The sequence below is a fragment of the Kitasatospora sp. NPDC001132 genome (assembly GCF_053598415.1).
This window is the reverse complement of sequence record NZ_JBSFKF010000016.1, coordinates 1-57,671: the sequence shown is the minus strand read 5'-3', so window position 1 is coordinate 57,671 and position 57,671 is coordinate 1. Positions and strand designations below refer to the sequence as shown.

The 57,671-nt window shown below is 73.1% G+C and carries 43 protein-coding genes and 3 tRNA genes (1 of these 46 running past the window's edge); 22 read left to right on the top strand and 24 right to left on the bottom strand.

Annotated elements, in window-relative coordinates:
* The 4 genes from ACWDBE_RS21655 to ACWDBE_RS21640 form a co-directional block, all read right to left on the bottom strand.
* On the bottom strand, positions 1-1,732 hold the 5' portion of the coding sequence (locus ACWDBE_RS21655) for a galactose oxidase-like domain-containing protein (RefSeq protein WP_449808814.1). It extends 200 nt beyond the left edge of the window; only the first 1,732 of its 1,932 coding nucleotides appear in the window; it begins with the start codon at positions 1,730-1,732; its stop codon lies beyond the left edge, outside the window.
* A gap of 24 nt (positions 1,733-1,756) precedes the next feature.
* Entirely contained in the window at positions 1,757-3,916 is a 2,160-nt protein-coding gene (locus tag ACWDBE_RS21650; protein WP_449808813.1) for a glycosyltransferase family 2 protein, read from the bottom strand.
* Positions 3,917-4,424: 508 nt separating this feature from the next.
* Entirely contained in the window at positions 4,425-5,114 is a 690-nt protein-coding gene (locus ACWDBE_RS21645) for a 3-oxoacid CoA-transferase subunit B (RefSeq protein WP_449789672.1), read from the bottom strand.
* Between the two features lie 4 nt (positions 5,115-5,118).
* Entirely contained in the window at positions 5,119-5,880 is a 762-nt protein-coding gene (locus ACWDBE_RS21640; RefSeq protein ID WP_392881183.1) for a CoA transferase subunit A, read from the bottom strand.
* A gap of 478 nt (positions 5,881-6,358) precedes the next feature.
* Here ACWDBE_RS21640 and ACWDBE_RS21635 point away from each other — a divergent pair, with 478 nt between their 5' ends.
* The 6 genes from ACWDBE_RS21635 (at position 6,359) to ACWDBE_RS21610 (ending at position 12,443) form a co-directional block, all read left to right on the top strand.
* Positions 6,359-7,630, top strand: a complete 1,272-nt coding sequence (locus ACWDBE_RS21635; RefSeq protein ID WP_449789671.1) for a substrate-binding domain-containing protein — start codon at positions 6,359-6,361, stop codon at positions 7,628-7,630.
* A 71-nt stretch (positions 7,631-7,701) separates the two neighbouring features.
* Positions 7,702-8,469, top strand: a complete 768-nt coding sequence (locus ACWDBE_RS21630; RefSeq protein ID WP_449789670.1) for an ABC transporter ATP-binding protein — start codon at positions 7,702-7,704, stop codon at positions 8,467-8,469.
* A 104-nt stretch (positions 8,470-8,573) separates the two neighbouring features.
* Positions 8,574-9,338, top strand: a complete 765-nt coding sequence (locus ACWDBE_RS21625) for an ABC transporter ATP-binding protein (protein ID WP_449789669.1) — start codon at positions 8,574-8,576, stop codon at positions 9,336-9,338.
* On the top strand, positions 9,338-10,204 hold the full coding sequence (locus ACWDBE_RS21620; protein WP_402407295.1) for a branched-chain amino acid ABC transporter permease: 867 nt from the start codon (positions 9,338-9,340) through the stop codon (positions 10,202-10,204). Before ACWDBE_RS21625 ends, ACWDBE_RS21620 begins: the two co-directional genes overlap by 1 nt.
* Positions 10,205-10,440: 236 nt before the next feature.
* Complete coding sequence (locus tag ACWDBE_RS21615; protein ID WP_449789738.1) at positions 10,441-11,541, top strand: branched-chain amino acid ABC transporter permease; 1,101 nt, start codon at positions 10,441-10,443, stop codon at positions 11,539-11,541.
* Positions 11,538-12,443: an alpha/beta fold hydrolase gene (locus ACWDBE_RS21610; RefSeq protein WP_449808812.1), complete on the top strand. Its 906-nt coding sequence runs from the start codon at positions 11,538-11,540 to the stop codon at positions 12,441-12,443. The genes ACWDBE_RS21615 and ACWDBE_RS21610 overlap by 4 nt, the downstream gene beginning before the upstream one ends.
* 138 nt (positions 12,444-12,581) lie before the next feature.
* Here ACWDBE_RS21610 and ACWDBE_RS21605 read toward each other — a convergent pair whose 3' ends face one another.
* Positions 12,582-13,868, bottom strand: coding sequence for a hypothetical protein (locus tag ACWDBE_RS21605; RefSeq protein ID WP_449789667.1), 1,287 nt, complete (start codon positions 13,866-13,868; stop codon positions 12,582-12,584).
* Between the two features lie 495 nt (positions 13,869-14,363).
* Positions 14,364-14,951, bottom strand: coding sequence for a DedA family protein (locus ACWDBE_RS21600; protein WP_449789737.1), 588 nt, complete (start codon positions 14,949-14,951; stop codon positions 14,364-14,366).
* 628 nt (positions 14,952-15,579) lie between these two features.
* On the opposite strand from ACWDBE_RS21600, the gene ACWDBE_RS21595 reads away from it, so the two are divergent.
* The gene (locus ACWDBE_RS21595) at positions 15,580-16,671 is read left to right on the top strand and encodes an LLM class flavin-dependent oxidoreductase (protein WP_449808811.1); all 1,092 of its coding nucleotides are present in this window, start codon (positions 15,580-15,582) and stop codon (positions 16,669-16,671) included.
* A 170-nt stretch (positions 16,672-16,841) separates the two neighbouring features.
* Here ACWDBE_RS21595 and ACWDBE_RS21590 read toward each other — a convergent pair whose 3' ends face one another.
* Both ACWDBE_RS21590 and ACWDBE_RS21585 read right to left on the bottom strand, forming a co-directional pair.
* Complete coding sequence (locus ACWDBE_RS21590) at positions 16,842-19,004, bottom strand: putative bifunctional diguanylate cyclase/phosphodiesterase (RefSeq protein ID WP_449808810.1); 2,163 nt, start codon at positions 19,002-19,004, stop codon at positions 16,842-16,844.
* Positions 19,005-19,459: 455 nt separating this feature from the next.
* Entirely contained in the window at positions 19,460-19,885 is a 426-nt protein-coding gene (locus ACWDBE_RS21585; RefSeq protein WP_449789664.1) for an OsmC family protein, read from the bottom strand.
* 321 nt (positions 19,886-20,206) lie between these two features.
* On the opposite strand from ACWDBE_RS21585, the gene ACWDBE_RS21580 reads away from it, so the two are divergent.
* Both ACWDBE_RS21580 and lepB read left to right on the top strand, forming a co-directional pair.
* On the top strand, positions 20,207-20,542 hold the full coding sequence (locus ACWDBE_RS21580; RefSeq protein WP_392881203.1) for a chorismate mutase: 336 nt from the start codon (positions 20,207-20,209) through the stop codon (positions 20,540-20,542).
* Positions 20,543-20,667: 125 nt separating this feature from the next.
* Positions 20,668-21,444: a signal peptidase I gene (lepB, locus tag ACWDBE_RS21575; RefSeq protein ID WP_449808809.1), complete on the top strand. Its 777-nt coding sequence runs from the start codon at positions 20,668-20,670 to the stop codon at positions 21,442-21,444.
* Here the strand turns inward: lepB and ACWDBE_RS21570 are convergent.
* The 3 genes from ACWDBE_RS21570 to ACWDBE_RS21560 all read right to left on the bottom strand — a co-directional run bounded on the left by ACWDBE_RS21570 (position 21,407) and on the right by ACWDBE_RS21560 (position 25,466).
* Positions 21,407-22,525 (bottom strand): EamA family transporter, encoded by a 1,119-nt coding sequence (locus tag ACWDBE_RS21570; RefSeq protein WP_449789662.1) that lies wholly within the window; start codon positions 22,523-22,525, stop codon positions 21,407-21,409. The genes lepB and ACWDBE_RS21570 overlap by 38 nt on opposite strands.
* Positions 22,526-22,738: 213 nt before the next feature.
* A complete protein-coding gene (locus ACWDBE_RS21565) occupies positions 22,739-25,168 on the bottom strand; it encodes a transglycosylase domain-containing protein (protein WP_449808808.1) in 2,430 nt (809 codons plus the stop codon).
* Positions 25,169-25,392: 224 nt separating this feature from the next.
* A tRNA-Lys gene (locus ACWDBE_RS21560) sits at positions 25,393-25,466 on the bottom strand.
* 122 nt (positions 25,467-25,588) lie between these two features.
* Here ACWDBE_RS21560 and ACWDBE_RS21555 point away from each other — a divergent pair.
* Positions 25,589-26,443 carry a DUF998 domain-containing protein gene (locus ACWDBE_RS21555; RefSeq protein WP_449808807.1) on the top strand — a complete coding sequence of 285 codons (855 nt, stop codon included), beginning with the start codon at positions 25,589-25,591 and terminating at the stop codon, positions 26,441-26,443.
* Entirely contained in the window at positions 26,440-27,324 is an 885-nt protein-coding gene (locus ACWDBE_RS21550; RefSeq protein WP_449808806.1) for an alpha/beta fold hydrolase, read from the top strand. The genes ACWDBE_RS21555 and ACWDBE_RS21550 overlap by 4 nt, the downstream gene beginning before the upstream one ends.
* A gap of 114 nt (positions 27,325-27,438) precedes the next feature.
* Here ACWDBE_RS21550 and ACWDBE_RS21545 read toward each other — a convergent pair.
* The 4 genes from ACWDBE_RS21545 to ACWDBE_RS21530 form a co-directional block, all read right to left on the bottom strand.
* Positions 27,439-27,512: transfer RNA gene (locus ACWDBE_RS21545), tRNA-Lys, on the bottom strand.
* A 60-nt stretch (positions 27,513-27,572) separates the two neighbouring features.
* The gene (locus ACWDBE_RS21540; protein WP_449808805.1) at positions 27,573-29,654 is read right to left on the bottom strand and encodes an ABC transporter ATP-binding protein; all 2,082 of its coding nucleotides are present in this window, start codon (positions 29,652-29,654) and stop codon (positions 27,573-27,575) included.
* On the bottom strand, positions 29,651-30,685 hold the full coding sequence (locus ACWDBE_RS21535; RefSeq protein WP_449808804.1) for an ABC transporter permease: 1,035 nt from the start codon (positions 30,683-30,685) through the stop codon (positions 29,651-29,653). The genes ACWDBE_RS21540 and ACWDBE_RS21535 overlap by 4 nt, the downstream gene beginning before the upstream one ends.
* Positions 30,686-30,701: 16 nt before the next feature.
* Positions 30,702-31,682, bottom strand: a complete 981-nt coding sequence (locus ACWDBE_RS21530) for an ABC transporter permease (RefSeq protein ID WP_449808803.1) — start codon at positions 31,680-31,682, stop codon at positions 30,702-30,704.
* Positions 31,683-32,015: 333 nt separating this feature from the next.
* Here ACWDBE_RS21530 and ACWDBE_RS21525 point away from each other — a divergent pair, with 333 nt between their 5' ends.
* Entirely contained in the window at positions 32,016-33,722 is a 1,707-nt protein-coding gene (locus tag ACWDBE_RS21525) for an ABC transporter family substrate-binding protein (protein WP_449789655.1), read from the top strand.
* Positions 33,723-34,219: 497 nt separating this feature from the next.
* A complete protein-coding gene (locus tag ACWDBE_RS21520) occupies positions 34,220-35,461 on the top strand; it encodes a low temperature requirement protein A (RefSeq protein WP_449789654.1) in 1,242 nt (413 codons plus the stop codon).
* Here the strand turns inward: ACWDBE_RS21520 and ACWDBE_RS21515 are convergent.
* Positions 35,458-36,435 (bottom strand): LysR family transcriptional regulator, encoded by a 978-nt coding sequence (locus ACWDBE_RS21515; RefSeq protein WP_449789653.1) that lies wholly within the window; start codon positions 36,433-36,435, stop codon positions 35,458-35,460. The two genes, ACWDBE_RS21520 and ACWDBE_RS21515, sit on opposite strands and share 4 nt — an antisense overlap.
* Positions 36,436-36,737: 302 nt before the next feature.
* Between ACWDBE_RS21515 and snpA (ACWDBE_RS21510) the strand changes: the two genes are divergently transcribed.
* From snpA (ACWDBE_RS21510) to ACWDBE_RS21495, 4 genes are all read left to right on the top strand, one after another.
* Positions 36,738-37,379, top strand: coding sequence for a snapalysin (snpA, locus tag ACWDBE_RS21510; protein WP_449789652.1), 642 nt, complete (start codon positions 36,738-36,740; stop codon positions 37,377-37,379).
* Between the two features lie 310 nt (positions 37,380-37,689).
* Entirely contained in the window at positions 37,690-38,322 is a 633-nt protein-coding gene (snpA, locus tag ACWDBE_RS21505; protein ID WP_449808802.1) for a snapalysin, read from the top strand.
* A gap of 161 nt (positions 38,323-38,483) precedes the next feature.
* Entirely contained in the window at positions 38,484-39,143 is a 660-nt protein-coding gene (locus ACWDBE_RS21500) for a pentapeptide repeat-containing protein (protein ID WP_449808801.1), read from the top strand.
* Between the two features lie 191 nt (positions 39,144-39,334).
* Positions 39,335-41,416: a phosphocholine-specific phospholipase C gene (locus tag ACWDBE_RS21495; protein ID WP_449808800.1), complete on the top strand. Its 2,082-nt coding sequence runs from the start codon at positions 39,335-39,337 to the stop codon at positions 41,414-41,416.
* 69 nt (positions 41,417-41,485) lie between these two features.
* On the opposite strand, the gene ACWDBE_RS21490 is transcribed toward ACWDBE_RS21495, so the two are convergent.
* From ACWDBE_RS21490 to ACWDBE_RS21480, 3 genes are all read right to left on the bottom strand, one after another.
* The gene (locus ACWDBE_RS21490; protein WP_449808799.1) at positions 41,486-42,469 is read right to left on the bottom strand and encodes a hypothetical protein; all 984 of its coding nucleotides are present in this window, start codon (positions 42,467-42,469) and stop codon (positions 41,486-41,488) included.
* 154 nt (positions 42,470-42,623) lie between these two features.
* Entirely contained in the window at positions 42,624-43,163 is a 540-nt protein-coding gene (locus tag ACWDBE_RS21485; RefSeq protein ID WP_449789605.1) for a carboxymuconolactone decarboxylase family protein, read from the bottom strand.
* A 143-nt stretch (positions 43,164-43,306) separates the two neighbouring features.
* Complete coding sequence (locus tag ACWDBE_RS21480) at positions 43,307-44,113, bottom strand: phosphoribosyl-dephospho-CoA transferase MdcG domain-containing protein (protein WP_449808798.1); 807 nt, start codon at positions 44,111-44,113, stop codon at positions 43,307-43,309.
* 189 nt (positions 44,114-44,302) lie between these two features.
* Between ACWDBE_RS21480 and ACWDBE_RS21475 the strand changes: the two genes are divergently transcribed.
* Positions 44,303-44,515, top strand: a complete 213-nt coding sequence (locus tag ACWDBE_RS21475) for a hypothetical protein (protein WP_449789603.1) — start codon at positions 44,303-44,305, stop codon at positions 44,513-44,515.
* A 9-nt stretch (positions 44,516-44,524) separates the two neighbouring features.
* On the opposite strand, the gene ACWDBE_RS21470 is transcribed toward ACWDBE_RS21475, so the two are convergent.
* The gene (locus tag ACWDBE_RS21470; RefSeq protein WP_449808797.1) at positions 44,525-47,764 is read right to left on the bottom strand and encodes a S41 family peptidase; all 3,240 of its coding nucleotides are present in this window, start codon (positions 47,762-47,764) and stop codon (positions 44,525-44,527) included.
* A gap of 200 nt (positions 47,765-47,964) precedes the next feature.
* On the opposite strand from ACWDBE_RS21470, the gene ACWDBE_RS21465 reads away from it, so the two are divergent.
* A complete protein-coding gene (locus ACWDBE_RS21465; RefSeq protein WP_449808796.1) occupies positions 47,965-49,665 on the top strand; it encodes a chitinase in 1,701 nt (566 codons plus the stop codon).
* A gap of 135 nt (positions 49,666-49,800) precedes the next feature.
* Positions 49,801-50,988 carry an MFS transporter gene (locus tag ACWDBE_RS21460; RefSeq protein ID WP_449808795.1) on the top strand — a complete coding sequence of 396 codons (1,188 nt, stop codon included), beginning with the start codon at positions 49,801-49,803 and terminating at the stop codon, positions 50,986-50,988.
* Here ACWDBE_RS21460 and ACWDBE_RS21455 read toward each other — a convergent pair.
* The 4 genes from ACWDBE_RS21455 to ACWDBE_RS21440 all read right to left on the bottom strand — a co-directional run bounded on the left by ACWDBE_RS21455 (position 50,985) and on the right by ACWDBE_RS21440 (position 53,811).
* Entirely contained in the window at positions 50,985-51,614 is a 630-nt protein-coding gene (locus ACWDBE_RS21455) for a DJ-1/PfpI family protein (protein ID WP_449808794.1), read from the bottom strand. The genes ACWDBE_RS21460 and ACWDBE_RS21455 overlap by 4 nt on opposite strands.
* On the bottom strand, positions 51,614-52,585 hold the full coding sequence (locus tag ACWDBE_RS21450) for a GlxA family transcriptional regulator (RefSeq protein ID WP_449789598.1): 972 nt from the start codon (positions 52,583-52,585) through the stop codon (positions 51,614-51,616). Before ACWDBE_RS21450 ends, ACWDBE_RS21455 begins: the two co-directional genes overlap by 1 nt.
* A gap of 170 nt (positions 52,586-52,755) precedes the next feature.
* Positions 52,756-52,829: transfer RNA gene (locus ACWDBE_RS21445), tRNA-Lys, on the bottom strand.
* Positions 52,830-52,902: 73 nt separating this feature from the next.
* A complete protein-coding gene (locus ACWDBE_RS21440; protein WP_449789597.1) occupies positions 52,903-53,811 on the bottom strand; it encodes an NADP-dependent oxidoreductase in 909 nt (302 codons plus the stop codon).
* A gap of 159 nt (positions 53,812-53,970) precedes the next feature.
* Here ACWDBE_RS21440 and ACWDBE_RS21435 point away from each other — a divergent pair, with 159 nt between their 5' ends.
* Together ACWDBE_RS21435 and pgi are read left to right on the top strand one after the other, a co-directional pair.
* On the top strand, positions 53,971-55,554 hold the full coding sequence (locus ACWDBE_RS21435) for a Na+/H+ antiporter (protein WP_449789596.1): 1,584 nt from the start codon (positions 53,971-53,973) through the stop codon (positions 55,552-55,554).
* Positions 55,555-55,794: 240 nt separating this feature from the next.
* Entirely contained in the window at positions 55,795-57,456 is a 1,662-nt protein-coding gene (pgi, locus tag ACWDBE_RS21430; RefSeq protein WP_449808793.1) for a glucose-6-phosphate isomerase, read from the top strand.
* Positions 57,457-57,671 lie beyond the last annotated feature (215 nt).

The following is a 57,671-nucleotide window of genomic DNA, read 5'->3' as shown; positions in this document are numbered from 1 at the left end:
TCAGCTTGGCGGTGGCGACCGCCTCCGGCCGGGCGGTGCCGACCGTGACGGACCCGCCGAGCCTGGCCGTCCGCGGAACGGCACCGACCTGCGGGCGGTCGCCGTGGTACAGGTACGGCGGGGTGTAGATCTCGATGCGCTGCTCGAAGCCGCCCGGCTGCGTCTCGGCCTTGTCCGCGAAGAGCGGGTTGGAGCCGAGCACGGCGACCCGGCCGTCCGGCAGCAGCAGCGCCTCGGAGTGGTAGTTGCGGCCGACGGTCGGCTCAGCGGCGGTGCTGAAGCTGTTCGAATCCGGGTGGTACACCTGCGCCCTGAGCAGGTCGCTGTCGCCGCGGCCGCGGTAGCCACTGGATCCGCCGGTGGTGAAGACGGTGTCGTCCGGGAGGATCACGCTGTTGAGGTAGCGGGTGCCGCCGGCCGGCAGGTCAGGCCCCGGGGTGAAGGCCGGTTTGGCGGAGGAGAGGTCCGCGATGTCGGTGCGGGCCGTGGACAGCGGGGACTCGCCGACGCCACCGCCGCCGAGCACCATCACCCGCTGCGCCTGCGCGGGCGGCAGCAGCACCGAGGAGGAGGTCTCGGTCAGGCCGGGGTCGCGCAGACCGGGGACGGGCTGGAAGGCCCCGTTCGAGAGGTCCCACAGGCCGGGCTCGCGGCCCTTGTCGCCGGGGCCGTAGCCGCCGTTGGAGCCGGAGTAGAAGAGCCGGCCGGAGGCGGTGAGGAAGATCGCCGGGTAGGTCGGGAAGTAGTGGTCGGGGCCCTTGGACCAGGACTTGGTCTTCGGGTCGTAGATCTCGTTGTCGTTGCCGTTGAGGATCTCCCCGGTGTCGTCCAGCCCGGAGACGGTGACCACCCGGCCGTCGCCCAGCCCGGTCAGCGTCGGGTACCAGCGGGCGTGGGCCATGTCGGTGACCGGCTCGTACAGCTCGGTGTCCGGGTTGAACTCGAAGGCGGAGCGGATGCCCTGGTACTCCTGCTTGTCCAGGGTCAGCTTCTCGTTCTGCCCGTACAGGTTGTGGGCGTCCGTGCCGCTCAGGCCCTTGATCCGGTACTGGGCGGGGGAGTCGGAGGCGTAGTCCGGGCCCGGGCCGACCGCCTCCACGTACACGTGCTGCTCGCCGGCGGTGACCACGGTCTGCTTGCCGGAGCCGGTCTTGGTCGCGGCCGGGACGGTCACCGCGGCGGTGCTGGCGTACTCGTGGCCGTTCGGGGAGACGAAGACGGTGCCCTTGGGGAAGGTCCGGTCGTGCTCCGGGCTCTCGTTGCGCACCCGCATGACGCCCGCCGCCTTCTTCACGGCGCCGGCCAGCTTCTCGTAGCGCTGGGTGCCGCCGGCCACCAGGACGCGGCCGTCCGGCAGCGAGGTGTGGCCGCCGCAGAACATGTCGGCCGGGGTGGGGACCAGCTTGTAGGTGTTCTCGGCCGGGTCCCAGAGCAGGCTCTTGAAGGTGCCGGCGTTGAACTGCTTCTCGTCGTTGCCGGAGCCGGCCACGATCAGGACCTTGCCGGTGCGCAGCAGGGTCGCGTGCACGGCGTTGACCCGGAACTCGGCGGGCAGCGACAGGGTCTGCCAGTGGCCGTACTGCGCCTTGTACTCGGGGCGGTTGATCACGTAGTGGTGGTACTGCTCGGAGGCGAAGCCGAGGACGGCCGGCGCGTTCATCCCGGCCACGGTCAGTGCGACGGTGCTGCCGAGGGCGAGGCGCTTGGTGCGGCCGGCCTTGTGGATCTTCACGTGGGTGCTCCCCTCGGGAGGTCGTCAGTGGGTGGGTGTCAGGGGGTGTCCGGGCGGTACGGGAGCTGCGGGTGGTGCGGGGGCTGCGGGTGGTACGGGGGCTGCGGGGGGTACGGAGGTTGTGGAGGCGCGGGGATCGCGGGCGTGGCGGGCGTGGCGCGGGCGGCGCTTCTCCAGGAGGACGCCAGGGGTCGAGGCCGGGCCGCCGGTGACGGTGAGGGTGGCGGTGGGGCGGCTCCGTCGGCGACGGACGGCGTCGCCGATGGTGATCAGGACCGGCAGGAGGGTGAGCAGGAGGGCGATCCAGGCCCAGGTGCGCATCGCGGCGTGGTCGTAGCCGGTGAAGTAGGAGGCGGTGATCGCGCCGCCGAACACCAGCGTCCAGAACAGGTGGAAGCGGAAGGCGCCGAGCCGGTCGGTACTGGCCGAGCGGCCCTTGGGCGTCACCACGAAGCGGCTGCGGCGGCGGACGAGTGCCTGGAGCAGCGAGGCCGCGTAGACCGGGCCGCAGAGCGCCGACATCACCATGCCGGCGACCCCGGAGGAGCCGGCAGGCTCGTGCGGGCTCACGTTGTGCTTGCGGTTCCAGGTGTAGAGCAGGAGTTGGAGCGCGGCGGCGTCGCTGTAGAGCATCATCCAGATCTCCGAGGAGACGTGCACGCCGGAGGCGCCGAAGCCCAGGTAGAGCACGCTGGACAGGCCGCCGAGCAGCCAGGTGAGGGCCGCCATCGGGTAGAAGCCCACCATTAGCGAGTAGTTGAGCAGCCGGCCGGGCGACAGCTTCCACAGCACCCGCCAGTACTGGGTGAGCAGGGTTTCGTAGGTGCCCCGGCTCCAGCGCAGTTGCTGGGAGAAGAAGTCGGTCCAGGAGGACGGCCCTTCGCCGACCGCCAGCACGTCCGGGGTGTACACGGACTTCCAGCGCTCCCCGGTCTCCGGGTTCCGGCTGCGGTGGAACTCCAGGCCGGTCGCCATGTCCTCGGTGATGGAATCGTACAATCCGCCGATCGACTGGAGCGCCCGGATTCTGACGGCGTTGTTGGTGCCCACGAACATCGGTGCGCCGTAACGGTTTCCGGCACGCTGGATGAGGGCGTGGAAGAGGTACTGCTGGCTCTCGGAGAACCTGGTGACGGCCGAGCCCGAGGTGCGGTAGTTCCCGTACACCTGGGGGCTGACCACGAATGCCACGTCCGGGTCGCGGAAGTAGCCGAGCATCCGCTCGCAGAAGTCCGGCAGCGGGACGTGGTCGGTGTCCACGGACACCCAGAACTCGTAGTCGTCGCCGTGGGCCTGGAGCCAGGCGTTGTAGTTGCCGTGCTTGGTTCCGGCGCGGAACCGGCCCTTCGGCCGGTTCCAGTGCGGGCGGCCGGCACGGCTGAAGTGGCGCACGCCCAGTTCGGTGCAGAGCGCCTGCATTGCAGGATCGTTTCCCTCGTCCAACAACCAGACGTCGTAAGGTCCGTCGTGCCGCACGGCCCGGGCCGCGGTCAGCGTGGCCCGCACCATCTCGGGCGGTTCCTTGCCCGGCACGCAGGTGGTGAGGAAGGCGACCCGGGTCCCGGCCTCCGGTGTCACCGGGACCGGGTCGCGGGCGACCAGCGTGGCGTGGGTGTTGGAGACGACGTTGACCAGCCGGAACACCTCGACGACGGCGATGATGCCGATCATCACCTTGTCGCCCAGGAGCACCAGGGCGTTCGTCTCGTCCAGCCGCTCGGGCCAGTGCTCCGGCAGCAGCAGCCAGACCAGCAGCACCGCCTCCACCACGGGGGCCGCCATCATCAGCAGGGCGGCGCGGATCCGGTGCGGCTCGCGGCGCAGCAGGCTGCGGTACCGGACGCGGTAGGGGGGTGCGGGGGGCGGGTCGTAGTCGTACGGGGCGGGGCCGTACGGGGCGGTCGTCGAGGTGGGGTCGTACGGGGCGCCGGGGGGTGGGTCGTACGGGGCGGCCGCGGGCGCGGGGCCGTAGCGGGCGGCCGGTTCGGGCCAGTAGACGCCGCCGCCGAGGTCGTCGTCCTCGTCCGGGTCGTACGCCGGGCCGGCGAGACGGCTGAAGTGACCGTAGTCGTAAGGGGCTTCGGGAACCGGAACGGCGCTCAGGGCGGCCTCGTCCAGCTGCCCGGGACCTCGCCCGTGGGCCGTTCCGACGCCCTTTCGTCGCGAGAACGGCGGCGTGGTCATAGCTGCTCCCCCCGGAGTTCGCGCCTCGCTAGGCTCGCTCGGCTTCTGCGTGGGCTTGCCTCGACTCGGAGCCGTCCGGGTGGAAGTGGAACAGGGCGGAACGGGGCCGAATCGGTCGGCGTCAGCTCGAATCGGCTGGGCCGTCCAGCGCATTCGGCGTGTGCGATCGGTTCCTTGGAGCGGCGGTGCGGCGGTGCGGCGGCTTCGAATTCGGGATCCCGATGCACTTTCCCGTTTCCCCTCCGGGCACGTCGGGATCCTTGGTCTCCTCAACTCTCCCTGAGCGCACCGGTGATCGCAACCAGTCCGGGAGATCGCCGCCGCCGAGGCATGAAGATGACCCGGTTCCCGGCCGCAATGGCGGGGGTTGATGCTATTGCGGGGGAATCTCGGGTTCCGGGGTGGCTTGTGGGTGCTCCGCGAGTGGTCTGCTGGTGGTTCGCGGGGCAGCGGAACGGCCGGACCGTCCCTCAGGGGCGACCCGGCCGTCCGTACGGGGTCGGACTGCTCAGAGCGGGGGCAGCAGGGTGGCACCGGTCGCCGACCGGACCTCCGCGAAGTCGACGCCCGGAGCCGTCTCCACCAACCGCAGGCCCTCCGGGGTCACGTCGATCACGGCGAGGTCGGTGACGATCCGGTCCACAACTCCTCGACCGGTGGCCGGAAGTGACAGTTCCTCGACGATCTTCGGCGAGCCGTCCCGGGCGGTGTGCTCCATCACCACGATCAGCCGACGGGCCCCGTGGACCAGGTCCATCGCGCCGCCCATGCCCTTGACCATCTTGCCGGGGATCATCCAGTTGGCGAGGTCCCCGGCGGCCGACACCTGCATCGCGCCGAGTACCGAGACGTCGATCCGCCCGGCCCGGATCATGCCGAAGGAGAAGGCGGAGTCGAAGTACGAGGCGCCGGGGGCGACCGTCACCGTCTCCTTGCCGGCGTTGATCAGGTCGGCGTGCTCGGTGCCCTCTTCCGGGAACGGGCCGACGCCGAGGATGCCGTTCTCCGAGTGCAGCACCACCTCGACGCCCGGCGGGAGGTGGTTGGGGATCAGGGTCGGCAGGCCGATGCCCAGGTTCACGTACTGGCCGTCGCGCAACTCGCGGGCGGCGCGGGCGGCCAGGGCGTTGCGCGGGTCGAGGGCGGGGGCGGCCGGCGTGCCCGTGACGGGGGCGGGGTCGGCAGTCTCGATGGGCATCGGGTCAGGCCTCCTGGAGTGCGGGGCGGACGGTCCGGCGCTCGATGCGGCGGTCCTCGGGGTCGGCGGCCACCACCCGGTCGACGTACACCCCGGGCAGGTGCACCGCGTCCGGCGGGAGCTCGCCCGGTTCGACGATCCGGTCCGCCTCGACCAGGGTGATCCGGCCCGCCATCGCGCAGAGCGGGTTGAAGTTCCGGGCGGCGGCGTGGAAGACGCAGTTGCCGTGCCGGTCCGCCACCTCGGCCCGGACCAGCGCGAAGTCCGCCGTGATCGCCTCCTCCATCAGGTACCGACGGCCGCCGAACTCCCGGACCTCCTTCGGCGGGGAGGCCAGGGCCACCGAGCCGTCGGCCGCGTAGCGCCAGGGCAGCCCACCCTCCTCGATCTGGGTGCCGACCCCGGCCGGGGTGAAGAACGCCGGGATGCCGGATCCGCCCGCCCGCAGCCGCTCGGCCAGCGTGCCCTGCGGGGTCAGCTCCACCTCCAGCTCGCCGGAGAGGTACTGCCGGGCGAACTCCTTGTTCTCCCCGACGTACGAGGAGGTCATCCGGGCGATCCGGCCCGCCCGCAGCAGCAGGCCCAGCCCCCAGTCGTCCACCCCGCAGTTGTTCGAGACCACCCGCAGCCCGGTGGCACCGGAGTCCACCAGTGCGCCGATCAGCGTGCTCGGGATGCCGCAGAGGCCGAAGCCGCCGACGGCCAGGACCGCACCGTCGGGGATGTCCCCGACCGCGTCGGCGGGGGAGTCCAGGACCTTGTCCAAGGGGTCACCTCGTGAGGGAGTGGGAGGAGGGAGGAACGGAGAGCGGAGGGGTGGAGGGAGGGGAGCAGGCGGGGGACGGAAGGAAGGAGGCTGCGGGACGGAGGGGCAGGCGGAGAGGGGCGGCCGGCGGGCTCGGGAAACGCGCGGAGCCCACGGCCGTGCCAGGCCGGGCTGAGGTCCTGCCTGGGCCGGATCGGGTCGGACGCGCCGCTGGGGTGGCTGCCGCCGGACGGGCTCCGCGCCCCTCCACCGTCACCGGGCGGGGGCCGCCGTAGCCATGGCGGCTGCCCCCATGGGTGGGTGCGGATCCGTGTCGGTGGGCCACACCCACGAGCCCGGGGGACGGCGACCGGCCAACGGTATGTCGGTTGCCACCACAGCCTGGTGGGCTGATGCGTCGACCAGGCACATGTCGCTGCTCTCACCGCACACCTACGGTTCCCGCATCCACCCCGCCGCACCTCAGGAGTCGGTCACCATGCGCAGCTCGACAGCCCCCTCCAGGACCGCCTCCGGCGCCCGCCTGGGCGACTCCCTGACCGGCGGCCCGACCCGGAAGCTCGCCGCCCTCGCGGCCTGCGTCCTGCTCGCCTCGGGCTGCGCCAAGGCCGGCACGGCCGGGACGAGCGCGGCGGACGGTGGATCGAAGGGCCCGATCAAGGTCGGCCTGGTGTACTCCAAGACCGGACCGCTGGCCGCCTACGGCAAGCAGTACCTGGAGGGTTTCAAGGCCGGCCTGAGCTACGCGACCAAGGGCACCGGCGCGGTCGACGGACACAAGATCGAGTTCGAGGAGCAGGACGACGCCGGCGACCCGGCCAAGGCGGTGTCCGCCGCCAAGGACCTGATCGGCAAGGGCTACAAGGTGCTGGCCGGCTCCACCGCCTCCGGCGTGGCCCTCCAGGTCGGCCCGATCGCCGCCCAGAACAAGGTGCTCTTCATCAGCGGTCCGGCCGCGGCCGACAAGGCCACCGGGCTCAACAAGTACACCTTCCGTTCCGGCCGCCAGTCCTACCAGGACATCAAGACCGCGGCCTCGTTCGTCGGTGACGCCAAGGGCAAGAAGGTCACCGTGCTCGCTCAGGACAACGCCTTCGGCCAGGCCAACGTGGCCGCCGTGAAGGCGGTGCTCGGCGCCGAGGGCGCGACGGTCGACCAGGTGCTCGCCCCGCCGAGCGCCACCGACCTCACCCCCTTCGCCACCCAGGCCAAGACCGCCAAGCCCGACCTGCTGTTCGTCGCCTGGGCCGGCGACACCGCCTCGGCCCTGTGGACGGCGCTCAACCAGCAGGACGTGTTCGCCGACACCAAGGTCGTCACCGGCCTCGACCTGGCCGCCTCCTACCCGCTGTTCGGCCCGGCCGGCGAGAAGATCTCCTTCCTGAACCACTACTTCGACGGCGCCGCCGGCACCCCGGTGGAGAAGGCCATGACCGACGCCGTCACCGCCGCCGGGGGGAAGACGGACATCTTCACCCCGGACGGCTTCACCGCCGCCCAGATGATCGTGCACGCCGTCGAGTCCAACCACGGCTCCACCGATGACACTTCGGCCCTGGTCAAGGCCCTTGAAGGGTGGAGCTTCGACGGGGTGAAGGGGAAGACCACGGTCCGCGCCGAGGACCACGCCCTGCTCCAGCCGATGTTCCAGGCGCGGCTGACCGGCAATGGCGCCGCCGCCAAGCCCTCGGTGGAGAAGACCCTGACCGCGGACGAGGCGGCACCCCCGGTCACCCCGATGGCGGGCTGATCCCGATGTCCGCCCGTACCACCTCCACCCCTTCCGGCTCCTCCGTCGCGTCCGCCGAGTCCAGTTCGTCCGTGCGTTCCTCCGCGTCCCCCTCTCCGGTGCTGCGACTGGACGGGCTCGGCTGGGCCGTCCGCGGGGTGCCGATCGTCGAGGACGTCTCCTTCTCGGTCGGCGAAGGCGAGTTCATCGCCTTCATCGGGCCCAACGGCGCCGGCAAGACCTCCCTGTTCAACCTGATCTCTGGCATCTACCCGGCGACCCACGGCAGCCTCCACCTCGACGGTGCGGACATCACCGCCGAGGCGGTGCACGCCCGGGCCCGCCGCGGGCTCGGCCGCACCTTTCAGACCTCCTCCCTCTGGCCGGGGATGACCGTCGCCGACCATGTCCGACTGGCCGCCCAGGCGGCGGCCGGGCCGCGTGCCTCGTACCGGCTCTGGCGCCGCGCCGACCGCTACGAGCAGCAGTTGGCCGACACCTTGGAACGCACCGATCTCACCCACCGTGCGGACACCCTGGCCAGTGCGCTCTCGCACGGGGAGAAGCGCAAGCTGGAGCTGGCCGTCCTGCTGGTCTCCGAGCCCCGGCTGATCCTGCTGGACGAGCCGATGGCCGGTGTCAGCGCGGAGGAGGTGCCCGCTCTCACCGAGCTGATCCGCTCCGTGCACCGCGACCTGGGCCGGACCGTCCTGATGGTCGAGCACCACATGGACGTCCTGCTCGGCCTGGCCGACCGGCTCGCGGTGATGCACCACGGCACCCTGCTCGCCCTGGACACCCCCGAGGCCGTGATGGCCGACCCGACCGTGCAACAGGCCTACCTGGGTGAGGCGTTGTGACCTCCTCTCCGTTCTCCGCTCAGCGCACCTCTCCTTCGGCGCGCTCCGTCTCATCGTCGGCCGCTGCCGCTGCCGATCCCCTCCTCTCCGTTCGCGATCTGCGGGTGGTCATCGACGGGCTGCACATCCTGCACGGCGTCGACTTCGACGTGGCCCCCGCCGGGGTGACCGCACTCCTGGGCCGCAACGGCGCCGGCAAGACCACCACCGTCAAGGCCGTCATGGGCCTGGTGCCGCGCACCGGAAGCATCCGGCTCTCCGGTGCCGAACTCTCCTCCCTTCCGACGCATCTGGTCGTTCGGCATGGCATCGGGTACGCACCCGAGGATCGGGGGATCTTCGCCGGCCTGACGGTCGCCGAGAACCTCCGCCTCGCCGAGCGCGCCGCCGGGAGCGGGAGCGGGAGCGAGGCCGGTGAGCCGAATTACGCGCTCGTCCACGAGCTCTTCCCCGAACTCAAAAAGCGGGCCGGCCAGTTGGCCGGGACGCTCTCCGGTGGCCAGCAGCAGATGGTGGCGATCGGCCGGACGCTGCTCAACCGCAACCGGTTGATCATCGCCGACGAGCCCACCAAGGGCCTGGCCCCGAAGATCGTCGCCGAGGTGGCCGAGGTGCTGGCGCGTGCGGCCGAGGCCGTGCCCGTCCTGCTGGTCGAGCAGAACCTCGCCCTCGTCCGCCGACTGGCCGGCACCTGTGCCGTCCTGGCCGACGGTCGCACCGCCCACCGCGGTGACACCGCCGAGCTGTTGGCTGACGAGGAAGCCGCCCGCCGCCTGCTCGGCGTCGGCTCCCGCCACCCGCTCGCCGGCGGGCCCCGGCCCGCCTCCTCCCCGGCCGCCCCTGTCGTCACCGCCGAGGTGAAGCCCTGATGGACACCGTCGTCCTCCTTTTCTGTACCGGACTCGGTCTCGGTGCGCTGTACTTCCTGGTCGCCTCCGGTCTGTCGCTGATCTTCGGTCTGATGGACGTGCTCAACTTCGCGCACGGCGCCCTGCTCTCCATCGGCGCCTACGCCACCTGGTGGGCCGGCACCGAGGCCGGCTTCTCCTTCTGGCTCGCAGTGCCGTTCGGCACCCTGGTCGGAACGGCCGCCGCCGTCCTGCTGGAGCTCTTCCTGATCCGGCCCCTCTACAGCCGCCCACGCGACCAGATCCTCGCCACCGTCGGGGTCGGGCTTGCCGTACCCGCCCTGCTGATGGGGATCTGGGGGGCGGACTCCCGCCCCTTCCCCCAGCCGGAGCTGCTGTCCGGCACCTGGCACGTGCTCGGTGCGACCGTCCCGGTCAACCGCTTCGTGCTGGTGGCCGCCGCCGCCCTGCTGCTGCTCGCTCTTCGGTTGTTCCTCGCCCGCACCCGCTACGGGCTGATCGTCCGGGCCGGCGTCGAGGACCGGGCGATGGTCACCGCGCTCGGCATCGACGTCCGGAAGGCGTTCACCCTCGTCTTCGCCCTCGGCGGGGCTGCCGCCGCCCTCGGTGGCGCCCTCGGGGGCCTCTACTTCGGTTCGGTCAACCCCGGCCAGGGGACCGGCCTGCTCATCTTCGCCTTCGTCGTCGTGGTCATGGGCGGCATGGGCTCCGTGACCGGAGCCGCCGTCGCCTCGGTGGGCGTCGGCCTCGTCCAGCAGTTCGCCAACTACTACACCGGCGCCGGGCTCGGCGACCTCTCGGTCGTCGTCCTGCTCGCCGTGCTGCTTCTCGTCCGACCCCGTGGACTCACCGGGAGGCTCGCGTGAGCGCCGAAACACCGATCACGAGCACCGGTGGTCCTGCGGCCGGCCGCAGCGCCACCCGTCCGACAGGGGGGACTGACACCAGCCCTGCCGTGACCACCATGCCGGCAGAGGGGACTGACACCAGCTCCGCCGACACCGCCACTGTGACAAGGGGGACTGACACCGGCCTTGCCGAGACCCATTGTGAACACAAGGCCGAGTCCGGCGCCATCCCTCGAACAGGTGATTCGGTCACTATTCGTTGGACAGGAGTGCACAGAGCGCTACGCTGGTGGCCGATCGCTCTGCTGATCACGCTCCTTGTCGCCCCATATAGTGCGCTTCCCGTCCCGGGACTGCTCGACGGCCCGCTCGGCAGCCCCGGAAGCCTCCAACTGATAGCCCTGTGCCTGCTCTACGGGGGCCTCGCCACCGGTTACGACCTCCTGCTCGGTCGGACCGGACTGCTCTCCTTCGGCCACGCGCTCTACTTCGCGACCGGCCTCTACGCCACCGACCTCGGCATGCTGGAGCTGCAACTGCCGTTCGCCGCCGCCGCGGTGTTCGGCGTCGCCTGCTCCGTTCTGCTGGCCCTGCTGCTCGGCTCGGTCAGCCTGCGCGTCACCGGCATCGGCTTCTCCATGGTCACCCTCGCCTTCGCCCAGGCCGGCTCGATCCTCGTCCAGCGCAACCCCGGTGGCGCCACCGGTGGCGAGGAGGGCCGCTCAGCCCCGGCCGAGCTGCTGCCCTCCGGTCTGCTCGGGATCGAGAACACCGCCAACCTCTACTGGATCGCCGTCGGTTACCTGGTGCTGACGGTCGCCGCGGTCCACTGGGCCGTCAAGTCGCCCATGGGCCGGGTCTGGGAGGGCATCAAGGAGAACGAGCGCCGGGTCGAGGTGCTCGGACTGCGGCCCTACGGCTACAAGTTGGTCGCCTTCGTGCTGTCCGGCGGGCTCGCCGGCCTGGGCGGGGTGGTCTACCTGCTGCTGACCGGTGGCGCCACCCCGCAGGCCGCCACCTCGGACGCCACGCTCGCGCTCCTGGTCATGGTCGTCCTCGGCGGCTCCGGCACCCGCTGGGGGCCCCTGCTCGGTGGTGTGCTGTACACCTGGGCGAGCCACCGGCTCGGCGACCTCGCCAACTCGTCGACCGTGGCCGACCTGCCGGCGGTGCTGAAGGTGCCGCTCTCCCAACCCCTGTTCCTGCTGGGCACCCTGTTCGTCGCCGTGGTCTACTTGCTGCCCGGCGGCCTGGCCAGACTGCCTGCCCGCATCCGGTCCGCCCGGTCCGCGCGCTCAGCTCCGGCGCCGACCGGCCTCGGAACCGCCCACCCCACCGGAGGTACCCCCGCGTGAGCCAGTCGCCGCTGAAGCCCGAGGAGTTGACCGTCCCCGTGCCCGGCGGGGACCTCGCCGTCCTGCGCTGGCCCGCCGACGACCCGCAGGCCCCGACGATCGTGGCGGTGCACGGCATCACCGCCAACGGCCTCGCCTGGTACGAGGTAGCCCGCCGGCTCGCCGGTCGGGTCACCCTGCTCGCGCCCGACCTGCGGGGCCGCGGCGCGAGCCGCTCGGTCGCCGGACCGTACGGGCTGGCCCGGCACGCCGACGACGTGGCCGCGCTGATCGGCGCCCTGGGCTCGGGGCCCGTCACGGTGGTCGGCCACTCGATGGGGGCCTGGGTCACCGCGCTGGCCGCCGTCCGGCATCCCGACCTGGTCCGTCGCGTCCTGCTGGTCGACGGAGCGGTCACCTTCCCACTGCCGCAGGGCGTTCGCGAGGAGGACGCCCTGGCCGCCGTGCTCGGCCCCGCGCTGGCCCGGCTGTCCACGACCTTTCCGGACCGGGACGCCTACCGGGAGTTCTGGCGCGGCCACCCCGCCTTCGCCGGCGAGTGGACCGAGGGGATCGACGCCTACACCCAGCGAGACCTCGTCGGCACGGAGCCCGAACTGCGCTCCTCCTGCGTGCTGGAGGCGGTGCAGACCGACGGTGCCCAGGTCCTGCTGGACGAGGACGCGGCAGCCGCCGTGCACCGGCTGCCCTGCCCGGCCGACCTGCTCTGGGCCGAGCGCGGTCTGCTCGACGAGCCGCAGGGCCTCTACGACCACGAGCGGATCGGGCTGGCCCGGCTGGACCAGGAGCGGGTGTCCGCCGTGCCGGTGCCGGGCACCAACCACTACTCGATCCTCTGGGGTGAGGCAGGGGCGGACCGCATCGTCCGCATCCTGCTCGCGGACGCCCCCGTCGCCGGCTAGCGCTGGCCGCCCGCCGCCGGGTAGCCGCCCGGCCCAGGGAACCGACCGGGACGACAACGGCCGGCGGGGGCCGAACCCCCGCCGGCCGCCGGCGGCGCGGCCGACGGCGCCAAGGGCGTCCGCCCTCGGCGCGGTGCGTCAGCCCGCCGTGCCGAGGAAGCTCTCCCAGCCGCCGGCCGGCGCCTGGCCGACATTGAGCGAGCGCAGCTTGCGCAGGGTGGACTGGTCCTGCACCTCCAGCCACTCGACCAGCTGCTTGAAGGAGACCAGCCGGACGTCGGGCTTGCCCGCGATGGCCTTGAGGGCCTCCTCGACGGCGTCCATGTAGATGCCGCCGTTCCACTGCTCGAAGTGGTTGCCGACGAAGAACGGCGCGCGGTTGCTGTTGTACGCCCGCTCGAAGCCCGCCAGGTAGGAGTTGGTGGCCTGGGTGCGCCACTCGCCGTACATGGCCGGGTCGCCCTTGGTGCTGCCCTTGGACTGGTTGGCCAGGATGTTGTAGTCCATCGACAGGACCTGGAAGTTGTGCCCGGGGAACGGGATGGACTGCAGCGGGAAGTCCCAGATCTTGCCGTCCTGCACCTTCTGCGGCCATATCTGGAGGCCGCCCGAGGAGCTGGCGTCGTACTTCCAGCCCAGGTTGGCGATGGTCGGCAGCAGCGCCTTCTGGCCCTCCAGGCACGGGGTGCGGCCGCCGATGAGCTCCTTCTTGTAGTCGAAGGGGAGCGGGTCGACGTCGGTGAAGCCGGTGTTGGTCCGCCACTGGGTGACGAAGCCGATCGCCTGGTCGATCTCGCTCTGCCAGTCCTCGGGGGTCCACACGTTGACCCCGTTCTTGTCCGGACGGCTGGAGCAGAAGTGCCCGTTGAAGTGGGTGCCTATCTCGTGCCCGGCCAGCCAGGCCTGGCTGATGAGCTTGAGCGTGCTCTTCACCGCGCCGTCCGACAGGTACGGGATGTCGGAGGCGCCGACCGAGTGCTTCGGCGGGTGGTACAGGTCGGCCTTGCCCTTGGGCAGGGCGTAGATGCCCGAGAGGAAGAAGGTCATCGTGGCCTTGTACTGCTCCGCCAGCTTCAGGAAGCGGGGGAACTGGCCGTCCTCGGTGCCGCCCGCGCCGTCCCAGGAGAAGACCACGAACTGCGGCGGCCGCTCGCCCGGCTTGAGCTTCTCGGGCTTGGGCTGGTTCGGCTGCGGGCCGGTGTCCGCGTTGGAGCCGTCGCCGATCGGGGTGCCCTTGGGCACCACCGCCCGGGTGGGGTCGGCGGTGCCGCCCTGGGTCGTGCTCGCGCCGCCGGAATCCTGGGAGGTGGCGGGGGAGCCCTTTCCGCCCGAACCGGATCCGCCGCTGGAACAGGCTGTGACCGCGCCGAGGGCTGCGGTCGCCGCGGTCGCACTGAGCACCGTCCTGCGCGAGATGCTGGTCATGGTCTCCCCTGGGTGCCGACGCCGGTGGTGAGGGCGGCCCGCAGCCGCACCGGTCAAATCGGGCGATTGATGATTATTTCGCCGTTAGCTTGTCATGTCGCCACAGCAGTCACCAAGGTCGCCGAGCGCTGACGACTCTCAACACGCCGGGCGTGACCGGCTGGGCTGCGGGGATGCGTCGACTGTTGCCGTCCTGTGACGCTTCCCACCCCTTGCGGCCCGGTCAGTACGGTACCGCCGGTCGGTCCGCACTCCGGTGGAGTTCGTCTGCGTTCGGCCCGCTTGGTCGCCCTTTTGGGAAAACTTTTGCCCCTTGCTGGGCTGGGGCGGCCCGAGGCCCGCCAAGGGGCACTGCCGGACGGACCGGGCGGAGCGGCGGAGCGGATCGGCTGGAAAGGAGCAGGGCCGGCCGGACGTTGATGGGCCGGCCGGACGTTGATGGGCCGGCCGGACGTGGACGGGCCGGTCGGTCGGCGACGGCTGCCGGGCGGACCGTCAGAGCGCGGCGAGCCGGCGGGTGCGGCGCACCATGCGCGCGATCGCGGTGCTGATGGCGGTGGCCGCCGCGCAGGAGACCACGAGGCTCAGCCAGGCGGTGTTGAACCAGTGGCTGTTCAGCCAGCCCAGCGTCACGATGTAGGCGGCCCAGACCATCGCCGCCAGCGCCGACCAGTGCAGGAACCGGTGCGGATGGGCGGGGGAGTGGCCGATGGCCAAGTCGAGGACGGTCCGCCCGGCCGGGACGAACCGCGCGATCACCACCATCGCGGCGGCCGCTCCGTGGGGGCGTTCGACCAGGGCCTCTTGGACCCGGGTCACGCTGGCCGCCAGTTTCGGGCGCCGGGCGAGCCGGCGGTGCAGCACCGGGGCACCGCGCCGGGCCAGGTTGAGCAGCAGGAGGTCGCCCAGGAAGGAGGCCAGCGCCACGCCCAGTCCGAGCATCAGGGGCGCGCCGTTGACCTGGGAGGTCTTGAGTACGGCCAGGATGACCAGCGTCCCGCTGGGGATGAACGGAAGGAGGGCGTCACCGAGCACGGCGACGAGCGCCAGCGCGCAGATCCACGAGGATCCGATCGCCGCCACGAAGTTCAAGGCCCTTTACTCCCTCCACGCCTCCCGGAGGAGCAGGTGGCTGCAGGGGTCAACGCTAGCGCCTCGACCTTTCATGGCATGAAGCACCCCGGTATGGGATGGATCACGGCTGTTGATTCCGGCCGCGCCGCGAGGTGGCGAACCGTCCGTCCGAGCCGTCCGGGGCGTGCGGCACCCGGGCGGCGGAAGGCCCCCGGAACCCGAACGAGCCCCCGGGGCGGGGTGCCGCGCCGAGGGCTCGCAGTGATCGTCCGGTACTGGTCCAGCCCGACGATCTTGCTGGTGGAGTGCGGATCCCGCTCCGGCGACCCGCTCCTGGTCCCCAGCCTGCCGGACATCGGCCCCCGCCGCGAGCGCCGGCACTGGCGACTTCCGGCGCTGGCGGGAAGTCGCCAGTCGTGTTCGCCCGCTGGCTCTGCGTCAGTCGAAGGGTCGGTCGGACTTCGCGCGAAATGGCCGGAATCCACCTGGACCCTGGCCGGACGGCACCCCGGGGGCGGGAACAGCGGGCCGCCTGCCGTGGTTGACCCCGGTCGGCGACAGCGACCGGCGGGCCCACCCGGGCCGCGCGGTCACCACGACGGCCGGCTCAAGGACGGCAGCCAGGAGGGCGGACGGGATGACCACCGAGGACCAGCAGGAGCACGGGACCGGGCCGACGGCCGGCGCGGCGATCCGGGGCACCGCCCGCGGAACGGCACCCGCTCCGCTCTCGATCCTCGACCTGGCCACCGTCGGCGTCGGCCACACGCCCGCCGAGGCCCTCGCCGCCACCACCGAACTGGCCCGCCGGGCCGAGCAGTGGGGCTACCACCGCTTCTGGGTGGCCGAGCACCACGGCATGCCCGGGGTGGCCAGTTCCACCCCGGCCGTCCTGCTCGCCCACCTCGGGGCCAACACCACGACGCTGCGGCTCGGCTCCGGCGGCGTCATGCTCCCCAACCACGCCCCGCTGGCCATCGCCGAGCAGTTCGGACTGCTGGAGGCCCTGCACCCCGGGCGGATCGACCTCGGACTCGGCCGCGCCCCGGGCACCGATCCGGCCACCGCCCGGGCGCTGCGCCGAGGCCTCACCGAAGGCGCGGACGACTTCCCCCAGCAGCTCGCCGAGCTGACCCACTTCCTCGACGGCGACTTCCCGGACGGCCACCCGTACGCCCGGCTGACCGCCGTCCCCAAGGGCGAGGGCCGCCCGCCGGTCTGGCTGCTCGGCTCCTCCGGCTTCAGCGCCCAGCTTGCGGGCCGTCTGGGCCTCCCGTTCGCCTTCGCCCACCACTTCAGCAGCGCCAACACCATCCCGGCGCTGGACCTCTACCGGTCGTCCTTCCGCCCCTCCGCCGTGCTCGCCGAGCCGTACGCGCTGATCGGCGTGAGCGCGGTGGCCGCCGACGACGAGCCCTCGGCCCGGCGCCTCGCCCGCTCCGCGGCCCTCGGCATGCTCCGCCTGCGGCGCGGCAACCCCGGCCCGATCCCCACCCCGGAGGAGGCCGAGGAGTACCCGTACAGCCCGGTCGAGGCGGACTTCATCGACAGTTGGCTCGACAACGTCGTGCTCGGTGACCCGGGCCGGGTCGCCGACGGACTGGAGGCGCTGCGCAAGCGGACCGGCGTGAACGAGCTGATGGTCACCTCGCACATCCACGGCCACGAGGCCCGCCTGCGCTCCTACGGCCTGATCGCCGAGGCGTACGGCCTGACGGCGACGGCCTGATCGCCGAGGCGTACCGAGTGATGGCGACGGCCTGATCGGCCGGCGGGCACGGTCCACACGGTGCCGGTCCGTGCCACTCGGTCCGTCCAGCCCCAGCCCTCAGCCCCCGGCTTCCGGCCCCCGGTTCCCCGGCCCCGGGCCCCCGCAGCTACCGGCGGGCCACCGGCGGGCTACCGGCGGCCCAGGGCGGGGCGGCCCTCGCGGAGTATGGCCGCGACCAGTTCGGCCTCGCCGGGACGGGCGAAGTACCAGCCCTGGGCGGTGTCGCAGCCGGTCAGCCGCAGGCGCTCGGCCTGGGCGGCACTCTCGATGCCCTCGGCGGTGACGGTCAGGCCGAGGGTGTGGGCGAGCTGCACCATCGCGCCGACGATCTGCTCGTCCGCGTCGCTGCGGCGGGCGCCGAGTTCCGGGCGGCCGGGGCGGTCCGTCGGGGCGGGCTCGCGGAAGCCCTCGATGAAGCTGCCATCGAGCTTGAGTACGTGCACCGGCAGCCGGGAGAGGTAGGCCAGATTGGAGTAGCCGGTGCCGAAGTCGTCGATCGCGATCCGCACGCCCATGTCGGCGAGCGCCTGGAGGGCCTGGAGCGGGCGGCCGCCGGGGCCGAGCAGGGCGCTCTCGGTGATCTCCAGCTGGAGGAGCCGGGCCGGCAGGCCGGTGCGTTCGAGGGCCCGGGCGACATCGGCGACGATGTCGGAGTCCCAGATCTGGCGGGCGGCCAGGTTGACGCTCACGAAGGTCTCGGTCTCGGGGAACTCGGCGAGCCACCGCCGGGCCTGGCGGCAGGACTCCTCCAGCACCCAGGTCCCGAGCGGCACGATCGCGCCGGTCTCCTCGGCGAGCGGGATGAAGCGGTCCGGGGAGAGCGTCCCGTAACGGGGGTGGCGCCAGCGGACCAGCGCCTCGGCGCCGTGCACCGTGCCGTCGGCCAGGCCGACCAGCGGCTGGTACTCGATGGTGAACTCGCCGCGCTCCAGGGCCGGGCGCAGCGAGGTGGCGAGCAGTTGCCGGGTGAGCTGGTGGGCGCCGCGGTCCGGGTCGTAGAGGGTCCAGCGGGCGCGGCCGTCGGCCTTGGACCAGTAGAGCGTGGCGTCGGCGTCCTTGACCAGGTCGGTCGGGGTGGTCTCGTGCACGGACCGCTCGACCACGCCCACGCTGGCGGTGATCACCAACCGGTGCCCGGCGACGTCGAAGGGACGTTCCAGCGCCTCCAGGATCCGGGCGGCCAGCTCGGTCAGCTGCTCGCTGCCCAGGCTGTCGGTGACCAGGACGGCGAACTCGTCGCCGCCCATCCGGGCCACCAGGTGGGTGTCGCGCCCGTCGAACTCGCGCCGCAGCCGGGTGGCGACGGCGATCAGCAGCTGGTCGCCGATGTGGTGGCCGAGCGCCTCGTTGATCGCCGCGAAGCCGTCGATGTCCAGGTAGCAGACCCCGACCCGGCGGTCGTCCGCGGCGGCTGCGGCGACCGGGCCGGGCTGGTCGGTCGGTGCGAGGCAGGCGGCGTCGAGCCGCTCGAAGAAGTACGCCCGGTTGGGCAGCCGGGTCAGGGGGTCGTGCAGGGCCTGGTACTCCAGCCGGTCGCCGAGCCGGCGCTGTTCGGTGATGTCCTCCACCAGCGCGAGGGTGTAGAGCGGATCACCGGCGCCGTCCCGGATCAGCGAGACGGTGACCTTGCTCCAGACGGTGTGGCCCTCGCGGTGCTTGAGCAGCTTCTCCACGCGGAACCGTTCCCGCTCCCCGCGGACGAGTTCGGCGAAGAGCCGGTCCGGCATGCCCTCCGGGTCGATGATCTCGTGCAGGTGGGTGCGGACCAGGTCGCCGACGCCCCGTCCGATCAGGGCGGCGAAGGCGGGGTTGACCTCGATGATGCGGTCCTCGGCGTCGATCAGGGCCATGCCGATGACGGCGTCGCAGAAGGCGGCCCGGAACCGGGACTCGCTGGCCCGCAGCGCGGCCAGCAGCCGGTCGGCGCCGATGCCCTCCTGGCCGGTACCGGTGTCCGCCCGACCGGTACGGCCGTCGGCCCGGCCGGTGCCGTCGCCCTCTCGGTCCGTACGGCCGTCGGTCCGGCCGGTGCCGCCGGTGAGCCACCGGTCCCGGTGGGTGTCGCCGGTGAGCGGGGCCGAGCAGGTGGGGCAGAGCAGCAGGTCGGGTTCCGCGAGGGTCCCGCAGAGGGTGCCGGCTCCCGATGGGGCACCCGCGGCTCCGGGGACGGGCCCGCCAGGGGATCCGGCGGCCGGTTCCAGGACCGGTGAGGCGAGGTGGCGGTGGCGCGGTGATTCCGTGTGCCGCACGCCGGGGTGGTGTGCGTCGGCCCCCTCGTTCTGGCCCGGCACGGCATGCTCCCGTCCGCTGCTGACGCTTGACGATGGTCCGGCCGGCCAGTCGGGGACCCGGCGGCCGGCTCCGCACTCTGTCGTGGTCCTCGGAGTCGGCCCGCTGCGGGGGCCGCCCGTCGTGGGGTGGCGGCGCGCGGGGACCCGCCTGAGGGACAGGGCGCTGCGGCCGATCATAGGCCGGGATGGCAACGCGCGGTGACCGCCGCCAGGGTGATTCGCCTGCTTTGTGATCATGAATGGCGGTACGTGCAGACGCCCCTGGTGTACATCACATGATGTGCACCAGGGCCGTGTGCGCCGAAGCCGCGCCCCTGGGCGCCGGTCGCGCGCCGGAAGCGGTCCGGTGCGGGGACGCGAGCGGTCCGGAGCGGGACGGGAGCCGAGGGACAGGGGCCGAGGGGCGGGAGGGAAGAGAAGGGGAGAGAGGAGGGGAGAGGAGAAGAGGGCGCGGCTCAGGCCAGGGAGGCCGAGAGGGTGATGGTCGTGCCGGTCAGGGCCTGGCTGACCGGGCAGTTGGCCTTGGCGTCCTCGGCGGCCTTCGCGAAGCCGGCTTCGTCCAGTCCTGGGACGTCCCCGACGACGGTCAGGTGGATGCCGGTGATGCCCGTGCCGGGCTGGAAGGTGACGTCGGCCCGGGTGTCCAGCTTGGTGGGCGGGGTGCCGGCGCCGGTCAGGCCGTGCGAGAGGGCCATCGAGAAGCAGGCGGAGTGGGCGGCCGCGATCAGCTCCTCGGGGCTGGTCTTGCCGTTGGGTGCCTCGGCGCGGGACGGCCAGGAGACGGGGTACTCGCCGATCCCGGACGAGGCGAAGGTCACCAGCCCCTTGCCGTCGAGGAGGTTGCCCTCCCACGCGGTGGTGGCGGTGCGGGTGGTTGCCACGATCGGTTCCTCCAGTGCTGAGGGAGTGTTCGAACGGTCACTTCCGGTCATGCGTGCCCCAGCCTACGGCCAGAGCCCGCCCCGGTCCCGGCGCGTCACGCCGTAGCAGTCGGCCGTAGCGGTCGGTCGAGTGGTCGGGGTGGTCGGTCAGGGCAGTCGGTCGGGCACGGCGCCGGCGGGCGGTCCCGGCCCGCTGTCCGGATCGTGGACGGTTCCGTCCGACGGTGCGGGGCCCGGGCGGGGGCCCTGTTAGATTTGCCCGGGCCCGAGCCCGGCCGCCGTACGGCCGGGCGCCCACTCCAGACACCGGGAGCCGCCCCGATGACGGACCACTCCACGACCCCCGACGCCGGCTCGTCCGAGGGGATCGACGACGCCGTACGGGCCGAGCTGACCAGCCTGCGCGAGAGCATCGACAACATCGACGCCGCAGTGGTCCACATGCTGGCCGAGCGCTTCAAGGCGACCCAGAAGGTCGGCCGGCTCAAGGCCGAGCACAAGCTGCCGCCGGCCGACCCGGCGCGCGAGCGGGACCAGATCAAGCGGCTGCGGGAGCTGGCGGCGGGTGCGAAGCTGGACCCGGTCTTCGCGGAGAAGTTCCTGAACTTCATCATCGCCGAGGTCATCCGCCACCACGAGGCCATCGCCCGCTCCTGAAACCCGTGCCCGAGCGGCTCCGGGACACCCGGAGATGTCGGCGGCGGCTAAATGACCGATTTCGTCAGGCTCCACGGTTGGCGTAGCGTGCAGGTTTCCCCAGCCGGAGAGGTGGAGCAGCGACGATGGCGGTGAACCTGCCCGAAACGCCCAGCGGAGCCGGAGCGCCCAGCGGTACCGCGTCGGACGCCCACGGGGCGTCCGGCGGCCGCGCCGAGGCCCGCCGTCGGGCGCGCGGTTCGCGTGGCGGTACGGGCTGGCGGCCGCGGCCGTGGTGGATCGAGCTTCCGGTGATGGCGGCGGTCGGCCTGGTGGTCGCGCTGCTGATCAAGACCTGTCTGTTCCAGGTGTTCACCATCCCGTCCGGCTCGATGGAGAACACCCTGCGGATCGGCGACCGGGTCGGCGTGAACAAGTTGGCGCCGCTGACCGGCTGGGAGCCGGAGCAGGGGCAGCCGGTGGTGTTCAAGGACCCGGGGGGCTGGCTGCCGCCGCAGCCGACCGACCCCAACCCGTTCACCAACACCATGAGCTCGGTGCTCAGCTTCGTCGGCCTGGTGCCGCCGAAGGACGACAACTACCTGGTCAAGCGGGTCATCGCGACCGGTGGTCAGACCGTGCAGTGCCAGGGCACCACGCTGACCGTCGACGGGCGGAAGCTCGACGAGCCGTACCTGCACCCCGGGGACGACTCGTGCGCCGGGATGGACTTCGGGCCGGTGAAGGTGCCCGCGGGCTACGTCTGGGTCGAGGGCGACCACCGCAGCGACTCCGCGGACTCCCGCTTCCACCAGCACGGCCCGGGTGGCGGCGCCGTGCCGGTGGACAACGTGGTCGGCCCGGTGTCGGCCGTCGTGTGGCCGCTCAATCACCTCGACTGGTTCGGCTGGACCGGCCGCTGACCCCGCGCTCGGCGGTCACCCGGTCGCGGGCCCCGGGCCCGGCGGTTCCGGGGCCGGCAGCCCCGGCGGCGTCGATCCCGTAGTCAGCGGAGTCAGCCCCCGATCCCGCCCCCCTGTCCGCCCCCGGGTCAGCCCCGGTGTCCGCCCCCGCCTCCGCGGGCTTGCTCGCCTGCGCCGCGAAGGCGCCGGTCAGCACCAGCAGGCCGCCCGCGATCTGCGGCAGTCCGAGGTGCTCGCCGAGCAGCACCCAGGCCGTCACGGTGGCGACCACCGCCTCCAGGTTGGCGACCACCCCGGCGATCGGCGGCGACAGGTAGCCGACCGAGATCACCCCGGTGAGGTAGGCGAGCACGGTCGCGATCAGGACCATCCACACGGCCGGGAGGAACGCGGGCAGGGTGTGCCCGTTCATCACCACCGACCCGCCGAGCTTGCTCCAGTCGGCCTGCCAGGGCCGGGTGAGGGCGGTGAGGAGCACGGCGCCGACGAGCAGCCCGAACGCGCTGACGGCGAGCGGGTCGACCGGCCGGTCGCCGTGCCGGCCGGCGTCGGCGAGCACGAAGTAGCCGACCTGGCAGAAGGCCGCGCCGAGGGCGAACAGCACGCCCAGCGCGTCGAAGCTCAGACCGTTCCAGGCCTCGACCACACAGGCCAGCCCGGCCACCGCGACGCCGGCGCCGATGGCCGCGCCGCGGGTGATCGGCTTGCGCTGGACGAACTTGACGTAGCCGATCAGCAGCGGCGGCCCGAGGTACTCGATGAGCAGGGCGACGCCGACCGGGATGCGGGAGATCGCCGCGAAGTAGCAGGCCTGGACGCCGGCCACGGCGAGCAGGCCGAAGCCGAGCAGCAGGCCGGGGCGGCGCAGTACGGCGTCCCGGTGCCGGTAGGCGACCGGGAGGAGCGCCACCGCCGCGCCGGTGACCCGGAGCCACACCACGTGTAGCGGGGAGAGTCCGGCCTCTATCAGAGGCTTGGCCGCGGTGCCGGATCCGCCGAAGGCGATGGCGGAGACCAGGGCGAGGCCGAGGCCGAGGGTTCTGCCCGAAGGGAGGGTGGGCGAGGCCGTTGATCTGTGCACGGCCGCATTCTGACAGTCACACCGATGATCGGGTAAGGCGCCATTCCGTCATTCGGTCCTGCCCGCACCTGTGCGTCATGGCGCAATCACCCGATCCGGCAAGACCCGGGGCTCCGAGGGTCCCGAAGCTCCCACGGCCCCGGAACGCCTGGGGGCCCCGAGAGCCTCAAGGCTCCCGGGGCCCCAGGGCTCCGACGTGTCCGGACCCGTCCGTCAGCCCCTGGACCCGCCCGACGCCCCAGCCCCCGTCCCCGCGAGCGCGTCCGTCCCGCCGCCGGTCGGGGCGGTCGGCTGCGTGGTCGGGGCCGTGGTCGGCTGGGTGGTCGGCGTCGGCCGCGAGGTGGGCCGGGGCGGCCTGGTCGGCTGGGTGGTGGGCTCGGTCGGGGGAGGCGTCGGGGCGGTGGTCGCGCCGCCGTCCGTGCCGCCCGACGGGGTCGAGCCGTCGCCCGGCGCCGTGGTGGGGCCGGTGCTCGGAGTGCCGGTGGGGGCGCTCGTGGTCGGGGCGCTGCTCGGCGTGCTCGGGGCGCTCGGCAGGTCGGTGGCGCCCGAGGAGGCGCCGCCGGCCGGGGTCGGGAAGTCGCTGACCGGCTGGCCCTTGAGCGCGGCCTTCATGTAGCTGGTCCAGATCTGGGCCGGGTACTGGCCGCCGGCCGCGCCGTCGATGCCGCCGACGCCGCTCAGGCTGACCTGGGAGCCGTTGCCCGGGTCCTGCCCGAACAGGGCGACCGAGGTGACCAGTTCAGGGGTGTAACCCACGAACCAGACCGACTTCTGGTCGTCGGTGGTGCCGGTCTTGCCCGCCACCGGCCGGCCGAGCGCCTTCGCCCGCCAGCCGGTGCCGCCCGGGTCGCTCACCACGCCCTGGAGCATCGAGGTGACCTCGTTGGCGGTGTCCTCGCTGATCGCCTGGGTGGTCTTGTGCGCGGGCAGCGCGACGTTCTCGCCCTCGCGGTCCACCGCCTGGACCAGCCACGGGGTGATCTGCCTGCCGCCGTTGTCCAGGGTGGCGTACACGCCCGCCATGTCGAGCACGCTCGGGGTGGCCGCGCCCAGCGGAATGGACGGCACCGGGTCGAGCCCCGGGGTGTTGCCGGGCAGGCCCAGCGCGACGGCGGTGTCCTTGACCTTCTGCAGCCCGGTGTCCTGCGCGAGCTGCGCGAAGGCCGAGTTGACCGACCAGTCGGTGGCCTGCTGGAGAGTGATCTGGCCGTAGCTCTTGTCGCCCTCGTTCGGCGGCGCGTACGGGGTGCCCTTGCCGCCGCGGACCTTCCGGCCGCTGGTGCCGTCGTAGACCGTGTTCGGGGTGATGGTGCGTCCGTCCTGGGTCTTGGCGTCGTTCTCGAGGGCGGCGGCCAGCGCGATCGCCTTGAAGGTCGAGCCGGCCTGGTAGTCGCGCCGGGTGGCGTTGTCCACGTAGTGCTTCACGTAGTCGACGCCGCCGTACAGGGCGACGACCGCACCGGTCTTCGGGTCGACGGAGGCGGCTCCGGCCTGGGCGGCCGCGTCCTTCTTCCGCTTGTCCGGGCTCAGGGTGTCGTGCAGCTGGGCCTGGACGGAGTCCTGGAGGGCCTGCTGGCGGGCCGGGTCGATGCTCAGCTTGATCGTGTAGCCGCCCTTGGCCAGCTCGGTCTCGCTGATCACCCCGTTGGAGGTGAGGTACTGGGTGGCCGCGTCGACCAGGTAGCCGGCCTGGCCGGACAGACCCGGGTTGGGCTGAGGGTCCCGGACGTCGGGGAAGGTGGTCCCGGCACGCTCCTCCGCGGAGAGCCAGCCCTCCTTGACCATGCCGTCGAGCACGTAGTTCCAGCGGTTGACGGCGTTCTGCTTGCCCGCCGCGGTCGCGGTGGCGACGTCGTAGGCGCTCGGGGCGTTCAGCAGGGTGGCCAGGTAGGCGCCCTGGGCCGCGTTGAGGGCGGACGCGTCGACGCCGAAGTACGCCTGGGCGGCGGCCTGGATGCCGTAGGCGCCGCGGCCGTAGTAGGAGGTGTTCAGGTAGCCGGAGAGGATGTCGTCCTTGCTCTCGGTGGCGTCCACCTTGATGGCGATGAACAGTTCCTTCACCTTGCGGGTGATCGACTGCTTCTGGTTCAGGTACGTGTTCTTCACGTACTGCTGGGTGATGGTGGAGCCGCCCTGGGTGCCCTCGCCCTTGGCGGTGTTGATCGCGGCCCGGGCCAGGCCCTGAACGTTGACCGCGCCCTCGTCGTAGAAGTTCCGGTCCTCGGCGGCCAGCGCCGCGTGCTGGGCGGCGGGGGAGACCTTGTCCAGGCCGACGTTCTGCCGGTTGGTCTGGCCGGTGCGGGTGAGCACCGAACCGTCCGAGTAGAGCCAGGTGTTGCTCTGGGCGGTCGCGGCCGCGTGCGCGTCCGGCACCTTCACCAGGGCGATCCCCAGCGCGAACAGGCCGATGCCGAGCAGCAGCGCCGAGCCGAAACCGAGCAGGGTCATCCGCCAGGTGGGTATCAGCCGGCGCCAGCCGGTGCGCCTGGGACGGCGCGCCTTCTTGCCGCCGGACCCGCCGGACCCGCCGGACCCGCCGGGCCCACCGGACCCGCCGACCGGGCCGGTGGAGCGCTTGAACCGCTTGACCGGGCGGAGGTTGATCGACGGCGTGCGACGGCCGCTCTGGGCGTTTCTGGACAAAGCGCGGCCTTTCCTGCGGGTGCGTCGACGCAGCCGGCACGGACGGTGACATCGGCGGTTGGGGACCTTTGTCCCGATTCCGGTTCTACCGCCCTGGACGAGCAGACCGGGCCGGATGGCTCCGGCGGATCGCCAATCGAGACCGACATCACACGCAAATCGGACGTCGGAGGCCAAAAAATCGGGGAGCCCCTCGCTGTTGCGAGAGGCTCCCCAACTGTCTGTGCGCCGCCAGGGACTCGAACCCCGGACCCGCTGATTAAGAGTCAGCTGCTCTAACCAACTGAGCTAGCGGCGCCTGCTGACCTGGAAAACAATACACGCTTCCGAGGGGTGCCTCGAACCACCCCGGTGCCCGGCGCCCGATCCGCACCTTTCCTTCCGATTGGTGTGGAGTTCACCGCTGGTTAGGGTGGAACGGTGCCCAGCCACCAGCCAGGACACCGCGCCGCGCGGACGACGGCCGCCACCCTGCTGCTGCTCAGCGCCGTGGCGTACACCGCCTGGGTGCTGGAGGTCGTGCTGAGCACCGGGCTCGACCCGGTGCAGGCGTACATCAGCGAACTCGCCGCCGAGGACCAGCCGCTGGGCGGCCTGTTCCGGGCCACCGACCTCGCCGCCGGGCTCTGCCTGCTCGCCGCCGCCGGCACCGCCCTCGCCACCGGGCAGGCCGGGGCCTCCCGGCGGCACCGCTGGGCGCTGGCCGGCTGGTCCGCGCTGGCCCTGTTCGGCGCCGCGACCGCCGCCGACTCCCGGCTGCCGCTCAGCTGCGCCCCCACCAGCGACGAGATGTGCGCCGCCCGGGAGACCGCCGGGCTCGTCCCCGCCACCCACACCGCGCACGCCGTCACCAGCAGCCTCGCCATGGCCGGGGCGCTCACCGCGCTCGTCTCGCTCACCGTGGCCGCCCGGCGCTACCACTGGTGGCCGCCGGTGCGCCGGTTCGGGCCCTGGCTGCTGGGCGCCGAGCTCCTCGCCACCGGCTGGAGCCTCGCCTCGATCGCCGCCTTCCAGACCGGGCGCGGCACCTGGGCGCTCGGGGCCGGGCAGCGGCTGCAGGTGCTGCTGGTCGCGATCTGGCTCGGTCTGCTGGCTCTGGGCATCGCCCGCTCCGCCCGTACGGACGCCCCGGACGCGTCGGACGCCCCGGACGCGTCGGACGCCCCGGACGCGTCGGACGCCCCGGACGCGTCGGACCCCTCCGACCGGACGCACCAGGACGCCATGCCGGGGCGCCGCCCTGCCGGGCCGTCCCGGGACCGGAGGCCGACATGAGCGCCCCCGGAGCGCGGACCGGCAACCGGGCGCGCTTCCTGCGCATCGACGGCGTCCCGCTGCACGTCCGCACCGAGGGCAGCGGCCCGGTCTGCCTGCTCTCCGGCGGCCTCGGCAGCAGCTGGTTCGACTGGGACCTGGTCGTCCCCTTCCTCACGCCCTACCGCACCGTGGTCCGCTTCGACCGGCCCGGTTACGGGCTGAGCGCCGCCGAACCCGCCGCCGGGCGGCCCGCCCCGACGGCGGCCGGCGAGGCCGGGCGAATACGCGCGGTGCTGGACGGCCTCGGGCTGCGGGAGCCCTGCACGGTGGTCGGGCACTCGCTCGCGGGCCTCCATGCCGAGGCCTTCGCCCGGCTGCACCCCGAGCGCACCGCGGGACTCGTGCTGGTGGACGGCAGCATGGAGGCGCGGCCCCGGCCGTACCCGGCGCCCGGCGCGCGCGACCTGGCGGCCCGGGCGGTGGCCTGCGCCGCCACCGCCCTCGCCGTGCCCTACCTGCTGGGCCCGACCGTCCGACGGACCACGGCCCGGCTGTCCACCGTCCACCGGGAGGACCTCGCCCCGGCGCCGCTGGTGCGGCACTGCTACCGCACCGGGCGGGCCCTGCGCGCGATGCTGCGGGAGAACGTCCGCTACCTCGACACGGCCGCCGAACTGGACGGGCTGCGGCGCACCAGGCCGCTGGCCGAGGACCTGCCGATCACCGTGCTGGCCGCCGACGACGGCTGCCGGACCCGCCGCACCGAGGACTGGCTGGCCCGGCAGCGGGAGCTGGCGGCCCTGCTGGGGGCGGACTTCCGCATCACCGCCCCGGCCGGGCACCTGGTGATGTTCGACCGCCCGGACGCGGTCGCCTCGGCGGTGCTCGACACCCGCTGAGGCGCCGTCGAAGCGCCGTCGAAGTGTCACCCCAGGGGGCGCGGGGCCGGCCCACCCGGGCCGGAAAACGCCTCAGGCCGCCCACCGGAGTGGACGGCCTGAGACCTTGCCATGTGCGCCGCCAGGGACTCGAACCCCGGACCCGCTGATTAAGAGTCAGCTGCTCTAACCAACTGAGCTAGCGGCGCTTGCTGACGTCGAAGACATTACACGGCGCCGACCGGATCCGCCGAATCGTGTTCGAGCGATCACTCCATGTGGCCGTTTCCGGGTTCCGGGAAGTGGCAGGCCGCCTGCTGGGCCGTGCCCGGGGCGCCGCCGACCAGGGCGGGACGCTCCCGGTCGCAGCGGGCCCGGTCCGCAGGGGCCGTGAGCGCGGCGTAGCGCGGGCACCGGCTGCGGAAGACGCAGCCGGTGCGGCGCTCGGTGGGCGGGGGAGGGTCGCCGGCCAGCAGGATGCGGTCGCGGGCGCGCTCGGCGGCGGGGTCGGGGAGCGGGACGGCGGAGAGCAGGGCACGGGTGTACGGGTGGCGGGGGTGGTCGAAGACGGCGGAGACCTCACCCTGCTCGACCGTCCGGCCGAGGTACATCACGCTGACCCGGTCGGCGAGGTGCCGGATCACCGAGAGGTCGTGCGAGACGAACAGGTAGGACAGGCCCAGCTCGGCCTTGAGGCTCTGCAGCAGGTTGAGCACCCCGGCCTGGATGGAGACGTCCAGCGCGGAGACCGGTTCGTCCAGCACCAGCAGCCTGGGCCGTACGGCGAGCGCCCGGGCGATCGAGACGCGCTGGCGCTGGCCGCCGGAGAACTGGTGCGGGTAGCGGACGGCGTGCTCCGGGTCGAGGCCGACCTGGCGCAGCAACTCGGGCACCCGGCGGGCGATCTCCTCGCGCGGGGCGCGCTGGGCCAGCAGCGGTTCGGCGACGATGTCGCCGATCGGCATCCGGGGGTCGAGGCTGGCCATCGGGTCCTGGAAGACGATCTGCAACTGGGCGCGGAGCCGGTGGGCCTCGGCCCGGGTGAGGGCGGCGGTGTCCCGGCCGAGCAGTTCGATCCGGCCGGTCTCGGGGGCGCCGAGCCGCAGCAGTTCGAACAGCGTGGTGGACTTGCCGGAGCCGGACTCCCCGACCAGGCCGAGGGTCTCGCCCTCCCGCAGGTCCAGGTCGACGCCGTCCACCGCGTACACCTCGCCGACCTTGCGCTTGAACACCGTGCCCTTGAGGAGAGGGAACGTTTTTCCGAGGCCGCTCACCGACAGCACCGGGGTACGGGCGGAACGGTCGCCGGGGCCGGTGGCGCCGGCGGGCACCTCCGGTACGGGGTAGACCTCGGCGGGTGCGGGCCGCCGCTCGGCGAGTTCCGCCGAGCGCACGCACGCCGACAGGTGGCCGTCGGCCCCTTCCAGGGCGGGCTCGGCCGGGGTGCAGCGCTCCTGCGCCAGCGGGCAGCGCGCCGCGAACGGGCAGCCCTGGGGCAGTTCGGCCATCGGTGCCGGGATGCCGGGGATCGGCACGAGCGGACCGCCGCGTCCGTCCAGCCGGGGCAGCGCGCCGATCAGACCGAGCGAATAGGGGTGGCGCGGGGCCGCGAACAGCTCGTCCACCGCGGCCGTCTCGACCACCCGGCCGGCGTACATCACCGCGACCCGGTCGGCCGTTCCGGCGATCACCCCGAGGTCGTGGCTGACCAGGACGAGTGCCGCGCCGGTCTCCCGCTGGGCGGTGCGCAGCACGTCCAGCACCTGGGCCTGGATGGTGACGTCGAGCGCGGTGGTGGGCTCGTCGGCGAGCAGGATGTCGGGCTCGTTGGCGACCGCCATGGCGATCATGGCGCGCTGACGCATGCCGCCGGAGAACTCGTGGGGGAAGCTGTCCAGGGCCCGGTCGGGCGCCGGGATGCCGACCAGGTCGAGGAGTTCGGCGGCCCGGCGGCGCGCGGCGGCCTTGTCCACCCGCTGGTGGATGCGGACCGCCTCGGCGATCTGGTCGCCGATCCGGTAGACCGGGGTGAAGGCGGAGAGCGGGTCCTGGAAGACCATGGCGACCCGGCGGCCGCGGATCGCGGCGAGCTCCCGGCCGGGCAGTCCGACCAGTTCCCGTCCGTCCAGGCGCACCGAGCCGCTGACGCGCGCCGTGCCGGGCAGCAGTCCGAGCACGGACAGCGCGGTGACGGACTTCCCGGAGCCGGACTCGCCGACGATGCCGAGGGTCTCGCCGCGCCGCAGGGTGAGGTCCACCCCGCGGACGGCGGGGACCGGGCCGTCGGGCCCGGCGAAGTCCACCCGCAGGTCCCGGACGGCGAGCAGCGGGGTTTCGACGGTGGTGGTCACGGGTGCTTCCTACGGCCGGCGGAGTGGCGGGTACGGCGGGAACGACCGGTGCGGCGGGAGCGACCGGTGCGGCGTGAACGGCGGGGCGCGGCCCCGGAGGTGGGGTCGAGGGCGTCGCGCAGCCCGTCCCCGATCAGGTTGACGGCGAGGACGAACAGCACCAGCAGCGCGGCGGCGAAGTAGAACAGCCAGGGGAACACCGGGGCCTCGCCGGTCCCGGCGGCGAGCAGGGTGCCGAGCGAGACGTCCGGCGGCTTGACCCCGAAGCCGAAGTAGGAGAGCGCGGTCTCGCTCATCACGGCGCCGCCGACCGCGATGGTGGCGTCGATGATGAGGAAGGAGGCGACGTTGGGCAGGATGTGCCGGCTGATGATCCGCAGCGGACGCACCCCCATGAACCGTGCGGCGCGGACGAACTCGCGCTCCCGCAGGGAGATGGTCATCGAGCGGACCACCCGGGCGGTGATCATCCAGTTGAACAGCGCGAGCAGCAGGACGAAGGCGATCCAGCCGGCGCCCTTCAGCCGGGCCGAGACGATGGTGATGATCAGGAAGGCCGGGAAGACCAGCAGCAGGTCCACCAGGAACATCAGCGCCCGGTCCGTCCAGCCGCCGAAGTAGCCGGCGCAGGCGCCGACCACCGAGGCCAGCACGGTGGAGAACAGCGCCACCAGCAGGCCGATGACCAGCGACTTCTGCAGGCCGCGGACGGTCTGCGCGAAGACGTCCTGGCCGACCCCGTTGGTGCCGAACAGGTGCTCGGCGGACGGGGGTTGGTGGAGCGCGGAGAAGTCGGGGGCGGCGTAGTCCCAGGGCGTCAGGTACGGCCCGCCGAAGGCGAGCGCGAACAGCAGCAGCACCACGACGGCGCCGACCACGGCCCCGCGGGCGGCGAGCAGCCGGGACAGGACGAGCCGGCCGCGGCCGGCGGCCCGGGGCGGTCCGGCGGGTGGGCCGGCGGGTGGGCCGGCTTCGGCGGGCCCGGACGGCCCGGACGGTTCGGCCGGCTCGGCGGTGGTGACGGTCGTCATCTCGGCTCTCCTCCGGTCAGGACCGCACGCGCGGGTCGAGGGCGGCGTGCAGGGTGTCGGCGAGGAAGCCGGAGGCGAGCACGACGACGGCGGTGAACAGGTTGATCGCGACCACCGAGTTGACGTCCTGTTCGTTGATGGACTTGATCAGCCACTCGCCCATGCCGTGCCAGCCGAAGATCGTCTCGGTGAAGATCGCGCCGGTGAAGATGCCCAGGAAGCTGTAGGCGAACATGGTCGACATGGGGATCACCGCGGTCCGCAGTCCGTGCCTGAGCAGCGCCCGGCCGCGGGTCAGGCCCTTGGCCTCGGCGGTGCGCAGGTAGTCGGAGCCGAGCACGTCGAGCATGGTGCCGCGCTGGTAGCGGCTGTAGGTGGCGAGGCCGCCGAGGGCCAGCGAGACGGTGGGCAGCAGCAGGTGCAGCGCCCAGTCGGCGAGGTGGGTGCCGAGGCCGCCGGTGAGCCCGGGGGTCTCGTAGCCGGTGAACGGGATCACCTCGTGGCCGGCCGCGTCCTTGGCGGCGATGGCGCCGTTCTTGAGGAACAGCGCGACCAGGAAGACGGGGGTGGAGAGCAGCACGAAGGACAGCACGGTGAGCAGCCGGTCGGAGATCCGGTACTGGCGCACCGCGCTCCACGCCCCGACGGCGACGCCGAGGACCATGCCCAGCAGACTGCCGAGCAGCAGCAGCCGCAGCGAGACCCAGACCCGGCGGCCGAAGTCGTCGGTGACCGGGGTGTCGTGGATGGTCCGGCCGAGGTCGCCGTCGAGCAGCCCGCCGGCCCAGTGGCCGAAGCGCTCGACCACCGGGGTGCGGTCGTTCAGATTGAGCGCGGTGAGCTGGCGCTCCACCGACTCGACGGACGGCCGGGGGACCTTGGCCTCGAAGTAGGTGCGCGGCTGCAGCGCGGTCGCGGAGATCGCGTACGCCAGGAAGACGGCGGCGATCAGCAGCACCGCGTAGTAGCTCAACCGCTTCGCGAGGTAGCGGAGCATCAATGGCCGCCCGTCGCGGTGCGGGTGGGGCCGACGCGTCTGGTGGGCATCGGGTGTGGCCTTCGGTCCGGGCCCCCGGTCGGGGCGTCAGTTGGCGTGACTCAAAAGGGGGTTGGGTAAGCGCAGGTCAGAGTGAAGCACCGGCGCGCTGAGGCGGTGTTGCGGCCGTGTTGCCGCCCGTGACTTCTGGATCAGGTGTGCGCTCCTCCCCCTGGTGGCGGATCTGATCGGCTGTTACGTTCTGCTCGCTCGGTGCCGAATTGGCTGCCCACGCTCAAGCCCCGTCACACCTCGCGCGCCCCAACTCCCGTCATCGATCCCAGGGGGACCCTCATGGACGCTTCCCGTACGGCCCGCCGTCTCGGCCGGGCGGCCGGCCTCGCCGTCGCCGTCGCGCTCGCGGTCACCGCGTGCACCTCGGGCGGAGGAGGGTCGGCCGACGGCGTGGCCAAGAGCGAGCCGCCGAGACAGGACTCCCAGGACATCAACGTCAAGCCGCTGGACCAGATCAGGGACGGCGGGGAGGTGCGCTTCCAGCTGGACCAGTGGATCACCCAGTGGAACCCGCTCCAGGTGGACGGCGGCTCCTACACCGACACGGTGAACCTGATCCGGGCCGTGGAGCCCTCGCTCTTCCGCACCGACGCCTCCGGCGCCTTCCAGGCGGACCCGGACTACCTGGTGGAGGCCAAGGTCACCTCGGTCTCGCCGCAGGTGGTCACGTACAGGCTGAACCCCAAGGCCAAGTGGTCCGACGGCAAGCCGCTGAGCTACCTGGACTTCAAGGCCGACTGGCAGGCGGGCAACGGCAAGGACCCGGCGTACAACATCTACGACCCCTCCGGCTACGAGCTGATCTCCGCGGTCGAGCAGGGCGCCGACCCGAGCGAGGTCAAGGTCACCTTCTCGGAGCCGTACGCGGACTGGCAGAACCTGTTCCGCCCGCTGATCCCGGCGGCCGGCATCGCCACCCCAGACGACTTCAACAAGGGCTGGGTGGAGAAGGTCCCGATCACCGCGGGCCCGCTGAAGATCGGCGTGGCGGACAAGACCGCGCAGACCATCAGCCTGGTGCCGGACCCGGCCTGGTGGGGCACCCGGCCCAAGCTCGACAAGATCACCTTCCGGGTGATGGACAAGGCCGCGAGCATCCAGGCGTACCTCAACAACGAGATCGACTTCGCCTCGGCCGGCACCGCCACCGCGTACGGGCAGCTCAAGAACGCCAAGGACACCGTGATCCGGGCCGCCAGCCCGTGGGACGAGGTGCACATCTCCTTCGGCGGCACCGGCGCGCTCGCCGACCGGAAGGTCCGGCAGGCGCTCGGCAGGGCGCTCGACCGCTCGGCGCTGATCAAGATCGCCAACAACGGGGTGCCGGTGGAGTTCAAGCCGCTCGGCAACCACATCATCATGCCCAACCAGGCCGGCTACCAGGACAACTCCGGCGAGTGGGCGAAGTTCGACCTGGCCGCGGCCAAGCGACTGCTGGACGAGGCCGGGTGGAAGGAGTCCGGCAGCGGCCAGCCGCGCACCAAGGACGGCAAGCCGCTGGAACTGCACTGGGTGCTCAGCGACGGCACCCAGCAGGCCCAGGTCGACCTCGCCACCGCGGCGGCGGCGATGTGGCAGGCCGTGGGGGTCAAGGTCGACCTGGACAAGGTTGCGGCCAACGACTACTTCGCCAAGTACGTCACCCCGGGCAAGTTCGACATCGCGAGCTGGCGCAACACCGACTCGTTCCCGAACTCCAAGAGCCTGGCCAACTTCCGTCTGCCGGTGGGGGACAACACCTTCAGCAACCCTTCGCGACTGGGGACCCCGGAGATCGACGCCCTGCTGAAGAAGGCGGCCGGGACGGTCGACCCGGCGGAGGCGGCGAAGCTCTACAACCAGGCGGACGCGAAGATCTGGGAGCTCGGCCACACCGTGGAGCTCTACCAGCGGCCCGCCGTGGTGGCGACCCGCAAGGGGCTGGCCAACTACGGTGCCTTCGGCCTCGCCCAGGAGGACTACAGCAAGGTCGGCTGGGAGAAGTAGCCGCCGCCCGAACGGGCCCGGCCGCCGCACGGCAGGCGCTGGCGAGCAGCGCGGTGATCACGAGGCCGGTGGAGCGGGCGCGGGGGGACCGGCTCTGCCGCCCCCGCTGCCCGACCACCCGCCTTGACCTTCCGCGTTGCCCGCAGACCGCCCGTGTCGTGGGGCCCGGCAGGGCCCGCGCTCTTCCAACCGGGGAAGAATCTAGCGGCGCTCCGGCCGCCCGCGAGGCAGCGCGCGGGGCACGCCCGGAAATCCGCCGAGCTGTCACCCGGTTCGCGCACCGGAGCGTCAACTACGGCTGACAGCAAGGAAAAAAGGGGCATTCTGGCCATTGTGGCCCGGCTGTGAGGGGGCTTCCCGCCCCTGGTCCGTGCGCGCACACCGCCGTGCCCGCGCGTGCACACCTGCCGCGCCGATGCGTGCGCCCCTCCCGGACCGCTGCCAGGATGCGCGGGACAGGCACTTCCGCCCCCCTTCCCGACTCCGGAGCAGCTCCGATGGCCAGTGACCCCGCTGCCGCGGCACCCCACAGCCACCCCGTCGATCCGCCGCCGGTGCGCCGGATGGTCCCGCGCGACCGGCACGAGCCGCACCGGGTCTCCACCCCGCTGGAGCTGTTCTTCGACCTCTGCTTCGTGGTCGCGGTCGGCCAGGCCGGGCGGGAACTGGCCCACGCCCTGGCGGCCGGGCACTACGGCGACGGGCTGCGCGGCTACGCGCTGGCCTTCTTCGCGATCTGGTGGGCCTGGATGAACTTCACCTGGTTCGCCTCCGCGTACGACGTCGACGACGTGCCGTACCGGATCACCACGCTGGTGCAGATCGCCGGGGTGCTGATCCTCGCCGCCGGGGTGCCGCGGCTGTTCGCCACCCAGGACCTGACGCTGGCGATCGCCGGCTACGTGGTGATGCGGCTGGCGATGGTCACCCAGTGGCTGCGCGCGGCCGCCAGCGAGCAGGGCCTGGCACGAAGGGTCGCGCTGGGCTACGCGGCGGGGATCACGCTCTGCCAGGTCGGCTGGGTGGTGACGCTGTTCCTGCCGCACGACGTCCGCCCGTACGCCATCCCGCTCGGGGTGCTGTGCGAGCTGGCCGTGCCGGTGATCGCCGAGCTGCGGATGCGGACCTCCTGGCACCCGCACCACATCGCCGAGCGGTACGGGCTGTTCACCCTGATCGTGCTCGGCGAGACGGTGGCCGCGGCCACCGTCGCGGTGCAGTCGGCGGTGGACGAGCACGAGGACCTGGGCCGGCTGGTGCCGGTGGCGGCCGGCGGGCTGCTGATCTGCTTCTCGGCCTGGTGGATCTACTTCGCCCGGTCCGTCCACGAGCATCTGCGCTCCAACCGGCAGGCACTGGTCTGGGGCTACGGGCACTACCTGGTGTTCGGCTCGGCGGCGGCGATCGGCACCGGGCTGGAGGTCGCGGTGGAGTCGGCGGTGCGCCAGGCGCACATCTCGGACACCGCCGCCACCGCGACCGTCACCGTGCCCACCGCGCTCTACCTGCTCACGGTCTGGCTCCTGCACTCCCGGCACACCAAGCGGGGTGCGGCGGCCCAGGCGGTCGCGCCGGTGGGGGCCGCGCTGGTGCTGGCCTGCACCGCGTTCGGCGGCTCCGGGGTGCTCGCGGCGGGCCTGGTCTGCACGCTGACGGTGGCGGTGGGCGTGCTGATCCACGGCAGGGAGAGCCGGCGGGCGGGCGTGTGGGCGCGGGGCCGGCGGGCGGGCGCCGGCTAGCCGATGCGTTCCAGCAGCACCGGCTCGTGCTCCGCCAGCCAGTCCAGGTAGGCCGGGTTGACCCTGGCCAGATCCAGGTAGGCGGCCCGCAGTTCGCCGTACAGCGCGTCCAGGGCGGGCGGGCTGAGCACCCGCGGACGCCAGGTGAACAGCAGCCGGACGGCCAGAGGGTCTCCGTGCACCGGGCGGACCACCGTGCCGGGGCCGGGTAACGAGGTCGGCTGGCACGGGCGGACGGCCTCGCCGGAGGCGACCAGCTCGGCGGCGGTGGCGTTGTCCCGCACCTGGACGACCCGGGGGTTGAGCCCGGCCTCGCTGAACACCCGGCGCATCGCCGCGTACTCGTGGTCGGCGGTCGGGTCGACCATCCAGGTGTCCTCGGCGAGGTCGGTCAGGTGGACGACCGGCCGGGCGGCGGCCGGGTGTCCGGCGGCGAGCGCGACGAACTGCGGTTCCCTGGCCATCAGCACCCGGTGCTCGGCGTCCGGCGGCATCCGCAGCGGGAAGCCCTCGCACTCGTACACGAAGGCCACGTCCAGCTGGTCGGCGGCGACCATCCGCAGCAGCGCGCCGGCCGAGACGTCCACGTGGATGGTGGTGTCGGTGTCCGGCAGCCGCTCGTGCACCCGGCGCAGCCAGGCCGCGACCGCCCGGCTGCCGACGCTGCCGATCCGCAGCCGCCGCTGCCGTCCCGGCCCGGCCGAGTCCCGGGCCTCCTGGCGGGCGGCGGCCACCAGGGCGGCCATCTCGGTGATCACCGGCCGGGCCCGGGAGAGCACCGAGTGGCCGAGCGCGGTGGGCCGGCTGCCGGTCTGCTCGCGGGTGAACAGGGTGCCGCCGATGGCCCGTTCGATGCGGTGCAGCTGGGTGGTGAGGGAGGGCTGGGTCATGCCGAGCTGGAGCGCGGCCTTGCGGAGGCTGCCGCTGTCGGCGATCGCGCACAGCACCCGGAGGTGTCTCACGTCGAGCTCCACGTCCGGAGCATAGACGTCGCCGCACCGTATCGCCAAGGACATGACAGGTATTCAAGGCGTGCCGAAGAGCCGGTCGGCGGACCGACCGGCCGGTCGACCGGCCCGGCGTGCGGCGAACCGGGCGGTCATGCGGCGGTGCTATCGCCGGTTGGCATCATCCGTGACGGCACCGGGCGGGTCGAAGCTCGGTGGGCAGCAACCCGTCCCGGCCACACCGTCGGGGCGGCCCCCACCGCGCGCCGTCCCGGGCCCGGCCCCACCGGCCCCGGCGAGCCGGCGCGCCGCGAAACCGGAGCCCCCACATGAATCGATCCGTGCTGTCCGCCGCACTGGGCCTCGCCCTCGCGGCCGGCCTCGCGACCCTGCCCGCCACCGCGGCCTCAGCGGCCCCGGCCGGGTCGGCCCTCCAGGGCTACACCCCCTCGACGTCCGCCGGTCCGGCCGCGGAGGCGGCGGACAACCAGGCCTTCTTCCGGGCCGTGATGGCCTCGGCCAAGGCCCGGCAGGCCGCCGACCCGTGGCTGCTGACCGTCACCGTCACCTACGACACCGCGAACGCGCCCTCCTTCACGAGTCAGATATCCCGGGCTGCGCAGATCTGGAACGGCTCGGAGCGCAACGTGCGGCTCCAGGAGACCGGCGGCAACGGCGACTTCTCGTACTACGAGGGGAGCGACAGTCGCGGCTCGTACGCCAGCACCGACGGGCACGGCCACGGCTACGTCTTCCTCGACTACCAGCAGAACCAGCAGTACAGCTCGCTGCGCGTGGTGGCGCACGAGACCGGTCACGTGCTCGGCCTGCCCGACGACTACTCCGGCCCGTGCAGCGAGCTGATGTCGGGCGGCGGCCCCGGCCCGTCCTGCACCAATCCGTACCCCGACGGCAACGAGCGCGGCCAGGTCGACTACCTCTGGTCGAACGGCCTGGCGGCGCGCGACTGACACGCCCGCAGGCGGGTTCGGCGCGGCGGGCCGCCCGGCCGGAATCGGGCGGCCCGCCGCTCCGGGTACTTCCCCGCACGGAGCCTAGCCGCCGCCGGAACGGAATGCCAGGGGCACGAATGAGTCAAGCCGAGGAAAAGACGACTCAATTCCGTTCCACGGCAGGGGTATTGGATCGTGCTATCGCGGGTTGGCATCATCCGCGCACGCACCGGGTTGCCCGAAGCTCTGGGGACACCACCCGTTGACCAGGTGTTCCCCGTGGCCGGCCCCCAACCGGCCACGTCACCCCAGGAATCGGAGCCCCCACATGAAGCGATCCGTGCTGTCCGCCACCCTCGGCCTCGCCCTCGCGGCCGGCCTCGCCGTCCTGCCCACCACCACCGCCGCCGCCGCCGCCGCGGCGCCGGCCGCCCCGGCCGTGCAGGGCTACACGGCCACGACGTACGCCGGTTCGGCCGCGGAGGCGGCGGACAACCAGGCCTTCTTCCAGGCCGTGATGGCCTCCGCCAAGGCCAAGCAGGCCGCCAACCCGGGTCTGGCGACCGTCACCGTCACCTACGACGCCAGCTCCGCCCCGTCCTTCCGCAACCAGATATCCCAGGCCGCGCAGATCTGGAACAGTTCGGTCACCAACGTCCAGCTGCGGTCCGGTTCGGCCGCCGACTTCCGTTACTACGAGGGCAACGACAGCCGCGGCTCCTACGCCAGCACCAACGGCCACGGGCGCGGTTACGTCTTCCTCGACTACGCGCAGAACCAGCAGTACAGCTCGGTGCGCGTGGTGGCGCACGAGACCGGTCACGTGCTCGGCCTGCCGGACCACTACTCCGGCCCGTGCAGCGAGCTGATGTCGGGCGGCGGCCCCGGCACCTCCTGCACCAACCCCTACCCGAACAGCGCCGAGCGCACCCGGGTCAACTCGCTCTGGGTGCGCGGCTGACCCGGAGCCTTCCCACGGCCCGGGCCGTGAGACCCGGACCGGCCGCGTCGGTGCGGCCGGTCCGGGGCACCGCCGCGTCGGTGCGCCGCCGGGGGCTGTCGGTGCCGCGTGCGAGCATGCGGGCGAGACCCCTCCGCCCCCGACCGCCAGGAGCCACCGCCATGCCCCGTTCCGTCCCCGACCGGCTCGCCGACCTTCCGTACGCCGAGCTGCTGCGCCCGCACGGCGGGCCGCTGCGCAGCGACGAGCGCTACGACACCGCGCACTTCGACGGCGGCGAGCACAGCGACGAGTCGGGCGCCGGGGCGGCCTTCCTGGAGTGCGCCTTCACCGGCGTCGCGCTCAGCGGGGTCAAGCTGCGCCAGGCCCGGTTCAACGAGGTCTGGGTGCAGGCCGGCCGCTGGGTCGCCTGCGACCTGAGCGACTCCGAGTGGCAGGACAGCGCCTTCGTCGGTGGGGTGCTCGCCGGGGTCGCCGGGTACGGTTCGGCGCTGCGCCGGGTGGTGTTCCGCGGCTGCAAGCTGGAGGCGGTCAACCTGCGCTCGGCCGTCCTGCGGGACGTCGTCTTCGAGGACTGCCTGCTGCGCGACGTGGACTTCGGCGAGGCGAAGCTGACCGGCGTGTCCTTCCCCGGCTCCACGCTGGAGGAGGTCCGGCTGCGCGGCGCGACGCTGAGCCGGACCGACCTGCGCGGGGCCGTCCGGCTCGGACTGGTCGACGGCCACCAGGGGCTGCGGGGAGCGGTCATCAGCTCCACCCAACTGCTGGAACTGGCGCCGCAGTTCGCCCACGCGCTGGGGATCGAGGTCAAGGACCGCTGAACACCCCGGGATGTGTCCGTCCTCCTCCGCCCGTTCAGCCGGGCGTCGCCCGGTGACACCCGGAGGAACAGTCCGCCAATCCTGCCGCGCGCATCTGGTGGGCCGCCTCGCGCACGGTGGAGACTGCTGCGCGATCGAGTGAGCCCCGACTTGTGTACACAACATCGCCAGCGAAGGGACGGGCCGGGCTGATGGCCGAGTTGAGTCGAAGGAAGTTCGTCACGCTGTCCGGTGCCGCCGCGGCGGGCCTCGCCGTGGCCGGCACCGGCACCGGTGCCGCGGGGGCCGCCCCGAGCGGCACGGCCGTGACCGCCGCCACCACCGCACTCAGCACGACCGGCACCATCACCGACGCGCGGCACGTGGTGATCCTCATGCAGGAGAACCGCAGCTTCGACCACTACTTCGGCATGCTGCGCGGCGTGCGCGGCTTCGCCGACCGCAGCGCCATCCAGATCTCCGGCGGCTACAGCGTCTTCAACCAGCCGAACGGCCTGTTCGGCCGGCAGTACCCGTGGCAGTTCAGCCAGACCAAGCCGGCCGGCGGTGCCGACCCCGAGCGCCTGGCCCAGTGCAACGGGGACCTCAGCCACGGCTGGTCCGACCAGCACAAGGCGTGGAACGGCGGCAAGCTGGACTCCTGGGTCGCCGCCAAGGGCAACGTCCGCACGCTCGGCTTCCTCACCCGCCAGGACATCCCGTTCCACTACGCGCTGGCCGAGAACTGGACCATCTGCGACGCCTACCACTGCTCCGTACTGAGCGCGACCGGCCCCAACCGCACCTACCACTGGTCCGGCCAGATCGACCCGGCCGGCGCCGCCGGCGGCCCGGCCTACGACGGCGGCGACGAGAAGGGCCTGCGCTGGCAGACCTACGCCGAGGCGCTGGAGAGCGCGGGCGTCAGCTGGAAGGTCTACCAGAACGCCGCCGACAACTACGGCGACAACGCCCTGGCGTACTTCAGCAACTTCACGGGCGCCGCGGCCGGCAGCCCGCTGGCCGTCAAGGGCATGGGCTCGGTGCCCAAGGCCACCGGGCGGACCCCGGACGACATCGCCGCCGCGATCAAGGCCGACGTGCTGGCCGGCACCCTCCCGCAGGTCTCCTGGATCGTCGCCGACCAGGCCTCCTCCGAGCACCCGTACGCCACCCCGGCCGACGGCGCGCACTTCGTCCACATGGTGATCGACGCGCTCAACGCGGACCCGAACGTCTTCGACTCGACCGTCCTGTTCCTCAACTACGACGAGAACGACGGCTTCTTCGACCACGTCCCGCCGCCGGCCGCCCCGGCCGGCACCCCCGGCGAGTTCTACAACGGCACCAACATCGGCCTCGGCTTCCGCGTCCCGCTGATCGCCGTCTCGCCCTGGACCCGCGGCGGCTGGGTCAACTCCGAGACCTTCGACCACACCTCGGTGCTGCGCTTCCTGGAGGTCTGGACGGCCGCCCTCGGCAAGCCCGCCACCTGCCCGAACATCAGCGACTGGCGCCGCAAGGTCTGCGGCGACCTGACCAGCGTGTTCGACTTCGCCAACCCGGTGTACGGCCTGCCCGCGCTGCCCGACACCTCGCAGACCATCGGCCTGTCCGCCTGCGGCCCGCTGCCCAACCCGGCCCCGGTGAACAACCAGCTGCCGGTGCAGGAGCCCGGCACCCGCCCGGCGCGCGCCCTGCCGTACCAGCCGAACGCCAACCTGGACCACTGGGACGCCGACGCCAGTGGTGTCATGCACGTCTGGGTGAAGATGTCCAACGAAGGCGCCGCCCGCGCCGCGCACTTCGCGGCCTACGCCAACGCCTACCGCGGCGGCGGCCCCTGGCAGTACACCGTCGACTCCGGCAGCCCCGCCACCGACTTCTTCAACTGCGGCACCAACGGCTTCGGCAGCGGCAAGTACGACCTGACCGTCGTCGGCCCGAACCGCTTCCTGCGCCGCTTCACCGGCGACCTCACCAAGGCGGGCAAGAGCGCGGCCGTCACCGCCTCGTACGCGGTCGAGCCGGGGACGGGCAAGCTTGCGCTCTGGTTCAAGCTCGCCAACTCGGGCAGCACGCCGATGACCTTCACCATCGCCTCGAACAACTACCGGACGGACGGCCCCTGGACGTACCAGGTCCCGGCCGGCGGCAGCGTCGACGACTTCTTCAACGCGGTGGCTCACACCAACGGCTGGTACGACTTCACCGTCACGGTGGACGCCGACAGCAGCTGGTCCCAGCGGTTCACCGGCCACCTGGAGACGGGCGCGCCGAGCGTCACCGGCTGACCGCTCCCGGCGTCGCGGGCCCCGACCGCTCACCGGTGGTCGGGGCCCGCGGCGGTTCTGCCGCCGGCCTCAGGACCAGGGGGAGGGCGGGAACCAGATGTAGCCGAGCCGGCCCAGGATCCGCACGTCCCAGTAGACGACGGTGAAGACCCCGGCGACCAGGAAGGCCGCCGCGGTCAGCACGCTGATCCGGGCGGGCCCGGCCGCCAGCCGGCGCTGCAGCCGCCCGCCCGCCGTGTAGGTGAGCAGCACGAACAGCAGCGCCATGACCGCGATGTTGCCGATCGACTGCAGGAGGAACGCGCCGGCGCCGTAGACCGGGTTGTGGCTGTCGGCGGCGTGCCGGAACAGGTCGCGGAAGAGCGGGTACGGCCGGCCCACCAGGAAGCCGCCGATCAGCGCGCCGACGAGCACCAGCGGCGCGTTCGGGAAGCGGCGGGAGAGGCCGGCCAGCGGGTCCCGGACCAGACCGACGGCGGCCAGGCCGAGCACGATCATCACGAGCCCGATCAGGCCGAAGGTCACCATCGACTGGATGGACCGGGGCGTCAGGCCCTTGGCCGCGGCCGTCGAGAACTGCGGCATGTGCGTGCCGACGAGGCCGACCAGCGCCCCGTAGGCGGCGGAGACCGGCGCCATGCCGGCGAATACCCACCCCAGTGGCCGGGCGACGTGCAGCAGCCTGCCGCGCAGCGAGGGCGTCTGCCCGACCAGCGGGCCGACCGCGCCGAAGGCCGCGATGTTGCAGGCGGTGAACGAGCCGGCCAGTCCGGAGACGAAGGCGAACAGGATGCCGGAGAGCACTCCGGTGATCGGCGTGCCGTGGGCGTCGTGCCCGAGCAGGGCGTCGGCGCTGCTGAAGCCGATCTCGTCGTCGACCAGCTTCGCGTTCCAGGCGTACGCCAGCAGCAGTCCGCCGGCGGTACTGAGCAGCAGGGTGAGCCAGCGCCGCCGGGGGAAGTCCCCGGTGACGAACAGCGAGGTTCGGGAAGCGAGTTGACGCGGGGTGGGATCGGCCGGCGTGTTCGGCCGGCCGGACGCGAAAGTACTCATGGCGGAGCCTCGATTCGGCAGTGGGCCCGGTGCTCGACGGCTGACATCCTGGCGGTGCGGCCGGTCGGCCGCTTCTTCCGTCGTGCCGTGTCGGAACGCGCTCGGGCGGCGCCGTCCGAGGACGGCGCCGCCCGATCCGCCGGGTTTCCTGGGATCAGTTCCCGTTGCTGTAGCCGGAGTCGACGATCCGCTTCGCTCCCTCGGCGTAGTAGCCCGGGTCCGCGGGGAGGTCGGTGGCCAGGCAGTCGACGTACCGGTTGTACATGCAGAACGCGGCGGCGATCAGCACGGTGTCGTGGATCTCGGTGTCACCGGCGCCGGCCGCGCGGGCGGCCGCCACCGCCTCCGGCGAGACCGGCGCGGCCTGCGCCTGCACCTGCGCCGCGATCCGCAGCAGGGCCCGCATCCGTTCCGGGAGCGGCGCGGACGAGAGGTCGGCCAGGGCCGCCTTCACCAGGTCCTCGCCGCCGTCCAACTGCGCCGCGGCGAAGGCGCTGTGGGCCCCCTCGCAGAAGCGGGTGCCGTTGAGGTGGGAGACGTACGCGGCGACCAGCTCGCGCTCGCCCCGGCTCATCGGGGCCGGGGCCCGCAGCAGCGCGTCGGCCAGCATGCCCAGTGGGGCGGCGGTGTCCGGACGCAGCGTCAACAGGCCGCTGATCCCCGGAAGTCCGTTGTCGATGGCGATGTGCGGCACGGTGTGCTCCTTCGGCTGGGCAGGACGGACGGCGCTCCATCCTCACGAGCGCCGGGCCGGGCCGCCAACTCCGAGATTGCCCTGATCGGACGGGAGCGACCGGCAGGTTCTGCCTGCCCTGCCGGCCCCGCCGGTCCGGGCGCTCAGGCGAAAGGCCCCCGGGGGAACCAGGGGTCGTGGACCTCCCGGGGCCCGTCGGAGGTCAGCAGGGTCAGGCTGTGGGCACCGGAGGCGTACTCGGCCAGTTGGACCGCGCCGTGCCGGGTCTCCAGCTCGGCCTGCACGGGCACCGGCAGCTTGGTCAGCGCCCGCCGCAGCTGCAGGGCGTCGCGCCGGCTGATCGGCTGCGGGGAGCGCAGCACCAGCCGCAGCGGGCTGAGCGGCCCCGCCACCGGCACCCCGCTGCCCAGCTCGTAGCCGACCGCGCCGATCGGCCCCCAGGGGAGCCGGTGGTCCGCCACCAGCCGGCCGACCTCCGGCAGCAGGGCCAGCGCCGGGACGGCGGCCAGCCGCTCGGGGGCCAGCCGCTCGCGCCGTCCGGCGAGCTGCTCGGGCCGCAGCGTCCTGGCCACCGCCGCCCAGGGGGCCAGCGCGTCCATCCGCTGTCCGGGGCGCGGGCCGCGCACGGTCACCGGGAACCACAGCTCGGGCGCCGCCTCCGGGTCCCGGGTGCAGCGCTGGGGGTGCGGCAGGTCGGCCGGGTTGCCGACCACGGCGGGCGCCCGGCCGACCGTGACCCAGGGGTGCGCCCGCAGCACCGCCCGCGCCCAGTCCGGCAGCTCGCCGCCGGCGAGGGGCCGCAGCGAGCTGGGGCACTGCATCAGCAGCAGGTCGTGGGTGCCGGGCAGCCGGCCGTCCAGGGCGGCCAGCGGACCGACCCGCCGGCGCGGTCCGTCGTGCGGGTCCTCGGCGGTGCGCCGGGCGTGGCTTCCGGGGTGTACGACGGTCACAGCGGGCTCCAGAGGGTGGCGTCGATTTTCGCCGACGGCCCCAATCTGCGCCCGGCCGGCGGCCCCCGGCTACGGCCCTTGGGCGCGTCCACCAGGGACCAAAGGCTCAAGGTGCGCCCGTGGGCACCCGGTGTGAGAGTGGGGGCAGCCCGGTCATCAGACTTTCCGTCCATTCCCTTTGGAGGAGTCATGGGCATCTTCGAGAGGTTGTTCCACCGGTCGCAGCACGAGTCCGCCGGGCAGGAGGCCGCCCAGCGTGCCGCCCTCGCCCACGACGAGGCCGCCGACGCGTACACCAATGACGTCGAGCGCACCCGGAACCAGCAGGAGAAGCTCGCCCAGGAGGAGGCCGACCGGCGCGCCGCCGAGAACATGACCTCCGAGGGCGACCCCTGGGACTGAGCCCCGGACTCAGCCCGTACGGGGCGGCAGCGGCGGGCGCCGCAGGTCAGGCCGGGGCGTGGACTCCGGCGGGGGCGCCGCGGCGGGCACGTCTTCCAGCAGCTCCAGAGCCAGCTGGACGGCGGTGACCAGTTCCGGGTGGCGCCCCCGCGCCCAGTCGCGCGGGGTGCGCAGCACGTGCACGTCCGGCTCGACGCCCTGGTTCTCCACCGACCAGCCGAGGCCGCCGCCGAACCAGGAGGCGTTCTTCGGCACCGAGATCTGGGTGCCGTCGCCGAGGGTGTGCCGCCCGCTCATCCCGACCACCCCGCCCCAGGTGCGGGTGCCGATCACCGGGCCGAGCCCGAGCAGCTTGATCGCCGCGATGATCACGTCGCCGTCCGAGCTGGTGGCCTCGTCGGCCAGCGCCACCAGCGGTCCGCGCGGTGCGTGCCGGGGCCAGCGCACCGGGTGGCGGCCCCGGCTGAAGTCCCAGGCCAGGACGTGCCGGGAGAGCTTCTCCAGCACCAGTTCGGAGACGTTGCCGCCGGCGTTGCCGCGCACGTCCAGGACCAGTGCGGGCTTGTCCAGCTCGCGCCGCAGGTCCCGGTTGAACTGCGCCCAGCCGGAGCCGCCGAGGTCCGGGATGTGCAGGTAGCCGCACCGCCCGTCGCTGTACTCCCGGACCAGGGAGCGCCGTCTGGCCACCCAGTTCTGGTAGCGGATGGGCCGCTCGTCGGTCAGCGGGGTGACCACGATCCGCCGCACCGGGCCGTCCGGGCCGCCGCGCAGGGCCAGTTCCAGGGTGCTGCCGCCGGTGCCGGCCAGCAGCGGCAGCGGTCCGCGCACCGGGTCCACCGGGCGGCCGCCGACCTCCAGGATCTCGTCGCCGTCCCGGACGCCCTGGGCGGCCAGCGGGGCGCGGGCGCGCGGGTCGGAGGTCTCGCCGGGCAGCACCCGGTGGACCAGCCAGCGGCCGTCGGGGGACCGGCGGGTGTTGGCGCCGAGCAGGCCGAGCGGCTGCTGGGCGAGGACGGGGCCCTCGGCGCGCCGGGACGGGGTGACGTAGGCGTGCGAGGTGCCGAGCTCGCCGAGGAGTTCGCGCAGCAGGTCGGCGAAGTCGTCGGGGGTGCAGACCCGGTCCAGCAGCGGCTCGTACTGGGCGACCAGCGCGGGCCAGTCCAGGCCGGACATCCGCTCGTCCCAGAACTGGTCCCGGACGATCCGGGCCGCCTCGTGGTACGCCTGGCGCCACTCGGCGGCCGGGTGCACGGTGTGGGTGATCCGGCGCAGGTCGACGGTGGTGCCGGCGGCGGGGGCGGCGACCGGGATCACCCGCAGCGCCCCGGCCGAGTAGACCGCGATCGAGCCGCCGTCCCCGGAGACGGCGTAGCCGTCCAGCTTGTCGACCAGGGTGCTGCGGGTGCCCCGGACGAGGTCGAAGTGCTCCAGCGAGGGGCGCCCCGAGGTGTCCTCCGGGCTGGCGAAGGTCTGTCCGAGGGTGCCGGAGATCGGCCAGCGCAGCCAGACCAGGCCGCCGCGCACCGCGTCGGTGGCCGAGTACTTGGAGGTGATCACCGGGAACTGGAGCAGCCGCTCGCCGATGCCCTCCGGGTCGACCCGGACGGTGCCGTCGCCGCCGCCGTCGCCGAGCGGGGCGCCGTCCTCGGCCGGGGCGGCGAACGGTGAGGGGGTGTCGGCGGCGAGCGACACGAGGTACGGGCGGCAGCCGACCGGGAAGGAGAGGTCGCCGGTGTGCACGTCGTGGACCGGATCGAAGCCGCGCCAGGACAGGAAGGCCAGGTAGCGGCCGTCCCGGGTGAACACCGGCTGCTCGTCCTCGAACCGGCCGTCGGTGACGTCGGTGGTCCCCGCGGGCGTGTCGGCGCGGGTGAGCCGGATGCGGCGCAGCGAGCGCCCGGCGACCGGCTCGGACCAGGCGATCCAGTGCGAGTCGGGGGAGAAGCGGGCGCTGGAGACCGGTCCGTAGCCGGAGGCGGCCACCTCGCGGACCTCGCCGTCGGCGGCGGAGAGCAGCAGCAGCCGCCCGTCCGAGGTGGCGACGGCGAGCCGGCTGCCGTCGGGGGAGGCGGTGAGCTCCAGGACGCGGCCGATCCGGCCGGCGGCGAGCAGCCGGTGGTGGTGCCGGTCCGAGCCCTGGTGGCCCGGCGGCCCGGCGTGGCCGGGCAGCGGCACCACCTCGATCGCGTCGGCTCCCTCGGCGTCGGTGATCCAGGCCGCCTCGCCGGTGTGCCCGAGCACCACCGGCAGCCGGGTGCGCACCCCGGGGGTGTCGGCGAGCGCGCGGGCCGGACCGTCCTTGTGGGTGAGCCAGTACTGGCTGCCGCGCACGGTGATCACCCCGGCCCGGCCGGTCTGGTCGCAGGCGAGGTCCTTGACCTGGCCGGCGGTGTTGACCTGGTACGGGCGGCGGCCGGCCCGGGCGCCGCCGAGCGGGACGTGCAGCCGGTGCGGGGCGGGGGCGTCCAGGCCGTCCAGCAGCCAGAGGTCGCCGGCGTGCTGGTAGACGATCCGGGTGCCGTCGGTGGCGGCCTCGCGGGCGTAGTAGGAGGCGTGGTCGGTGTGCCGGCGCAGGTCGGTCCCGTCCGGGCGGCAGGAGTAGATGTTGCCGATGCCCTCGTGGTCGGAGAGGAAGGCGATCCGGCTGCCGAGCGCTCCGGTGACCGGCATCGGTGCGGCGAGGTGCCCGGTGTGCTCGGGCAGGATCCGCTCGCCGTCCACCCAGAGCCGGCCGGTGGCGCCGCCGCGGTAGCGCTTCCAGGCGGCCGGCTCGTGCGGGGCGGCGCCGGTGAGCAGCACGGTCCGCTCGCGGCTCATCTGGGCGTCGCCGACCGGCCCCCAGGGCATCCGGCGGCCGGGGGAGCCGTCCGGCGGCAGGGCGTGCGCCCAGGTGTAGTGGCCGAAGGGCTCGTGGTAGGAGGTGACGGCCAGCACCTCGCCGTCCGGCAGCCAGCCGCGCACCCGGGTGTCGTGGCTGCCCCAGAAGCTGAGCCGGCTCGCCTGGCCGCCCTCGACCGGGGCGGTCCACACCTCGGGGGTCAGGCCGAACCAGCTGGTCCAGGCGAGGGTGGTGCCGTCGGGGGAGAAGCGGGGGTGGCTGACCCGGGTGCGGTCGCAGCCGACCCGCCAGGCCCGACCGGCGCCGGCGCCGTCGGCGTCCAGCGGGGCGATCCAGACGTCGTCCTCGGCGGTGAAGGTGAGCAGGCCGCCGTGGAGGTGGGGGTAGCGGAGGTAGCCGGGCGGGGTCACCCCTCCATCCTTCGACGGGGTGTCACCCCCGGCAACCGGAGAAGTCGGGAACCGGTCTGGACCATTGACACCGCCCTGTCGAATCCACTTCAGTGGTCTAGTCCAACTTGGGTGCCAGGCCGGGCCGTTCCCCCCACTGGCGCGTGCTCCGGCGTGCCCTCGGACGTCCCCCACGACCGCGCCATCGCAGGAGCACCCGCATGCGCAGAACACCCATGCCCAAGACCCCGGTCAGGGGCCGCCGCGCGGCCCTCGCCGCCGGTACCGCCTCCGCCGTCGCCGCGGCCGCCCTGGTCGGCGTCACGCTGGGTCTGGCGCCCGCCGCCTCGGCCGGCGAGTTCCTGGTCAACGGCGGCTTCGAGTCCGGCTCGCTCGGCCCCTGGAGCTGCACCGGCGACTCCGGCAGCGTCGTCACCGCCCCCGTGCACGGGGGCGGTCGCGCGCTCGCCGCGGGCGCCACGGCCGGCGACACGGCCCAGTGCGCCCAGACCGTCACCGTCGCCCCGAACACCACCTACACGCTCAGCGCCTTCGTCAACGGCTCGTACGTCTACCTGGGCGTGGACGGCGGCGGCCCGAGCACCTGGACGCCGGGCACCGGCGGCTCGTACCAGAAGCTCAGCGTCAGCTTCACCACCGGGGCCAACCAGACCAGCGCCACCGTGTACACCCACGGCTGGTACGGGCAGGGCACCTACTACGCGGACGACATCTCGCTGGACGGCCCGGGCGCGCCCAGTCCGACGCCCACGCCGACCGCCACCGCCTCCCCGACCGCCACCGCCTCGCCGACCGCGACGCCCACCGGCACCCCCTCGCCGACCGCGACGCCGACCGGGACTCCGACGGGCACCCCGACCGGCACGCCCACCAGCCCGCCCGCCGGCAGCCACGCCCTGGTCGGCTACCTGCACGCGAGCTTCGCCAACGGCGCCGGCTACACCCGGATGGCCGACGTCCCGAACTCCTGGGACTTCATCGACCTGTCCTTCGGCGAGCCCACCTCCGTCACCTCCGGCGACATCCGCTTCAACCGCTGCCCGGCCACCGAGTGCCCGACCGTCGAGTCGGACGACGAGTTCAAGGCCGCCATCGCCGCCAAGCGGGCCCAGGGCAAGAAGGTGCTGATCTCCATCGGTGGCCAGAACGGCCAGGTCCAGCTGACCACCGCCGCCGCCCGGGACACCTTCGTCAGCTCGGTCTCGGCGATCATCGACAAGTGGGGCCTGGACGGCCTGGACATCGACTTCGAGGGGCACTCGCTCTCCCTCAACACCGGTGACACCGACTTCAGGAACCCGACCACCCCGGTCATCGTCAACCTGATCTCCGCGCTGAAGACCCTCAAGGCCAAGTACGGCCCGGGCTTCGTGCTGACCATGGCGCCGGAGACCTTCTTCGTCCAACTTGGCTACCAGTACTACGGATCCGGCCCCTGGGGCGGCCAGGACCCGCGCGCCGGGGCGTACCTGCCGGTCATCCACGCGCTGCGCGACGACCTCACCCTGCTGCACGTCCAGGACTACAACTCCGGCTCCATCATGGGCCTGGACAACCAGTACCACTCGATGGGCGGCGCCGACTTCCACGTCGCGATGACCGACATGCTGCTCAAGGGCTTCCCGGTGGCCGGCAGCGCGAACAACGTGTTCCCGCCGCTGCCCGCCTCCAAGGTGGCCATCGGCATGCCGGCCACCACCAACGCGGGCAACGGCTACATCGCCCCGGCCGAGGTGAACAAGGCGCTCGACTGCCTCACCAGGCTGGCCAACTGCGGTACTTACGTGCCGCGTTCGGGCGCCCAGCCGAACCTGCGCGGACTGATGACCTGGTCGATCAACTGGGACCGGTTCGGCGGCCAGGAGTTCTCCAGGAACTTCAACGGCTACTTCGGCCGCTGAGCCACTGAGCCGTTGAGCCACTGAGCCGTTGGGTCGCTGAGCCGTTGAGCGGCCGATCCGACGGGCCGCCGGCCCCGATCGCCCGCGGGGCCGTGCTTGAACCTGACACCGGTGTGAGGTCCAAGCATGGTCCCCATGGCGACCACACAGCTCACAACCCCGCTACCCCACAAGCCCTTTCCACTCCCCGCCCTGCTCGCACTGGCCACCGCGGTCTTCGTCACCGGCCTCACCGAGAACCTGCCGGCCGGCGTGCTGCCCGGGATGAGCGCGGCGCTCGGAGTCAGCGAGTCCGCGGCCGGGCAGACCGTCACCGTCTACGCGATCGGCTCCGCCGCCACCGCGATCCCGCTCAGCGCGGCCACCGCCGGCTGGGGCCGCAAGCGGCTGCTGCTCACCGCGATGGCGGGCTTCGTGGTGGCCAACACCGTCACCGCGGTCTCCACCAGCTACCCGCTCACGCTGGCCGCCCGCTTCCTCGCGGGCGTCGCGGCCGGCCTGGCCTGGGCCCTGCTGGCGGGGTACGCGCGCCGGCTGGTACCGGTCGAACAGCAGGGCCGGGCCATGGCGGTCGCGATGGCGGGCGTGCCGGTGGCGCTGTCGCTGGGAGTGCCGGTCGGCACTTTCCTCGGGCAGGCGCTCGCCTGGTGGGTGCCCTTCCTGGCCATGACGGCACTGGCGGTCGGCGTGATCGGCTGGATCGCGGCGCTGCTGCCGGAGCAGCCCGGGCAGCCGGCCGGCGGGCGGGCACCGGTCCGGCAGGCGCTCACCGTGCCCGGTGTGCGGCCGGTGCTCACCGTGACGGTGCTCTACGTGCTCGCCCACACCATCCTGTACACCTACGTCGCGCCCTTCCTGGACCGGGCCGGCCTCGGCGGCGCCACCGGCACCGTGCTGCTGGTCTTCGGGCTGGGCTCGCTGGCGAGCGTCTGGCTGACCGGCGCCCACATCCACCGCCGGCTGCGGCGGCTGACGATCCTCGGCACGCTGCTGGTCGCGCTGGCGGCGGCCGCCCTCTCCGGGTGGTCCGCCGACGCGCCGCCGGTGTACGTCGCCGCACTGTGCTGGGGCGTGGGCTGGGGCGGCGCCCCGACCCTGCTGCAGACCGCGCTGGCCGACGCGGGCGGGGAGCGGGCGGACGCCGCCCAGGCCGCGCTGGTGACCCTGTGGAACGCGGCGATGGCGGGCGGCGGCGTGGTCGGCGGGCTGGTCCTGAGCGGCCTGGGCACCGGCGCCCTGCCCTGGACGGTGCTCGCGCTGGTGCTCCCCGTCCTCGCCGTGGTCACCGCCGCCCGCCGCCACGCCTTCCCGCCCCGGCGTTAGCGCTCCATCAGCCGGTGCACCGCCTCGACCACCTCGGGGGAGGCCTTCGCCATGGAACCCGACACGTACGGCGGCTGGGGGTCGTACTCGATCAGCAGCTGGATCGCCTGCGCGGTGGTGTCCCCGCTGATCAGGCCGGCCAGCGTCAGCGCGAGGTCGATCCCGGCCGAGACGCCGGCGGCGATGGCGTACTTGCCGTCGATGACGACCCGCTCGGTCCCGGTCGGCTCCGCCCCGTACGCGGGCAGCCGGTCCAGGACGCCCCAGTGAGAAGTGGCCCGACGGCCCTTGAGCAGCCCGGCGGCGCCCAGCAGCAGCGAGCCCGAGCAGACCGAGGTGGTCCAGGTGGTGGTCGCGTCCACCCGGCGCAGCCAGTCGAGCAGTTCCTCGTTCGCGAGCTGCGCCTGCGTGCCGGGCCCGCCGGGCACCAGCAGCAGGTCGGCCGAGTCCACCTCGTCCAGGGTGGCCTCGGCGGTGATCGACAGGCTGCCGACGTCGTTGCGCACCGGCCCCCGTTCGGCGGCGGTGAACACCACCTCGGCGCCGGGGATCCGGGACAGCACCTCGTACGGGCCGACCGCGTCCAGGGTGGTGAAGTCGGGGTAGAGCAGGATGGCGATGCGCATCAGTGACCTCCGGTCGGTTCGGGTCGGAAGCGGCGTCGGTACTCGGCGGGCGGGGCGGCCAGGGCCCGGACGAAGGCGCGCCGCATCGCCTCCGGGGTGCCGTAGCCGCAGGAGCGCGCGATCTCCTCGACGCCGTCGTCGGTGTCCTCCAGCAGCCGCCGGGCGGCCTCCAGCCGGACCCCGTCCACGTACCGGCCCGGGGTCACCCCCACCTCGGCGGCGAAGGCCCGGGCGAAGTGCCGCGGCGACAGCGCCGAGCGGCAGGCCAGGGCCTCCACCGAGAGGTCGCCCTCCGGGTGCTCGGCGATCCACCGCTGCACCTCGCGCAGCGGCTGCCTGGCCGCCACCTGGGCGGCCAGCTGGGTGCTGAACTGGGCCTGGTTGCCCGGTCGGCGCAGGAAGACCACCAGGTGGCGGGCGACCAGCAGGGCCGTCTCCCGTCCCAGGTCCTCCTCGACCAGGGCCAGCGCCAGGTCGATCCCGGCGGTGACCCCGGCCGAGGTGGCGACGTTCCCGTCCCGGACGTGGATCGGGTCCGGGTCCACCTCGACGTCCGGGAACCGCCGGGCCAGCTCCTCGCCATAGGCCCAGTGGGTGGTCGCCCGGCGCCCGGCCAGCAACCCGGCCTCGGCGAGCAGGAAGGCGCCGGTGCACACCGACACCACCCGCTCGGCCCGGCCGGCCAGCTCCCGGATCCGGGCCACCAGTGCCGGGTCGGCGAGCTTGGTGCCCTCCCCGCCGGGAACCAGCAGGGTGTGCACCGGTCCGACCTCGGCCAGGTCCGCGTCCGGCAGCAGCCGCAGTCCGCTGTGGCTGCGCACCGGACCGCCACCGGGGGAGGCCGTGGTCACCCGGTACGCGTCCGGCTGCCCGGAGGCCTTGTCCGCACCCGCGAACACCTCCAGCGGGCCGGTCACGTCGAGGCTCTGCACGCCCTCGAAGAGGACGATGACCACGTTGCGCGCTCTCATGCGACCAGCCTCCCAACGGGTGACGGTGGCAGCAATGACCTGTTTCCCACCTTTCCTGCCATCCGCCGCGCGGGCGGACGCGGAAACGGCGGGCGGACTCGGGAAGAAGCAGGGGGACGCGGAAACGCCGGAAGGCCCCTCGCTCTCGCGAAGGGCCTTCCGGCTGTCTGTGCGCCGCCAGGGACTCGAACCCCGGACCCGCTGATTAAGAGTCAGCTGCTCTAACCAACTGAGCTAGCGGCGCCTGCTGACGTGGAGAACATTACCTGGTCAGCAGCCGAAACTCACAATCGGGCCGGAGCGGGGGCCCGGCCCGCTCACATGGTCAGCACCACCTTGCCCCGGACGTGCCCGGCGCCGACCAGCCGGTGGGCCTGGGCGACCCGCTCGATCGGGAACGACTCCTCGACCTCCAGCCGCAGCGCGCCGGCCTCCCACAGCTTCACCAACTCGGCCAGCCGCCCGGCCGTCCGCTCGCCCCGCAGCCCTCGGACGCCCAGCCGCTCGGCGCCCGGGTAGTCGACCACGGTGCCGATCCGGCTCCGGTCGGCGACCAGTTCCACGGAGGCCTCCAGGGCGCCCCGCCCGGCGGCGTCGAACGCCGCGGTCACCCCCTGCGGCGCCACCGCCCGGACCCGCTCGACCAGCCCCTCGCCGTACGCGACCGGCACCGCGCCCAGCTCCCGCAGGTACGCGTGGTTGCGCTCGCTCGCGGTGCCGACCACCGTGGCGCCCCAGGCCCGGGCCAGCTGGACGGCGACCGTGCCGACCCCGCCCGCGGCGCCGTGCACCAGCACGGTGTCGCCCGGGCCGACACCCAGCCCGGTGAGCGCCACGTGCGCGGTCTGGCCGGAGGCGGAGAGCGAGCCGGCCTGCTCCCAGGGCATCCCGGCGGGCTTGGCCACCAGCCGGCCGGCGTCGACCGTGACCCGGTCGGCCTGGCAGCCCAGCACCCGGAAGCCCAGCACCTCGTCCCCGACCCGCCAGTCGCCGGCGTCCTGGCCGAGGGCGTCCACCACTCCGGCGAACTCGTTGCCGAGGACGAACGGCGGCTCGACCGCCGTCCCCGGCGGGCGGAACCCCTCGCGGATCGCGAGGTCCACCGGCTGCACCCCGGCCGCGTACACCCGTACCCGCACCTCGCCCGGCCCGGGTTCCGGGTCGGGCACCTCGGCGACCCGCAGGACCTCCGGACCGCCGCTCCGCGTCACGGTGACCGCCTTCATCCTGTGCCCACCCCTCTCCGATCGTTCCGATGCCGACGATCCTCCGACCTGAAGTGCACTTGAGGTCAAACCCTTGTTCAGCGTGTCGACAGCAATGGGCGCATTGTCAGATTTATCCTGGACGGCGCTCAGCCGTCCGTCGTCGAGAGGAACCTCCCCGTGGGCCAGCTGCCCCTGTTCTTCCTGGTGCTGCTCGCCTCCGTGGTGACCATGCCGCTCGGACGGAAGACCGGAGTGCCGCAACCGGTACTGATGACCCTCCTCGGCATCGTCATGGCCCTCGTCCCGCAGATCCCGGACGTCACCATCGAGCCCGAGCTGATCCTGCCGCTGGTCCTGCCGCCGCTGATCTTCGCGGTGGCCCGGCGCTCCTCGGTGCGCTACTTCAAGGCCAACGCCCGCTCGATCCTGCTGCTGGCGGTCGCCCTGGTGGTGGTCACCACGGTCGCCGTGGCCGGCACCGTGCACTGGCTGCTGCCCACCCTGCCGCTGGCCGCCGCGATCGCGGTCGGCGCGCTGGTCTCCCCGCCCGACCCGGTCGCCGCCGTCGCGGTGGCCGGCAGCGTCGGGCTGCCCCGCCGCCTGGTGGCGATCCTGGAGAGCGAGGGGCTGTTCAACGACGTCACCGCGATCGTCATCTACTCGCTGTCCATCGAGGCCATGGTCAGCGGCGACTTCTCGGCCGGCGACGCGGTGCTGCGCTTCGTGCTGTCCGCGGTGCTGGCCGTGGTGGTCGGCGTCGCGCTCGGCTGGGTCAACACCAAGCTCGCCGAACGGCTGGACGACCCGACCCAGCAGGTCGCGCTCAACCTGCTGGTGCCCTTCGCCGCGTACGCCCTGGCCGAGGAGATCCACGGCTCCGGCGTGCTCGCGGTCGTGGTCTGCGCGCTCTACCTCGCCGAGCGGGCCTCCGACGCGGACGCCGTCTCCTACCGGCTGGTCGGCAACGCCTTCTGGGAGGTGGTCGAGATCCTGATCACCGGCGTCGCCTTCGGCCTGATCGGCCTGGAGCTGGCCACCGTGCTCAAGGAGGCCGGCCGCGGCTGGACCGGCTTCATCGGCGACGCGGCCGTGGTCATCGCCGTGGTCGTCCTGGTCCGGCTGCTCTGGCTGCTGCCGGCCGGCTGGCTGTCGAAGAAGCTGCGCTCCGGCGACGACGAGGACACGCCGTTCAGCTGGAAGGAGAGCGTGATCCTCTGGTGGTCCGGCATGCGCGGCGTGGCCACCGTCGCCCTGGCGCTCGCCATCCCGCTCACCCTGCACTCCGGCGAGGACTTCCCCGAGCGCGGCCGACTGGTCTTCATCGCCTTCAGCGTGGTGCTCTTCACCCTGCTGGTGCAGGGCCTGACCCTGCCCTGGCTGGCCAAGCGGTTCGAGCTGGACATCGACCAGGACAAGCACGAGCAGGCCGTGCGCCAGCTCTGGTGGCGGGCCGCCAAGGCCGGGCTCAGGCGGCTCGGCGAGATGGAGGAGCAGGACCGGCTGCCCGCCGAGGTCGCCGACCGCCTGCGGGACCGTCAGCACGACCGGCTGGCCCGGCTCTGCCCGGAGAACTACGCCGAGGAGGAGGCCGCCGAGGCCAGGCTGCGGATGGCCCAGTGGCGGGCCGCCCGGGACGTCGAGCAGGAGATGATCGCCGCCTCCCGCCGCGAGATGCTCGCCGCCCGCAGCGAGCCCGGCGCCGACCCTGAGCTGGTCGACCAGGTGCTGCGCGGACTCGACCTGCGCTCCGAACGGAAGTGACGGGGCGTCCACTCGCCCCGCGGCGCACCGTCCGCGTCCCGCAGTGCACCGTCCGCGTCCCGCGGGCGCACCGTCCGCGCCCGCGGGGCGGAATGTGCGCGACCGGCCCCGGGGTTGCATAGGCTGAACCCGGGCAGGCCGTCAACGGAGTCGGCGCACCACCAGTACCCGCACGACCTCGGCGAACCCTCACGCCTGGCCCTGCCGGTTTCTGCACCCAGATGAATCGAGGACCCACCGATGTCGGAGACCCGCGCCGACGCCCGCACCCCGCTGGACCGCACCCCGCAGTGGGCCGCCTTGGCCAAGCACCGGGCCGAACTGGGCGACACCCACCTGCGTCAGCTGTTCGCCGCCGACCCCGAGCGCGGCCGCCGCTACACCCTCCAGGTCGGCGACCTGCACGTGGACTACGCCAAGCAGCTGGTCACCGACGAGACGCTGGAGCTGCTGCGCGAGCTGGCCGCCGCCACCGGCGTCGCCGAGCTGCGGGACGCCATGTTCCGCGGCGAGAAGATCAACAACACCGAGCACCGCGCGGTCCTGCACACCGCGCTGCGCGCCCCGCGCGGCGCCGTGATCGAGGTCGACGGCGAGAACGTGGTGCCCGCGGTGCACGCGGTCCTCGACAAGATGGCCGCCTTCGCCGACCGGGTCCGCAGCGGCGAGTGGAAGGGCCACACCGGCAAGCCGATCCGCACCGTCGTCAACATCGGCATCGGCGGCTCCGACCTCGGCCCCGCGATGGCCTACGAGGTGCTCCGCTCGTACGCCAAGCGCGACCTCGACGTCCGCTTCGTCTCCAACGTGGACGGCGCCGACCTGCACGAGGCGGTCCGCGACCTCGACCCGGCCGAGACGCTGTTCATCGTCGCCTCGAAGACCTTCACCACCATCGAGACCATCACCAACGCGGTCTCCGCCCGCGACTGGCTGCTCACCGGCCTGCGCGCCGACACCGACGCGGTGGCCAAGCACTTCGTCGCGCTGTCCACCAACGCCCAGGGCGTGCAGGACTTCGGCATCGACACCGCCAACATGTTCGAGTTCTGGGACTGGGTGGGCGGCCGCTACTCCTACGACTCGGCCATCGGCCTCTCGCTGATGATCGCCATCGGCCCGGACGCCTTCCGCGAGATGCTGGACGGCTTCCACCTGGTCGACGAGCACTTCCGCACCGCCCCGCCGGAGCAGAACGTCCCGCTGCTGCTCGGCCTGCTCGGCGTCTGGTACGGCGCGTTCTTCGACGCCCAGGCGCACGCGGTGCTGCCCTACTCGCACTACCTGTCCAAGTTCACCGCCTACCTGCAGCAGCTGGACATGGAGTCCAACGGCAAGTCGGTGACCCGCGACGGCACCCCGGTGGACTGGCAGACCGGCCCGGTGGTCTGGGGCACCCCCGGCACCAACGGCCAGCACGCCTACTACCAGCTGCTGCACCAGGGCACCAAGGTCATCCCGGCCGACTTCATCGGCTTCGCCAAGCCGGTCGCCGACCTGCTCCCCGGCCTGGTCGCCCAGCACGACCTGCTGCTGGCCAACTTCTTCGCCCAGACCCAGGCGCTGGCCTTCGGCAAGACCCCGGAGGAGGTCGTCGCCGAGGGCGTGCCCGCCGAGCTCGTCCCGCACAAGACCTTCAAGGGCAACCACCCGACCACCACCATCCTGGCCGGCGAGCTGACCCCGTCGGTGCTCGGCCAGCTGGTCGCGCTCTACGAGCACAAGGTGTTCGTCCAGGGCGCGGTCTGGAACATCGACTCCTTCGACCAGTGGGGCGTCGAGCTGGGCAAGGTGCTCGCCAAGCGGATCGAGCCGGTGCTGCTCACCGGCGAGGGTGCCGACCAGCTGGACAGTTCCACCGCCGAGCTGGTCGCCCGCTACCGGGCGCTGCGCGGCCGCTGAGCCCGGGTCGGGCCGTCCGCTCCGGCGGGTCTCCCGGTCGGGTCTCCCGGTCGGGTCTCCCGGTCGGGGCCCCGACCGGGGTCTCTCGGTCCGGGCTTCTCGACCTAGGGAGGCGCCGGAAACACCGGAAACGCCGGAAGGCCCTTCGCTCTCGCGAAGGGCCTTCCGGCTGTCTGTGCGCCGCCAGGGACTCGAACCCCGGACCCGCTGATTAA

Coding starts and splice junctions, on each gene's coding strand:
- ACWDBE_RS21580 (WP_392881203.1), top strand. CDS start 20,207: ATGACGGACCACTCCACGACCCCCGACGCCGGCTCGTCCGAGGGGATC.
- ACWDBE_RS21520 (WP_449789654.1), top strand. CDS start 34,220: ATGGCCAGTGACCCCGCTGCCGCGGCACCCCACAGCCACCCCGTCGAT.
- ACWDBE_RS21490 (WP_449808799.1), bottom strand. CDS start 42,469: ATGAGTACTTTCGCGTCCGGCCGGCCGAACACGCCGGCCGATCCCACC.
- pgi (WP_449808793.1), top strand. CDS start 55,795: ATGTCGGAGACCCGCGCCGACGCCCGCACCCCGCTGGACCGCACCCCG.
- ACWDBE_RS21635 (WP_449789671.1), top strand. CDS start 6,359: ATGCGCAGCTCGACAGCCCCCTCCAGGACCGCCTCCGGCGCCCGCCTG.
- lepB (WP_449808809.1), top strand. CDS start 20,668: ATGGCGGTGAACCTGCCCGAAACGCCCAGCGGAGCCGGAGCGCCCAGC.
- ACWDBE_RS21535 (WP_449808804.1), bottom strand. CDS start 30,685: ATGACGACCGTCACCACCGCCGAGCCGGCCGAACCGTCCGGGCCGTCC.
- ACWDBE_RS21460 (WP_449808795.1), top strand. CDS start 49,801: ATGGCGACCACACAGCTCACAACCCCGCTACCCCACAAGCCCTTTCCA.
- ACWDBE_RS21440 (WP_449789597.1), bottom strand. CDS start 53,811: ATGAAGGCGGTCACCGTGACGCGGAGCGGCGGTCCGGAGGTCCTGCGG.
- ACWDBE_RS21650 (WP_449808813.1), bottom strand. CDS start 3,916: ATGACCACGCCGCCGTTCTCGCGACGAAAGGGCGTCGGAACGGCCCAC.
- snpA (WP_449789652.1), top strand. CDS start 36,738: ATGAATCGATCCGTGCTGTCCGCCGCACTGGGCCTCGCCCTCGCGGCC.
- ACWDBE_RS21645 (WP_449789672.1), bottom strand. CDS start 5,114: ATGCCCATCGAGACTGCCGACCCCGCCCCCGTCACGGGCACGCCGGCC.
- ACWDBE_RS21525 (WP_449789655.1), top strand. CDS start 32,016: ATGGACGCTTCCCGTACGGCCCGCCGTCTCGGCCGGGCGGCCGGCCTC.
- ACWDBE_RS21495 (WP_449808800.1), top strand. CDS start 39,335: ATGGCCGAGTTGAGTCGAAGGAAGTTCGTCACGCTGTCCGGTGCCGCC.
- ACWDBE_RS21620 (WP_402407295.1), top strand. CDS start 9,338: ATGGACACCGTCGTCCTCCTTTTCTGTACCGGACTCGGTCTCGGTGCG.
- ACWDBE_RS21465 (WP_449808796.1), top strand. CDS start 47,965: ATGCGCAGAACACCCATGCCCAAGACCCCGGTCAGGGGCCGCCGCGCG.
- ACWDBE_RS21500 (WP_449808801.1), top strand. CDS start 38,484: ATGCCCCGTTCCGTCCCCGACCGGCTCGCCGACCTTCCGTACGCCGAG.
- ACWDBE_RS21475 (WP_449789603.1), top strand. CDS start 44,303: ATGGGCATCTTCGAGAGGTTGTTCCACCGGTCGCAGCACGAGTCCGCC.
- ACWDBE_RS21550 (WP_449808806.1), top strand. CDS start 26,440: ATGAGCGCCCCCGGAGCGCGGACCGGCAACCGGGCGCGCTTCCTGCGC.
- ACWDBE_RS21605 (WP_449789667.1), bottom strand. CDS start 13,868: ATGACCAGCATCTCGCGCAGGACGGTGCTCAGTGCGACCGCGGCGACC.
- ACWDBE_RS21450 (WP_449789598.1), bottom strand. CDS start 52,585: ATGAGAGCGCGCAACGTGGTCATCGTCCTCTTCGAGGGCGTGCAGAGC.
- ACWDBE_RS21530 (WP_449808803.1), bottom strand. CDS start 31,682: ATGCTCCGCTACCTCGCGAAGCGGTTGAGCTACTACGCGGTGCTGCTG.
- snpA (WP_449808802.1), top strand. CDS start 37,690: ATGAAGCGATCCGTGCTGTCCGCCACCCTCGGCCTCGCCCTCGCGGCC.
- ACWDBE_RS21595 (WP_449808811.1), top strand. CDS start 15,580: ATGACCACCGAGGACCAGCAGGAGCACGGGACCGGGCCGACGGCCGGC.
- ACWDBE_RS21455 (WP_449808794.1), bottom strand. CDS start 51,614: ATGCGCATCGCCATCCTGCTCTACCCCGACTTCACCACCCTGGACGCG.